The sequence below is a fragment of the Azospirillum sp. B510 genome (assembly GCF_000010725.1).
Classification (GTDB): Bacteria; Pseudomonadota; Alphaproteobacteria; order Azospirillales; family Azospirillaceae; genus Azospirillum; species Azospirillum lipoferum_B.
Genome location: NC_013856.1, coordinates 402,165 through 459,835, shown reverse-complemented (window position 1 = coordinate 459,835; position 57,671 = coordinate 402,165). Strand labels below are relative to the sequence as shown.

Here is a 57,671-nt window from a genome sequence, read left to right as displayed (position 1 = left end):
GCATAGGTGACCTCATTGTGGGCGATGGCGTCCAGCGTGTTCAGCGACGAGATCGGCGTGCCGGGCAGATGATGGTCGTCGCCGATGCCGATGAAGGCGAGGATCTTCTCGCGGTCGGTGATGGCGACGGCGCCCACCCCGGTCTCCTCATAGATGATCCGGGCGACGGTCATGCTGTTCTCCTGGTTGAAGCCCCGGCGCAGCACGCCGTCGGCCCGCGCCGCGATCGCCAGCGCCTTGGCGGAGAACAGGCTGGACTGCCGCTCGATCACGGCGCGGCGGTCGATCAGGATGCCCATGAACAGCGCCGCCCCCAGTGAATTGGCGATCAGTTCCGGCACCGCGATCAGCCGCACGATCTCCAGCGTCTGGTCGAAGGGCTTCGCGACCGCAAGGTCGATCAGCAGCTCGATCAGCACCCCGACGAAGGTGAGGGCGCCGGCCTTGACCGGGTCGTACAGGGCGCGGGCCTTGCCCTTGCGGATCAGGTGGCGGTGCATCAGCCCGCCCAGCATCCCCTGCACGACGATGTCGAGGCCGGCGGCGAGCGCGAAGGCCCCGCCCAGCGAATAGCGGTGCAGCCCGCCGGTGACGCCGACCGCCAGCCCGACCAGCGGACCGCCGAGCAGACCGCCGAGCACGGCGCCGATCGCCGGCGTGTTGGCGATGGCGTGGACCACCGGCATGCCGAGGATGGTCCCCATGATGCAGAACAGCGAGAAGATGACGTAGCAGGCCAGCTTGTGCGGCCGCCGGATCGTCGCATGCATCAGCGGGATGAAGATCTTCGTCCGGCTCAGCAGATAGGCGACCACCAGATAGACGCACATCTGCTGAAGCAGGAACAGCGAAAGGCCCGCGGAATCAATCTGCATCGGTAAGGCTCCCCGCCCCTGGCCCGGTGCCCGCGCGGCCGGTCCGGGCAGGCTTGCGGCGCATGGTGTGGCCCATCCGCACGGCAAAGGCCAGGGGGATGCGGCGGCGCGGTTGTCGCGGACCCGCCGGCCGCCCCCCTCTCCGCCCAATCTCCGCCCCTGCCCCCGGCTCCGCTCATTTGCCCATTCCACCGCTCATTTCGCTATTCCACCGCTCCTGAGTTGGGCCGGGAATTGCCGCCGGGCTGTTGATAGGCTTCCTTCAGATCAACAGAGCGCAGCCTTACCGCGATGGCCAAGAAATCCACGGTGGAAGGCATGCTGGAGGCATGAAATGGTCAGCATCTCAACGGAATCCACGAGACTCGGCAATCCTCCACTGCCGTGGACCAAGCACGATACCATGTGGATGCTTGGGCTGTTCGGAACAGCCATTGGCGCCGGGACGCTTTTTCTTCCCATCAATGCCGGTCTCGGCGGCTTCTGGCCGCTGCTGGTCATGGCGGTCATCGCCTTTCCGATGACCTATCTGGCCCATCGCGGGTTGTGCCGCTTCATCCTGTCCTCCGCCAAGCCGGGCAGCGACATCACCGAGGTGGTGGCCGAGCATTTCGGCAGCACCGCCGGCAAGCTCATCACGCTGCTGTATTTCTTCACCATCCTGCCGATCCTGCTGATCTACGGCGTCGGCCTGACCAACACGGTCCAGAGCTTCATGGTGCATCAGCTGGGCATGGTCCCGCCGCCGCGCATCCTGCTGTCGCTCGGCCTGATCCTGGGGCTGATGGCGGTCATCAAGCTGGGCGAGCAGATGGTCGTCAAGGTCATGGGCTGGCTCGTCTATCCCTTCGTCGTCGTCCTGATGGGCATCGGCCTCTATCTGGCCCCCGACTGGAACGGCGCGGTGCTTGAGCAGGCCCCGACCGCCGGACAGTTCAGCCTGACCCTGTGGCTCAGCATCCCGGCCCTCGTCTTCTCCTTCAACCACTCCCCGGCGATCTCCCGCTTCGTCGTCGCCCAGCAGAACCATTATGGCGACGAGGCCGAGGCCCAGACCACCCGCATCGAGAAATACGCGGTCGTCATGATGGTCCTGGTCGTCATGTTCTTCGTCTTCAGCTGCGTCTTCAGCCTGAGCCCGCAGGAGCTGGCCGACGCCAAGTCCCAGAACATCTCGATCCTGTCCTATCTCGGCAACAAGTTCGACAACCCGCTGATGGCCTTCCTGACCCCGGCCGTCGCCTTCGTCGCCATCACCAAATCCTTCTTCGGCCACTATCTCGGCGCCCGCGAAGGTCTGAACGGTCTGATCTCCCAGCATCTGCGCGGCCAGGGCAAGGCCGTCGACCTCAAGGCCATCAACCGCTTCAGCGCCCTGTTCATGGTCGCCGCCGTCTGGATCGCCGCCACGCTGAACCCCAGCATCCTCGGCATGATCGAATCGCTCTGCGGCCCCATCATCGCCTCGCTCCTCTTCATCATGCCGATGTACGCGATCCGCAAGGTGCCGGCGATGCGCAAATATGCCGGCCAGCCGGGCAACGTGGTGGTGATGTTCATCGGCAGCGTCGCGATCTCCGCCATCCTCTACTCCCTGCTCAGCCTCTGACCCCCAACCGCCTTCCCGCCCCAGGCGGCGCCCCGTCCGGACCGTGACGGGACGCCGCCCGAAGCGGCGGAGGAAAGACCGTCCCCCCAAAGCCTGTCCAGAGCCGTCCACGGGAAGGAAGCAAGCCATGATCAGCATGTTCGACCTCTACAAGGTCGGTATCGGCCCCTCCAGTTCGCACACGGTGGGACCGATGAGGGCAGCCAAGCAGTTCGTGGACGCCCTGCGCTCCTGCGGCGGGTTCGACGCCACCACCCGCGTCGCGGTCGACATCTATGGCTCGCTGGCGCTGACCGGCAAGGGCCACCAGACCGACGTCGCCCTGATGCTCGGCCTCGCCGGCAACCTGCCGGACAGCGTCGCCATCGACGCCATTCCCGCCTTCCTCCAGCAGGTGCGCAACTCCCGGCGCCTGCCGCTGGGGCAGGAGGGCCGGCCGATCGACTTCCCGCCGACCGCCATCACCTTCCACCGCTCCAACCTGCCGCGGCACGAGAACGGGATGACGATCCAGGCCTTCGACGGCGACCGTCCGCTGCTGGGCAAGACCTATTATTCCATCGGCGGCGGCTTCGTCGTCGAGGACGAGAATTTCGGCAAGCCGGCCGGCGAGGAGATGGAGCTTCCCTATCCCTACGCCTCGGCCGCCGAACTGCTGGAGCATTGCCGCGGGACCGGGCTGTCCTTCTCCGGACTGGTCCTGCAAAACGAGCTCACCCTGCACAGCCAGCAGGAGATCCACAATTATTTCACCAACATCTGGCAGACGATGCGCGCCTGCATGGAGCGCGGCATGACCACGGAGGGCGTGCTGCCGGGACCGATGCGGGTTCCCCGCCGCGCCGCCCTGCTGCGCCGCCAGCTCGCCTCGTCGGAGGCGCTGTCGCGCGACCCGATGAACGTCGTCGACTGGGTCAACATGTTCGCCTTCGCCGTGAACGAGGAGAATGCGGCGGGCGGGCGCGTCGTCACCGCGCCGACCAACGGCGCCTGCGGCATCGTCCCGGCGGTGCTCGCCTACTACCACAACTTCATCAAGCCGGTGGACGAGGACGCCTGCGTCCGCTTCTTCCTGGCCTCGGCCGCCATCGGCGCGCTCTACAAGACGAACGCCTCGATCTCGGGCGCCGAGGTCGGCTGCCAGGGCGAGGTCGGCGTCGCCTGCTCGATGGCCGCCGGCGGTCTCGCCGACCTGATGGGCGGCAGCCCCGAACAGGTGTGCGTCGCCGCCGAGATCGCCATGGAGCATAATCTCGGCCTGACCTGCGACCCGGTCGGCGGGCAGGTGCAGATCCCCTGCATCGAACGCAACGCCATGGGGGCGATGAAGGCGATCAACGCCACCCGCATGGCCCTGCACCGCACCAGCGAGGCGCTGGTCTCGCTCGACAAGGTGATCGAGACGATGTTCGAGACCGGCAAGGACATGGATCCGAAATACCGTGAGACCTCCTGCGGCGGCCTCGCGGTCAAGGTGGTGGCGCAGGCGTCGCGCTCGGCCCCGGACGCCGACAGCACCAACTGGGCGGCCTGAAGCCAGGCGCGTCTTCCCGCGAATCGCCCTTTCGCAAATCGCCCTTTCGCAGATCGGAGGTATCGCGTGATGCACTCAAGCGAAACGGAAAGCATCGTCCACGGTCGGGCCATCGCCGACGGCGTCGCCCTCGGCAGGCTGGGCATCGGCGAGACGGCCAGCATGTGCAGCCGCTTCACCGCGATGGAGGCCGAACTGTGCGGCGTCCTGGCCGGCGATCTCGTCCATTCCGGCGGCGAAACCCGCTCCGCCGATCCGGTGCCGGTCTCCGACCTGTGGCTGCACGGGCTGGTGTCCCGCGTGCTGGAGACCAGCCTGCCCGGCGCGGGCGGGTTGCACCGGACCCAGCATCTCGACGTCGCGCGGCCGGTCGAGGCGGAGGAGGTCGTCACGGCGACCGTCACCATCGTCGCGAAACGCTCCGCTCCGCCGGTCATCATCCTGGCCTGCGACTGCGTCGGCGCTGACGGCGGCCTCGTCGCCAGCGGCAGCGTCGAAATCCCGATCCCCAGCGGGAGGCCCGCCGCGCCGGCGGAACCGGCGCACCACGCGACGGGCCGCCACGGCTACCGGGATCTGCTCGCCGGATGCGCCGGCCTGCCGCCGCTGCGCGTCGCCGTCGTCGAGCCGTGCGACGCCGCCACCCTCACCACCGCCGTGACGGCGGCCGAGGCCGGCTTGATCGAGCCGGTCCTGATCGGTCCGGCCGCCCGCATCTGCGCGGTGGCGGCGCTCTGCCACCTTGACATCCGGCCCTATCACCTGATCGGCGCCGATCACGCCGCCACGGCCGAGGTCGCCGCCACCCTGGCCCGGATCGGCAAGGTCGGGGCGATCATGCTGGGAAGCGCCGATGACGAGGAGATGACGAGCGCGCTGGTCGAAACGCTGCCGCGCTCGCCCGACAGCCTGCGGCTCCTCGGGCTGAAGGCCAGCATCGTGCAGGGTGCGGCGGTGCCGGTCCTCTTCGCCGGCAAGGCGGACGATCTGGACGCCCGTCTCGCCTCTTGCGCGATCATCTCGCGGCTGGCCGCCTCGCGCGGCGGCCGGCCCCTGGCCGCCTGACCGGAACGGCCCCCTTGTGTATTGCGGCAGGCCCATATTGAAGCCCGGACGGCTCGTTGGCCTCGAGCCGTCCGGGTTGGCCGACCCTGTTGCCCCCGAGGCGTAAGACGCCTTTAGTGAGCGTGAGGGCGGCCAGCCTTCCTTGAAGTCCGCACGGTTGCTCGGGCGTTGAGCCCGCACCACAAGGAAGGAATACGAGGATGTCACAAGCGGCTGTTCATGTCGGCATCGATTGCGGGAAATCCCGGCTGGATGCAGCCCTTTTCCCTGCTGTGGCCCACCAACAGGTTGCCAACACGCCCGAGGGGCATCAGGAGTTGGCGATCTGGATCAAGGAGCAGGGCGCTGTGCGGGTTGGGCTTGAGGCCAGCGGCGGCTACGAGCGTCCGGTGCGCGACGCCCTGGTCGCGGTGGGTCTGGAGGTTCATGTCCTCGACCCTGCACGTGTGCGTTACTTTGCCAAGGCCAAGGGGCAGTGGGCGAAGACCGACCCGATCGATGCGCGGGTCATTGCCGAATTCACCGCATGCATGGCTGGTGGCCCGTCGGTGGTCCCGGATCGGGCGCGCGAGGAACTTGCGGGATTGGTTTGCACACGACGCGCCCTGGTCGACAAGCGCGCCGACCTGCGAAAGGTAGCGACGGCAGCGCCCGAGGCGGCTCGCGAGGCGGTCGACGCCGCCATCGAGGCTTTGAGCCGGAGCATCGCCAAGTTGGACGACACGCTCACCCGCCAAGTTCACTCCTCGCCCATCATCAAGCAGACGGTCGAGCGCTTGGTGACCGCTCCAGGCATTGGCCCAGTGGTGGCCGTCAGCCTTGCCGCTCTGGCCCCGGAACTGGGTCGGCTGACCGGTGGGCAAATGGCGGCCTTGGCTGGGGTGGCGCCGCACACCAAAGGCATTGTGGCCGCCTTCTATCAACGGCTGGTCAAGGCGGGAAAGCCGCCCAAACTCGCCATCACCGCTTGCATGCGCAAGCTGCTGACCCGATTGAACGCCATGCTCGCCCACGCTCAGACCTGGAACGAACAAGCAGGCCTGAAAGCCTGAGATGCCGACGGTCGGCGCACCGCGCCGACCGCATGCCAAAGCCTAACGAACCGAGTGCGCGGACCCGTCAAGGCCAAAGCCGCCCGAAGGGCGGGCGCGCGCCAGCGCGAGCCTTGACGGGGAGCACGAACGGTTCAGCTCTCGCTACCCAAAAAATACGGTTGCTCTCACACCGTCACTGCGACTCGCTCTTCAGATAGGCGATCAGGTCGGCGCGCTTGGCGTCGTCCTTGACGCCGGCGAAGGCCATATTGTTGCCGGGCAGGGCCGCCTTCGGGTCCTTCAGATAGGTGTCGAGCTTCTGCTCGTCCCAGACATAGCCGGCATCCTTCATCGCCGGGGAATAGCTGAAGCCGGCGGCGCTGCCGGCGGGCCGACCGACGATGCCGTGCAGGTTCGGGCCGACGCGGTTGGGGCCGCCGGCCTCGATGGTGTGGCAGGCCTTGCAGGTGTTGAACACCGCCTTGCCCGCCGCCGCGTCGCCGTCGGCGGCCTGGGCGGTGCCCTGGACGATGAGGATGCCGCCGGACATCAGAAGGGCGGATGCGAACAGAACGCTGCGCTTGGCGGACAAGGCGGAACTCCCCTTTGCAATCGCCTCCCCGAATGTCCGGGGACGGCGGCCGGCTTCCCTCCGGCGGTTCACGCGGAGGCTAACGGCGGCCTGGATGGCCAGAAAGCGAATTTACCCGATGGCTAACCGCCTTTATTCACCAGGGTGGCGAGCGGTCTGGTCGCCGCGTTGAGATGATCAACGTTGGGCTGTATGGGCGCGCGTCGTCGGCCGCCGCGCTGACGGCGGCGTGACGGTGTCGGAGTTGGTGGTGGAGGGGATTGGGTGACGGCTGGGGCACGCTGCCCCGGTGCTCAGCAGATGAGCCGGGGCATGCGGCCGAGGGCGAGGTGGATGATCGCCTGATCAGGCGCGCTGGTCGGCAGGTGCACCTTGATCTGCGTCTTCATCTCCACGATACGCGCGGCGGTCTTCACCAAGCGCAGCCGCAAGGTGTCGAATTGCACCGTGCGCCAGCGGGAGCGTTTCGGCATCAGCGAGCGCAGGCTCCACAGCAGCCAGTACGCCCCGGCGTGCAGGAACAGGCGGAACTGGTTGGCCGTCGCCTTGGTGCAGGAGGTCCGGTCTGCGGCAAGGTGGGATTTCCAGGCTTTTATATGATTTTCCGCCTGTCCCCTCGCGCAATACAGGCCGGCATACAGCCAGCGACCCGTGCCGTGGCGTAGGTTGGTGACGATGAAGCGGCTGTCGGTGCCCTGGTCTCCTGCCTCGACGCGCGCGACGATGCGGCGGACCCGGCTCCAGGTGCTGGCCCCGTCATAGAATTCCTTGAAGCGGCGCACCTTGTCGGCTCCGGGCATGGCCTGGAAGCGCGCCGCGGTGCTGGCCTCCAGCGTGGTGACGTGACGGCGCAGTGTGCTGCTGGTCGGCAGACCGAGCACGTAGTCGAGCCCCTCCGCCTCGCACCAGTCCAGCACCTCCGGGCAGGCGTAATGGCCGTCGGCGCGCAGCAGGATCTCGGTCTTGGGCCAGTTTGCCCGAATGGCGCGGAGCAGGCGACGCAGGAAGGTCCGGATCTCCGTCCCCTTGGGCCGCTTGGCTGGGCGCAGCACAGCGGTGACAAAGCGGCCGTTGCCGTCGAAGACAACGATGGGCTGGAAGCCGTACTCGTCATAATGGGCGTTGAACAGGCGCAACTGCTGACCGCCATGCACCGTGTCGAAGGTGTCGTCTACATCCAGCACGATGCGCTTGGGCACCTGGCGAAAGGACGCGCAGTAGAGATCGACCATGGCTCGGCCCATGCGCAGCAGTGCGCGGGTATCCGGCAGGTTCTCCAGGCGCGAGATGGTGGCTTGCGAGCAAAGGTCACGCTCGGACGGCAGGCGTTCCAGGGCCATCTTGAACAGCGGGTCGGAGCGTAGGCTGCCGGCGTCGTTGCCGTCCTCGTAGCCCGCCGCGATGGCCAGCAGGCGAAAGCCGATGATGTCGGCCAGCGAATGCACGGTGCGCGTTGGATCGCGCGGGTCCTCAATACAGGCGGCCAGCCGATCGGCAATCCGCAGCCGCTTCGCCACCTCCCGCAGCACCAGCAGCCCGCCATCGGAGGACAGGCGGCCGCCATCAAAGCGCCCGATCACCGGCTTTCCAGCAACGGGTGACAGGCCGGGCAGCGGCAGGGTATGATCAACCATGGCGGGTGGGCGCTCCGGAAACGGCAGGAGTTGGCGTCAGCACCCAAATCCTACGGCCGCTCAACGGATGCCGCTACACCCGCCAACCCTCATGAATTTTCCCGGCTAACATCGGCTTTCCCGATATCATTCACCGCATTAAGGGAATCGCGGGCAGCAACCACATCCGAAGGGTGCGGCGAATCGTCTCATGCCGCCGGATCGCGTTCCTGCCACGGATGGCTTAGAGTCTTCTCTGATTGGGTTTGTGGGGTCAAGGCGGGATGTGCCTTTTCTGCTCCCTACTGATTTCGGCGGGTATGGGGGTGCTTATCCCTTTGTTCGACTGATCCAGACCATCCCTCCGTCCCGACCTGGGATCGTCAGAGCGCCGCGCGCCGGGACGGTCAAGGATGGCCGCAGGTCACCGCGTCAGCGGCGCGGGTACCGCGTCCTTGACGGTCCCGAGCACGGTGCTGAACTGGCCGGCGGTCGGGCTGGACGAATGACCGTTCCCCTGGGTCACGCGCTTCTCTTCGCGGTCGGCGCGGAGGCCGCCGCATCATGGGGTCCGGAAGGCGAGGCGTCTCAATCTGTCTGGCGACCTGCCGGAGTTGCCCCCGGCGGTTCCGGACTCTCAACGAGATCGCCTCGCCCATCGTCCCCACGGGAACGATCCGGTTCGTCGCTGCCGACGAATTCGGTTGGTGGGCTTCTACATCGTCATGCGGCGACGGGCTCCTTACCCCAGCGGAACTCGCTGCCGTCCTGCCACATCCGATGCAGGATGACCGCGAGCTTGCGGGCGACGGCAACGCGTGCCCGGGCCATGCCGCGAGCCTTCGCGACCTTCATGCCCCAGGCCCGCAGGCTCGACCATTTCCGCGAGCGGACGAGCAGCGCGTGGGCCGCCTCATACAGGGCGGTTCGCGCCAGCTCGTCGCCACATCGGCTGATCCTTCCCTGGATATCGGTTTCCCCTGACTGGTAGCGCCGCGGCGTCAAGCCGAGATGGGCGCCGACATCGCGCGAGTGGCGGAAGCGCTCGGGCCGGTCCACCGTGGCGCGGAAGGCCAAGGCAGTCAGCGGGCCGACGCCGGGCACCGTCATCAGGCGGCGGCAGACCGTTTCGCCGCGTACGATCGTCAGAACCTGCCGGGTCAGGCGTGCCAGTTCGCCCAGCATGGTTTCGATGATCGTCAGCAGCGGTTCGGCCAAGGCCGCCAAGACGGCGTCGGAAGCCGCCAATTCGCGAACCCGGGCGGCGAATTGCTTGCGTCCGGGTGTTCCGAGCTTGATCCCGACCTCGCGCAGCAGCGCCCGCACACCGTTTTCGATGTCGCGCAACTTGTTCAGCACCAGGCGCCGGGCACTCAGCAACGCCCGCCAGGACCGGCATTGCGCGCTCTTGACGTGCACCGGTCGAAACCAGCCGGTCCGCACGATCTGCGCCAGCCCGCGGGCATCGTTGCGATCCGTCTTGATCGGCATCGCCCCCATCGCCGCCTTGGCTTGGCGCGTTTCCATGCAGACGACGGGCAGACCCGCCGCCGCCATCCGATCGTGAAGCCAAGCCGTCAGCGAACACGCTTCCAGACCGATCCGACCCATCGACAGGCCGACCCCCTCAAAGAAGCCGATCAACGCTTTCGGCTCGCTGGCAACCTTGGCCTCCTTCACCACCGCACCCTGCGCATCGATGATGCACACCGCAGTCTCTTCCAGCGAAACGTCCAGGCCGGCATAATACTCCATGGCGGCTCCTCCGTGATGCTTGTGGCCGTTGCACACGGACCACGTTCCCTCATCTCGTCTGGAGCAGCCACCTTCTCGGCGTGACCCCAATCACCCCATCTGTCCTGAAAGATTATTTCCTGGGGATGCGCCGGAGCATCAGCCGGATCATTGCGATGCGGATGAAGGCGACGGAGGTTCGGAGATAGAGTTCGTAATGGCGTACGAGGCGGCGGCAGCGTGTGAGCCATGACAGCGTTCGCTCGACCAGCCACCGCTTCGGGAGCACGACAAAGCCCTTGGCCTGATCGGAGCGTTTGACGATCTCCAGCCGTCAGTCGCCGGTCTCCTTCACCTTGCTGGCTGCGACTGAACCGCACCGGGTTTTCTGGAGGCCCCGTTTCTTGAGAGACTGGGTTCAACATGACGAAGCAAGCATCACCCAAATACGCGCCTGAAGTGCGCGAACGCGCGGTTCGCATGGTGTTTGACCACGAAGGCGAACACGCGTCGCAGTGGGCTGCGATCGGCTCGATCGCTGCGAAGATCGGCTGCACGGCGGAGACGTTGCGGGGCTGGGTCCGGCAGGCCGAACGTGACCAGGGCAAGCGGCCCGGTCCGACGACGGACGAGCAGGAGCGGATCAAGGCGCTGGAGCGTGAGAATCGCGAACTGCGCCAAGCGAACGAGATTCTGCGCAAGGCGTCGGCGTATTTTGCTCAGGCGGAGCTCGACCGCCCGTTCAAGAAATGATCGCCTTCATCGACGAGCATCGCGCCGTCCACGGGGTCGAGCCGACCTGCAAAGTGCTGCCGATCGCCCCGTCGAACCTACCGCGCCCATGCCGCCCGGCGGGCCGATCCGGCCAAGGCGCCGGCCCGCTCGCGAAGCGACGCGGAGCTGAGTTTGGCTATCCGACGGGTCTGGAATGAAAACTTCCAGGTCTACGGGGTGAGGAAAGTGTGGCGGCAGTTGCGGCGGGAGGGCTTCGACGTGGCGCGCTGCACGGTGGCTCGCCTGATGCGGTCCATGGGCTTGAAGGGGGCGATGCGCGGCAAGGCGGTGCGCACCACGATCAGCGACAAGGCGGCATCTTGCCCGCTCGACCGGGTGAACCGCCAGTTCCAGGCTTCTCGTCCGAATGCCTTGTGGGTGGCCGATTTCACCTACGTTGCCACATGGCAGGGCTTCGTCTACGTCGCCTTCGTCATCGACACCTTCGCCCGCCGCATCGTGGGCTGGCGGGTGTCGCGCACCGCCCACGCCGACTTCGTCCTGGATGCTTTGGAGCAGGCTCTGCATGACCGCCGGCCGACCAAGGGCAGCGGCCTCGTCCATCATTCCGATCGTGGATCGCAATATCTCGCCATTCGCTACACCGAACGCCTCACCGAAGCCGGCGTCGAGCCCTCCGTCGGCAGCATCGGCGATTCCTATGACAACGCTTTGGCCGAGACCATCAACGGCCTTTACAAGACCGAGGTGATCCGCCGCCGCGGGCCGTGGCGCACCCTGGAGGCTGTCGAGTTCGCTACCCTGGAATGGGTGGACTGGTTCAACCACCGACGCCTCCTCGAACCCATCGGCAACATTCCTCCCGCCGAGGCCGAAGCACGCTATTATGCCCAAACCGAGGACGTCCCTATGGCGGCGTGACTCAACCAAACCGGCCTCCGGGAAAACCGGCGCGGTTCAATTCGCCGCTGCCATAGCACATCGGAAAATGCGCCAAAATCCGCAACTGTAGTACTAGTGTTCTGACCGAAACAGACGATTCCCCTTTGTCGCGCGCTGTGCGAGTGTTGAGTCATGAGAACGGGGATTTTGTTCCAGCTCTCGCCTGAGGATCGGGCTCGGTTGGACAGGCTTGTGGCAGACCGGAACACCCGTCAAAAGCACGTTCGCCGTGCGCAGATCGTGCTGCTGACGGCTGAGGGTGTCGGGACGATGGAAATCATGGAGCGAACCGGGCAGTCGAAACCGACGGTCTGGCGCTGGCAGGCGCGGTTTGCCGAAGCGGGTGTGGACGGACTGCTGCGCGACAAGACGCGGCCACCGGGCAAAAAGCCGCTTTCGGAAGCAACGGTGCGTCAAGTGGTGACCAAGACGACCACGGAACGGCCTCCCGATGCGACGCATTGGAGTGCCCGGGCCATGGCCCGGGCCGTTGGGATCGCGGTCAGCAGCGTCCAGAAAATCTGGCAGGCCCATGGGCTGAAACCGCATCAGGTCCGGACCTTCAAACTATCCAACGATCCCGATTTCGAAGCCAAACTGGTCGATGTCGTCGGTCTCTACCTTAATCCGCCGGATCGGGCACTGGTGCTGTCGGTGGACGAGAAGAGCCAAATCCAGGCGCTGGACCGCACCCAGCCGGGATTGCCGTTGACGAAAGGGCGGGCAGGCACCCTGACCCATGACTACAAGCGCCATGGCACTACGACCCTGTTCGCCGCTCTGAACCTGCTGGACGGTCGGGTGATCGGGCGCTGCATGGACAAGCACCGGCATCAGGAGTTCATCAGATTCCTCGACACCATCGACGCCGACACGCCAGCCGACATCGACCTTCACCTGATCGTGGACAACTACGGCACCCACAAGCACGCCGAAGTCGCCGCCTGGCTTGAACGCCATCCCCGGTTCCACCTCCATTTCACGCCGACCGCGTCGTCCTGGCTGAACATGGTCGAGTGGTTCTTCGCCGAAATCACCCGCAAGCGCATTCGCCGTGGCGTCTTCAGGAGCGTCACCGATCTGGAGGTCGCGATTTACCGGTATCTTGCCGAACACAACGAGCATCCAAAGCCGTTCGTTTGGACGGCGACCACCAAGGAAATACTCGCCAAGGTCGAAAAAGCCAAAACCGCATTACGCCAAACCATCGGAACCAAACGTTAGAGTCGGAACACTAGAGCACGCTCAAGGCCGATGCTAAAGCACCCACTATTTTGCAGCCTACCCAACCATATCGCGGATGCGCCCGAATATTTCCAAAGTAATAAAAACAATCCTCACAATCAAATAGAACTTCGCCATGGCGTGTATCCTGTGAAAACAACCAATCCATGATGGATTGGTATTGAACACACGCTAGATGTCGAAAAATTTGCCTGTAAAGAAGATATTGCAGAAGCTCTCCATCCCAGCAGAGTACGACCATGGCGTAACCAGATTCAAAGCTCTTTCCCGCTGCACTGGCTTAGCGCATCGGTTTTGTGCCATGTAACCACACCGCTTAACTTGATTCTCGCATCATGGAGGCTGGCCAATCTCACAGGACATTAGGCTCAATCTCTCCAAGCCAGCCGCCAAAACCCGCTCAAGTCCGGCGTTCAAATACCCTCTTTCTTGCCAACTCCAATCACTATGTGGACATGTCAGCAGAACTGGAAACGCCGCAATTCTGCCGTTTCAGTTTAAGCCCCTACAGGTATATGGAAAATGAAATCCGTCTTCGACGGCATCCCCGCGAAATGACCGTTTCGGAGCCCGGGTATTTTAGGCAGGATCGCGTCATCGCGTTATCGCGTCTGGCGGAAGTTCTTGGCCAGGTCGCCGCTTGAAGGAATGTAGCCTGTCATGACAGAACCAATGGGCATTCTTGAAAGACGCCGCATCGAAGCGGAAATCCTGAAGCCGGTCTATGAGGAGATGGCCGCCCGTCTGGGCGAAGCCGCGGCGCAGGAGATTCTGGGGGCGGCGATCACCAAGGCGGCGCTGGCGGCCGCGCGGTCCTTCGCCGCCACCGAGCCGGAGGGGACCAGCCTCGGGAGCTTCGTCGATCTGCAAGCGCTGTGGACCAAGGACGACGCCTTGCGCCTGGAGGTCACGCGGCAGGACGACACGCATTTCGACTACAACGTCACGCGTTGCCGTTATGCCGAGATGTACAAGGAGATGGGGTTGGGGGCCATCGGACATCTGCTGTCCTGCAACCGCGACGCCGCCTTCTGCACCGGCTACGACCCGCGCATCACGATGGAGCGCACGCAGACCATCATGCAGGGAGCCGGGCATTGCGATTTCCGCTATCGCTTCAAGGCCGAGGATGAATGATCCGCCGCCCATTCCAGTCTTGACCGCCGTCCCGCAGCTTCCTAATATGATGCATCATACAGCGAATGATGGATCAGGAAAGCCGATGAGCGGGTTTGATCTCACCCTTCTCGACCATGACAATCTCGGCGGCACGATCTATCAGAAGCTGTGCGAGGCGCTGATGAAGGGGGCGTTCAAGCCGAACGACCGTCTCAAGATCCGCGATCTGGCGGAAAGGCTGGGGACCAGCGTCACACCGGTGCGCGATGCCATCCTGCGTCTGGTGCAGGATCAGGCTCTGGTGCTGCGCTCGCCGCGCGACATCCGCGTTCCGATGCTGTCGCGGGCGACCTATCTGGAGATCCGCGACATCCGCGTCCAACTGGAGGGGATGGCCGCCGCCCAGGCGGCCTTGAAGATCACGCCGGCCCGGATCGGTCAGTTGGAGGCCCTGCTGATACGCAACGAGGAGGCGATGGCTGCCGGGGACACCGCGCTTGCCACCGAACTCAACCAGATCTTCCATTTCAAACTGTCCGAGGCCGCCGCCATGCCGGTGCTCGGCGACATTCTGCGGCGGTTGTGGCTCCAGATGGGACCACTGATCGCCGACGTCTATGGTGGTGCCGGACGCATCATGATCGACCATCACTACCCATTGATGGACGCCATCCGCCGTCACGACGGCCCGGCCGCCGCCATCGCCATCCAGGCCGACATTCTGCTGGCCAGCGGCCCGATCCTCGAGCGGATCGACGCCATGACCCGGCCCCCGACACGGCAGGCGCTGGCATCATGATCGTCGTCCGCTTTGCCGTTTCCTAGGACCGGGTCATCCGTCATGATGATGCATCAAACAGCAAGACTTCGAGCAGCGAGGAGACACCGGCCATGACTGGGGCCCAGACAGCAGGCGATGTTCTGACCACCGTCGCGCCACCGATCCCGGTGAACGAGGCCGGCGTCATGATGCGGCGGCATTTCGGAGTGACCGGCACCGTCCGCGAGCTGAGCAGCGAGCGCGACCGCAACTTCCACGTCACCGCCGCCGGCGGGCAGGGCTCCGGTGGACAAGGCTTTGTTGGACAGAGCTTTGTGCTGAAATTCACCAATCCGGCCGAACCGCCGCTGGTCACCAGCTTCCAGACCGAGGCGATGCGGCATGTGGCGGTGCGTGACGCCACCCTGCCCGTCCCCCGCGTCGTGCCCACCCTGGACGGCGAGACCCAGGCGACGGTGGTGGTCGATGGCCACCCGATGATCCTGCGGCTGCTGACCTATCTGGACGGCACGCCGCTTCACGCCGCACCGGCGTCGCCGGGACAGATGCGGGCGCTGGGAACCACGCTGGCCCGGCTGGATCTGGCGCTGTCCGACTATCACCATCCGGGCTCGGAGCGCGATCTGCTGTGGGATATCACCCGCACCGTCAGCGTCGCCGACAAGCTGCGCTATCTGGCGGACGGCCCGCGCCGCCGGATGGTCGAGCGCTTCATCGCCCGCTTCGCCGATCAGGTCGATCCCCGCCTGCCCGCCCTGCGGCATCAGGTGATCCACAACGACCTCAATCCCCACAATGCGGTGGTCGATCCGGTCGGCTACGAAACGGTCACCGGCATCATCGATTTCGGCGACGCGCTGAAAGCCCCGCTGGTCAACGATCTGGCGACGGCGCTGGCCTATCACGTCACCAGCGGCGAGACGCCCTTCGGCTCGATGGTCGAGATGACCCGCGCCTATACCTCCGTGCTGCCGCTGGCGGCGGAGGAGGTGGAATTGCTGCCCGATCTGGTGGCGGCCCGTCTCGCCCTCGCCATCTCCATCACCAGTTGGCGCGCCGCCGAATATCCGGCGAATGCCGATTATATCCAGCGGAATTCCGAACGCGCCTTCGCCGGCCTGGAAAGGCTGACCGGCGACGAGGCCGCCACCGCGCACCGTCTGCTCCACCTCGCCTGCCAGGAAGTGTGACCCGCCATGACCATGATCAACGCCTACGCGCCCGACGCCGCCGCTCCCCTGCCCGACCGCGAGCGTGCCCTGATCGCCCGCCGTGAGAAGCTGCTCGGCCCGGCCTACCGGCTGTTCTACGCCGATCCGGTCCATGTCGTGCGCGGAGAGGGCGCCTCCCTCTATGACGCCGACGGCAACCGCTATCTCGACGCCTACAACAACGTCGCCTCGGTCGGCCATTGCCGGCCGGAGGTGGTGGAGGCGATGGCCAGACAGGCGGCGGTGCTGAACACCCACACCCGCTATCTGACCGACGGCATCCTCGACTTCGCCGAAGCCCTCCTGGCGGAGTTCCCGGCCGGGCTGTCGCATCTGATGATGACCTGCACCGGCAGCGAGGCCAATGATCTGGCGCTGCGCGTCGCCCGCGTCCACACCGGTGGGACCGGCGTGGTCATCGCGCACAACGCCTATCACGGCGTCACCTCGGCCCTGGCGGAGATGTCGCCGTCGCTGGGCGCCGCCGTGAAGCTGGGTGACCATGTCCGCGTTGTGCCGTCGCCCGACGGCTACCGCATTGCGGGCTCGGACGTCGGCGCCGCCTTTGCCCGCTCGGTGGAAGCGGCCATCGCCGACCTGCGGGAAAAGGGCATCGCCCCGGCGGCGCTGCTGGTCGACACCATCTTCTCCAGCAGCGGCGTCTACACCGACCCGGCCGGCTTCCTGGCCCCGGCGGTGGAGGTGATGCGCAAGGCCGGCGGCCTCTTCATCGCCGACGAGGTCCAGCCCGGCTTCGGCCGGCTCGGCACCCACATGTGGGGCTTCGCCCGCCATGGGCTTGTGCCCGACATCGTGACGCTGGGCAAGCCGATGGGCAACGGTCATCCGGTGGCGGGGGCCGTTTTCCGGCCCGAGGTGATCGAGGCGTTTGGCAAGAACCAGCGCTATTTCAACACCTTCGGCGGCAATCCGGTGTCTTGCGCCGTGGCGCATGCCGTGCTGCGCGTCATCAAGACGGAGCGGTTGCAGGAGAACGCCCTGGCCGTCGGCACCCGGATGCTTGACGGGCTGCGCGCCCTGGCCGCCAAGCACGACCTGATCGGCGACGTGCGCGGCAGCGGCCTGTTCATCGGCGTCGAGATGGTGCGCGACCGCGCCCTGAAGACCCCGGCGCCGGAGGAGACCGCCCGCGTGGTCAACGACATGCGCCGCCGCCGGGTGCTGATCAGCGCCACCGGGCAGGAGGGGCATATCCTGAAGATCCGTCCGCCGCTGGTCTTCTCGGCGCAGGATGCCGAGCTGTTCCTCGCCACGCTGGACGAGGTGCTGGCGGCGCTGTAACCCCCTGCCCTGCCAAAAAACGGCGCTCATGCCTGGAATTTCGGCGTGAGTGACCGAATCGCAGGCAGTTTCGGCGCGCCGGTCCGCCGGCCGGCGCGCAAATCCGCCGGATGCAAGGCCCCGCTGGTTGGCACGGGCTTTGCGAAGATGTTGGCGGAAAGCCGCTAGGGTTCCGGCCGGTCCGCAAGGTGATGCGGGTCCGGCGACTGGTCCGAGAGCGGCGACCTGTCCGGTGAACAGCGGACGGGCACACGGCGGGACAAAAGCCCGGGAGGTTCCGAACACGGAGGCGTGCAGCCCCGGTGGGACTTCCCCCTACGTCTGCACTCCTCCCTTCACGATGCTCCGGCCGGGACGACCCGGCCCGCGGTCCCGCCGGGATCGCGCCTGGAGCCTTTGCCGGGACGGCCCGGCACGGGAAGGAGGCAAGTCCGTGGACAGGCAGGATGTTCTTTACGAAGACGAGATCCCCGGCGGCAAGCATTGGTCCTTCACGATCCGGCGCGGCACGGTTCTGCGCCTGATCGACCGCGAGGGCGGCGCCAATGTCGGGATGCTGTTCTACAACCCGCAGAACCCGCTGGAGCGCTACAACGCCCCCGACACGCTGAAGTGCCAGCACAGCTTCAAGCTGACCGCCGGCCACTGCCTCTATTCCGACATGGGGCGCATCTTCTGCTCCATCATCGAGGACAGCGCCGGCTGGCACGACACGGTGTGCGGCAACTCCACCAAGGCGCTGGTGACGGAACGCTGGGGCCACAAGGACTACCAGACCCACCGCAACGACTGGACGCTGAACGGCCATGACAGCTTCCTGGTGGAAGCCGCCAAATACGGTTTGGGCCGCCGCGACCTCGCCGCCAACGTCAACTGGTTCAGCAAGGTGCGCACCGAGGAGGACGGCACGCTGGTTTTCGACCCGTCCGCCGCCAAAACCGGTGCCCATGTCGACCTGCGCTTCGAGATGGACACGCTGGTGCTGCTGCACACCTGCCCGCACCCGCTGAATCCCGCCGCCGACTATCCGCGCAAGCCCATCCTCTACCAGTTCCGCAAGGCCGAGCCGGTCGCCGGGGATGATGCCTGCAAAGGATCGCGGCCGGAGAACGGGCGCGGCTTCGCCAACAATCGCCTCTATCACCTGTGCGGCTGAGGGGCGCGACCATGACCAAGGCCAGCATGACGAAAGAAAGCACCCTGCGCCCCGAGGCCGCCGTCTATCGCAAGATTGTTCCGGCTGGCGATTACTGGATGGAGGTGGTCCGCAAGGGCCAGATTTTCCGCATCGTCGATCTGGAGGGCAACCAGGCCGCCGACACCCTGTTCTACAGCGCCGCCGACCCGGCCGAGCGCTACAGCGCCGTCGACACCATCCGCGAACAGCGCAATGTCTACCTCTCGGTGGGGACCAAGCTGATCTCCAGCCAGGGCAACTCGATGCTGGAGATCGTCGCCGACACCGTCGGCCGCCACGACACGCTGGGCGGCGCCTGCGCCAGCGAAAGCAACACGGTGCGCTATGCGCTGGAGAAGAAATGCATGCACGCCTGCCGTGACAGCTGGATGCTGGCGGTGGCGGAGAATGAGCAATTCGGCCTGACCAAGCGCGACATCACCCACAACATCAACTTCTTCATGAATGTGCCGGTCACGCCGGACGGCGGCCTGACCTTCGCCGACGGCGTCAGCGGCCCCGGCAAATATGTGGAGATGCGGGCGGAGATGGATGTGATCGTCCTGATCTCCAACTGCCCGCAGCTCAACAACCCTTGCAACGACTACAACCCGACACCCATCGAGGTGCTGGTTTGGGATCGGGCGTGAGGGGACCGGACATGTTCACCAAGGTCCTGATCGCCAACCGCGGCGAGATCGCCTGTCGCGTCATCCGCACGCTCGACCGCATGGGCATCGCCTCGGTCGCCGTGCATTCCGAGGCCGACGCCCAGTCCCTGCATGTGGCGCTGGCGGGGGAGGCCGTCCGCATCGGCCCCGCCGCGGTGTCGGAGAGCTATCTGAACGCCGAGCGCATCCTGGCGGCGGCGAAGGAGACCGGCGCCCAGGCGATCCATCCCGGCTATGGCTTCCTGTCGGAGAATCCCGGCTTCGCCGAGGCCTGTGCCGCCGCCGGCATCACCTTCATCGGGCCGACGCCGGAGCAGATGCGCGCCTTCGGGCTGAAGCACAGCGCCCGCGCGCTGGCGGAGCGCAGCGGCGTGCCGCTCTCTCCCGGCAGCGGCCTGCTGACCGATGCCGCGCATGCGCGGGCGGAGGCGGCCCGCATCGGCTATCCGGTGATGATCAAGAGCACGGCCGGCGGCGGCGGCATCGGCATGCAGCTGTGCCGGGAACCGGAAACGCTGGAACCGATGTTCGAGGCGGTCAGCCGGCTGTCGCGCAACAACTTCAAGGATGGCGGCGTCTTCCTGGAGAAGTTCATCGAACGCGCCCGTCACATCGAGGTGCAGATCTTCGGCGATGGACAGGGTGGCGTGGTGGCGCTGGGCGAGCGCGACTGCTCCGCCCAGCGGCGCAACCAGAAGGTCATCGAGGAGACGCCGGCCCCCGGCATCGGCGACGACCTGCGCCGCAAACTGTTCGACGCGGCGGAGCGGCTGGGCCGCGCCGTGAATTACCAGTCGGCCGGCACGGTGGAGTTCGTCTATGACGAGGCGGCGGGCGAGGCCTATTTCCTGGAGGTCAACACCCGCCTTCAGGTCGAGCATGGCGTGACCGAGGAGGTCACCGGCATCGACCTCGTCGAATGGATGATCCGGCAGGCGGCCGGCGAGGCGCTGCCGCTGGAGGATCATCGCAACAAGGCGCGGGGCGCCTCGATCCAGGTCCGGGTCTATGCCGAGGATCCCGGCCGCAATTTCCGCCCCTGCTCCGGCCTGTTGACCGAGGTGGTGTTCCCGGAAGGCGCCCGCGTCGAGACCTGGGTGGAACAGGGCAGCGAGGTGACGCCCTTCTACGATCCGCTGGTCGCCAAGATCATCGTGCGCGGCGAGGACCGCGCCGACGCCCTGGCGAAGCTGCGCGACGCGCTGGCCCGCTGCCGCCTGTCGGGGATCGAGACCAACCTCGCCTATCTGCGCCAGCTCGCCGCCGATCCGGTCTTCGCGGCCGGTGGCATCACCACCCGCTATCTGGAAACGGTGGCCTATGCGGCGCGCACGCTGGAGGTCGTCACCCCCGGCACGCTGACCACGGTGCAGGACCATCCCGGCCGCGTCGGCTATTGGGAGGTCGGCGTGCCGCCGTCGGGCCCGATGGATCCGCTGGCCTTCCGGCTCGGCAACCGCGCGCTCGGCAACCCGGACGGGGCGGCGGGGCTGGAGATCACCGTGTCCGGCCCGACGTTGCGCTTCAACGCCGAGGCGGTGGTCTGCCTGACCGGTGCGGCGATGCCGGCCGATCTCGACGGCGCGCCGGTGCCCTTCTGGCAGCCGGTCAGCGTGCCGGCGGGGGCCATGTTGCGTATCGGCACCGTCAGCGATGCCGGTTGCCGCGCCTATCTGCTGGTGCAAGGCGGGCTGGACGTGCCGGACTATCTCGGCAGCAAGTCCACCTTCACGCTCGGCAAATTCGGAGGGCATGGCGGGCGGGCGCTGCTGCCGGGCGACATCCTGCATCTCGGCGACATGCCGGCCGGTGCGGCGGAAGCGGTCTCCATGGAGGAGCGGCCGGCTTACGGACGGTATTGGGAAATCGGCGTCCTCTATGGCCCGCATGGTGCGCCGGATTTCTTCACCGACGACGACATCGCCACCTTCTTCGCCGCCGACTGGGAGGTGCATTACAATTCCAGCCGCACCGGCATCCGGCTGATCGGCCCGAAGCCGGCCTGGGCGCGCAAGGACGGCGGCGAGGCCGGGCTCCACCCGTCCAACATCCACGACAACGCCTATGCCATCGGCGCCATCGACTTCACCGGCGACATGCCGGTGATCCTCGGGCCGGACGGTCCCAGCCTGGGCGGCTTCGTCTGTCCGGCGACCATCGTCCATGCCGAGCTGTGGAAGATCGGCCAGCTGCGGCCGGGCGACACGGTGCGGTTCAAACGGCTGACGGCGGATGAGGCGACGAAGCTGGAGGAGGCAATCTTCCCCTCTCCCGTCCCGGGAGAGGGAGGGGCCCACGCGCAAGCGTGGGAGGGTGAGGGCGCATCCAAGACTCACGCGCCTGTTCCTTGCGCACCCCTCACCCGGCGCTCCGCGCCACCCTCTCCCGGGGCGGGAGAGGGAAAGAGCGACTCCCCCATCCTCCACCGCATCCCGGCGACCGCCAGCCGCCCGGCCGTGGTCTACCGCCGGGCCGGCGACAAGTATCTGCTGATCGAGTACGGCCCGCTGGTGCTGGACCTCGACCTGCGCTTCCGCGTCCATGCGCTCCAAACATGGTTGCGGGCGCAGGCGCTGCCGGGGATCCTCGACCTGACGCCGGGCATCCGCTCGCTCCAGATCCATTACGACAGCCGCCGGCTGCCGCTGGGCCCGCTGCTCGACCGGCTGGTCGGCGCCGAGGACGAGTTGGCGGCCATCGACGATCTGGAGGTGCCGACCCGCATCATCCACCTGCCGCTGTCCTGGGACGACGAGGCCACCCGCCTCGCGATCTCCAAATACATGCAGTCGGTGCGCGCCGACGCCCCCTGGTGCCCGAGCAACATCGAGTTCATCCGCCGCATCAACGGGCTGGACGACGTCGAGGCGGTGAAGCGCATCGTCTTCGACGCCAGCTATCTCGTGCTGGGTCTGGGGGACGTCTATCTCGGGGCGCCGGTGGCGACGCCGGTCGATCCGCGCCATCGCCTCGTCACCACCAAATACAACCCGGCCCGCACCTGGACGCCGGAGAACGCGGTGGGAATCGGCGGCGCCTACATGTGCGTCTATGGCATGGAGGGGCCGGGCGGCTACCAGTTCGTCGGCCGCACCTGCCAGATGTGGAACACCCACCGGACGACCGACGCCTTCGAGCCGGGCAAGCCCTGGCTGCTGCGCCATTTCGACCAGATCCGCTTCCATCCCGTCAGCCATGACGAGCTGATGGCCTTCCGCGCCGACTTCCCGCTCGGCCGGGCCAGTCTGCGCATCGAGGAGGAGAGCTTCCGTCTCGCCGACTATCGCCGCTTCCTGGCGGAGAACCGCGACGGCATCGCCGCCTTCAAGACGCGCCAGCAAACGGCCTTCGAGGCGGAGCGGGCGCGCTGGGAGGCGTCCGGCCAGATCGGCTACGCGGCGGAGCTGCCGGACGGCGCCGGTGCGGAGGCCGAAGCCGACCTGCCCCCCGGCGGCGAGGCGGTGCCGAGCCCGGTGCCGGGCAGCGTCTGGAAGATCGCAGCACGGCCGGGCAGCGCGGTCAAGGCCGGCGACCCGCTGCTGATCGTGGAATCGATGAAAATGGAAATCCCCGTCGCCGCGCCGATGGCCGGCACGGTCGCCGAGATCCGCTGCGCCGAGGGGCAGGCGGTGACGCTGGGCCAGACCCTGGCCGTCCTGCTGCCCGAAACCGCCTGAGGAAGACCATGATGACCAACACTCTGGAAATCGCGGCGCTCTCCGCCGCTTATGCCGACGGCAGCCTGACGCCCGAGGCGGTGCTGGACGAGGTCTATGCCCGCATTGCCGCGCATGGGGAACGCCCGGTGTGGATCCACCTCGTGCCGCGCGAGGATGCCGGCCGGCAACTGGAGGCCGCAGGCGCCCGCAAGGCGGCGGGGGCGCAGCTGCCGCTCTTCGGCATCCCCTTCGCGATCAAGGACAATATCGACGCCGCCGGCCTGCCGACCACCGCCGGCTGTCCCGATTTCGCCTTCGTCCCCGACCGCTCGGCCACCGTGGTGCGGCGGCTGGTCGAGGCCGGCGCCATCCTGATCGGCAAGACCAACCTCGACCAGTTCGCCACCGGGCTGGTCGGCACGCGATCGCCCTATGGCGCCTGCTCGTCGGTGTTCGACGAGCGTTACGTGTCGGGCGGATCGAGCGCCGGGTCGGGCGTCGCCGTCGGGGCGGGGCTGGTCAGCTTCGCGCTCGGCACCGACACGGCGGGATCGGGACGGGTGCCGGCCGCCTTCAACAACATCGTCGGGCTGAAGCCGACCAAGGGGCTGGTCAGCGCCTCGGGCGTGGTCCCCGCCTGCCGCACCCAGGACGTGGTGTCGATTTTCGCCGGCACGGCGGGCGACGCGCTGGCGGTGCTGCGGGTGGCCGGCACCTATGACGAAACCGACGCCTATTCCCGCATGGCCCCGCCCGGCGCGGTGCAACCGGCGGCGTGGCCGGTGGGCTTCCGCTTCGGCGTGCCGGCGGACGGGCTGGAGTTCTTCGGCGACGAGGCGGCGGCCTCCCTGTTCCGCTCCGCCGTCGAGCGGTTGACCGCGCTGGGCGGCACGGCGGTGGAGGTGGACTTCACCCCCTTCCGCGATGCCGCGCAGCTGCTCTATTCCGGCCCCTGGGTGGCGGAGCGGCTGGCCGCCATCCGCGATTTCGCCGAGACGAAGCCCGACTCCATCCATCCCGTGGTGCGCGGCATCGTGCTGGGGGCGGCGAAGATCGGCGCGGCCGACGCCTTCGCCGGCTTCTACCGGCTGGCCGAGCTGACCCGCCGGGCCGAGGCGGAATGGGCGAAAATGGATGTCTTCCTGCTGCCCACCACCGGCACGACCTATACCATCGCGGAACTGCTGGCCGATCCGGTGCGGCTGAACAGCAACCTTGGCCTCTACACGAATTTCGTGAACCTGATGGACCTGTCGGCCATCGCCGTACCGGCCGGTTTCCGCGAAGACGGTCCGAAAAAGGGCCTGCCCTTCGGCGTGACGCTGATCGGCCGGGCTTTCGCCGACGGGGCGCTGGCGGCGCTGGCCGACCGCTTCCACCGCGCCCAGGCGCTGCCGATCGGCGGCACCGGTCAGATTCCGACCGGGCCGGCGCTGAACCTGACGGCGCCGGCCCCCGGCACGGTGCGCCTTGCCGTCGTCGGCGCCCATCTGACCGGCCAGCCGTTGAATCACCAGCTGACCGGCCGGCAGGCCCGTCTGGTCGGCACGACGCGGACGGCCGCCGGCTACCGCCTTTATGCGCTGGCCGGCACCAGTCCGGCCAAACCGGGACTGGTCCGCGATCCGGACGGGGCCGGCGGCATCGAGCTGGAGGTTTGGGAACTGGCCGAGGCCGCCTTCGGCAGCTTCGTCGCCGAAGTGCCGGCGCCGATGACGATCGGCACGGTGACGCTGGAGGACGATACCGCCGTCAAGGGCTTCCTGTGCGAACCCATCGCGCTGACGGGTGCCGAGGATATCACCGCCTACGGCGGCTGGCGCCGCTGGCTGGCACGCTGACCACACGCTGACGACATTCAACGGGAAGGGGAATTTGATGATGCGGACCTTGCTCAAGCGCGTCGTGTTCGGCGTTGCCCTCGCCGCCACTGTTGCGGCCGTCCAGTCGCCGGCCGTGGCGGCGGAGAAGAAGAGTTTCCGCGTGGCGTGGTCGATCTACGCCGGCTGGATGCCGTGGGGCTATGCCGCGGACAGCGGCATCATGAAGAAATGGGCCGACAAATACGGCATCAAGGTCGAGATCGTGCAGATCAACGACTATGTCGAATCGATCAACCAATACACCGCCGGCGCCTTCGACGGCTGCGTCATGACCAACATGGATGCGCTGACCATCCCGGCGGCGGGCGGTGTCGACTCGACCGCCGTGATCACCGGTGACTATTCCAGCGGCAATGACGGCATCGTCCTGAAGAAGGGCAAGACCCTGAAGGACATCAAGGGCCAGAAGGTCAATCTGGTCCAGCTGTCGGTGTCGCATTACCTGCTGGCGCGCGGGCTGGAGTCGGTGGGGTTGCGCGAGAAGGACGTGACGGTGGTCAACACCGCCGACGCCGACATCGTGTCGGCCTTCACCTCATCGCCCGACGTCACCGCCACCGTCACCTGGAACCCGCAGTTGAGCGAGGTCGCCAAGGCCCAGGGCGCCACCATGGTGTTCGACAGCTCCAAGGTGCCGGGCGAGATCATGGACCTGATGGTCGTCAACTCCGCCACCATGAAGGACAACCCGGCCTTCGCCAAGGCGCTGGTCGGCGCCTGGTACGAGATCATGGGGCTGATGACCAGGCCCGACACGGCGGAGGGCAAGGCGGCGCTGGAGGCGATGGCCAAGGCGTCCGGCACCGACCTGGCCGGCTACAAGCAGCAGCTGGTCACGACGAGGATGTTCTACAGCCCGGCCGACGCGGTGGGCTTCGCCACCGGATCCGATCTGGTCAAGACCATGGATCTGGTGCGCAACTTCTCCTTCGACCATGGGTTGCTGGGCGAGGGCGCCCGCAGCCGCGACGCGGTCGGCATCGCCTTTCCCGGCGGCACCGTGTTGGGCGACGCCAAGAACGTGAAGCTGCGCTTCGACGCCGAGGTGATGAAGCAAGCCGCCGCCGGGGCGCTCTGACCGATGCGCCGGATCATCAACCGGCGGCCGGGGCGCGGGGGCATCGTCTTCTGGGGTGCCCTCCCCTTCCTGGGCGCGGCGGCGCTCTATGCCGTCGCCTCCGCCCTGCGGCTGGCCGAGAATCCGAACGACAAGCTGCTGCCGCCGCTGTCGGCGATGGCGGCGGCGGTCGCGCGGATCGCCTTCACCCCCGACGCCCGCACCGGCGACTACCTGATGTGGGCGGACACGCTGGCCAGCCTGCACCGGCTCGGTCTCGGCCTCGGGGTGGCGACGGCGGCGGCGCTGGTGATCGGCATCGCCATGGGGCTGATCCCCTATGTGCGGGTGGGCCTGTCGCCCTTCGTCGCCATCCTGTCGATGGTGCCGCCGATGGCGGTGCTGCCGGTGCTGTTCATCGTCTTCGGCCTGGACGAGCTGTCCAAGGTGGTGCTGATCGTGGTCGGGGTGGCGCCCTTCCTGATCCGCGACCTCGCCATGCGCACCGGCGAGCTGCCGGCCGAGCAGATCATCAAGGCGCAGACGCTGGGCGGCAGCACTTGGCAGATCGTGCTGCGGGTGGTGTTGCCGCAGATGCTGCCGCGGCTGGTCGACGCGGTGCGGCTGTCGCTCGGCCCGGCCTGGCTGTTCCTGATCTCGGCGGAGGCGATCGCCGCGACCGAGGGGCTGGGCTACCGCATCTTCCTGGTGCGGCGTTATCTGGCGATGGACGTCATCCTGCCCTATGTCGCCTGGATCACGCTGCTGGCCTTCGTCTCGGACTATCTGCTGCGCCTGTTCAACGCCCGCTGTTTTCCCTGGCTGAAGGCCGGAAAGGGGGCCGCATGAGCCATGTGTCCGTCCGCGGCCTGTGGAAGGAATATCCGGGTCAGGTGGTGCTGGAGCGCGTCGATCTGGAAATCCCGTCCGGCGAGTTCTGCGCCATGGTCGGCCCGTCCGGCTGCGGCAAGACCACCTTCCTGCGCATGCTGCTGGGCCAGGAAAGGCCGACACGCGGCGGCATCCTCCTCGACGGCCGGCCGCTGGAGGCCGAACCCGGCCCGGATCGCGGGGTGGTGTTCCAGCGCTATTCGGTCTTTCCCCATCTGACGGTGCTGGAGAATGTCATCCTCGGTCGCGAGTTCGAGGCTTCGCGCTTGCTCGGCCGGCTGTTCGGCGCCCGCCGCCGCGCCGCCGTGGAGGAGGCGACGGGGATTCTGGCGGCGGTCGGGCTCGGCGACCATCTGCGCAAATATCCGGCGGAGCTGTCGGGCGGCATGCAGCAGCGCCTCGCCATCGCCCAGGCGCTGATCCTGAAGCCGAAAATCCTGCTGCTGGACGAGCCGTTCGGCGCGCTCGACGCCGGCACCAAGGCGCAGATGTACGAGTTGCTGCTCGGCCTGTGGGCGGACCGCAGAATGACCGTCTTCATGGTCACCCATGACCTGAAGGAGGGTTTCACGCTGGCGACCCGCGTGCTCGCCTTCGACAAGGTGCGGATCGATCCGACCGATCCCGGCGCCTATGGCGCGCGGATCACCTATGATCTGCTGCTGACCGAAAAGGCGGCGGTCCGGGCAAGGCTCGCCGCCGCGGGCGGGCGGGCGCAGGGTTTGGGCGCGCAGGGTTTGGCGGACCGCCGTGACGCGCCTGTTGCGGCGGCTTGAGACCGCCGGGGCGGCGCTGCACGGCCTGTTGCGGGCCCGTGCCACCGCCGCCCATCCCTGGCTGTTCACCGCAGCACCCCGGCCCGGCCGGCGGCATGGCGCGGCCGGCTGAGGCGGCGGCCCGAACGGACCGGCGGGGATCAGCCCCGCCGCAGCTCCAACGCCTTGGCGGCGAGGCAGAGGATCTCGAACAGCATCTGCGCCCCGGCCTGGGCGGTGTTGGTGTTGGCGTCATATTGCGGCGCCACCTCGACCACGTCGCCGCCGATGACGTCGAGCCCGTTCAGGCCGCGCAGGATCTCGATGGCCTCCCGCGTGGTCAGCCCGCCGATCTCCGGCGTGCCGGTGCCGGGGGCGAAGACCGGGTCGAGGCAATCGACGTCGAAGGAGACATAGACCGGCCCGTCGCCGGCCACCTTGCGGGCCTGCTCGATCACCGCGGGAATGCCGAGCTGCGCCACCTCCTCGGCATGGATCACCGTCATTCCGGATTCGTAGGAGAACTCCCACAGATATTCGGAGCTGCCGCGGATGCCGATCTGCACCGTGCGTTCCGGGTCGAGCACACCGTCGAGCACCGCTTGGCGGAAGGGGCCGCCATGGTGGAACTTGGAGCCCTCATAGGGGCCGCTGGTGTCGCAATGGGCGTCGAAATGGATCATGCCGACCGGGCGTTCGCGGCCCAGCGCCTTCAGGATCGACTGGCTGATCGAATGATCGCCGCCGACCGACAGCGGGATCACCCCGGCCTCCCTCACCTTGTCATAGAAGCTCTCGATGTCGTGGTGGCAGGCTTCCAGGTCGAAGCGGCTGGACAGCGGTACGTCGCCGATATCGGCCAGCCGGCAGGCCGCCGACGGCACCATCCGCAGGACATGGTTGTAGGGGCCGATCCGTTCGATCGTCCGCAGCGCCCGCGGGCCGAAGCGGGCGCCCGACCGGTTGGTCACGCCCAGATCCATCGGCACGCCGATCAGCGCCACCTCCAGCCCGCCGAAATCCGGCTGGGCGGCGGCATCCGGGTCGTACGGCGCGTTCAGCAGGGTCGGCACGCCGGAGAAGGGCTGTTTGCGCCGTCCGCCGGAGAATTGCAGGGCGGCGACCTGCTTGAATTCCGGCGAATGGATGTCGGAGCCGCCGCCGCCGCTGTATTTCTCGCGCAGACGGTTGAGCTTGTCCGGATCGATCATTTTGAGGGAACTCTCCTGTTGGAAGGTCGGTCGTGCCGGGCCGGTCAGTCCTGCCGGTTCCAGGCGCCGAGCAGGCGCGGCAGGTCGCCGAACCGGGCGATCAGCCCGAAGACGGCGGCGGTCAGCAGCACGAACAGCACGGTGACGGACGCCATGGTCGGCGTGTAGCCGTAACGCAGGGCGTTGAAGATCTTGATCGGCAGCGTCTCCAGCGTGAAGCCGGCGACCATGTAGGCGACGATGTATTCGTTGAGCGACAGGACGAAGGCGAAGGCGAAGCCGGAGATCATATAGGGCCGCACCAGCGGCATCACCACCGTCCGCAGCACGGTGCGGTCGTCGGCCCCCATGGTGGAGGCGGCCTCGACATAGCTGCGGTCCACCGCGCCGAAGCCGAGCGACAGGGTGACCAGCGGCAGCGTGACGAAGAAGATGGCATGGCTGACCACCACCGTCCACGGCTCGCCATACTGGCCGAAGGTCGCCCAGAAGCTGAGGAAGCCCAGCGCGGTGATCACCGGCGGCAGGATGAAGGGCGTCATCCCCAGCATCTCGAACACCCGCGCCCAGGGTGCGCGCCAGCGCCAGATGAACCAGGCGATCGGAAAGGCGATGGCGACCGCCAGGGCCGCCGAGAGGGCGGCCACCACCAGGCTGGTGATCAGCGCGCCGCGCCAGCCGGGATCGGTGAAGATCTCGGCATACCAAGCCAGGGACAAGCCCTTGGGCGGGAAGTCGAGCGAACGCTTGGCGTTCAGCGACACCCCCGCCACAACCAGGATGGGCGCTGCCAGGACAAGGCCGACCAGCCCGGCCATCAGGCTGTTGAGCCAGCGCGTCATCACGCCTCCTCCTTGCGTCCGGCCAGCAGCGACAGCCCGATCAGCGCCAGACTGACCAGCACCAGGAAGACCGCCATCGCCGCCGCGAACGGCATGTTGGATTGATAGATCGCCTGATCGGTGATCAGCACCGACAGGGTCCAGTGCTGCGGCCGTCCCAGCAGCTGCGGCAGCAGATAGCTGCCGAGCGCGAAGACGAAGGCCATGATCAGGGTCGCCACGATGGTGTTGCGCTGCGACGGCACCACCACCGTGAAGAAGGCCTTCAGCGGCGAGGCGCCCAGCGTCCGCGACGCCTCCACCAGGGCCGGATCCAGCCGGGCGAGCGCCGGATAGAGCACCAGCACGGTGTAGGGGAAGGCCTGATAGACCATGCCGGCGAGCAGCGCGCCGAAGCTGGGCGACAGCGATTGCGGCTCCGCCATCAGCCCGACCGCCACCAGCAGGTTGGTGATGCCGGCGGTGCGCGACAGCAGCGTCGACCAGGCGAAGCCGATGATCACCTCCGACAGCGACAGGATCGACAGCAGGAAGACCAGCCACCGCACCTGTGCCGCCCGCGGCAGCCGCGCCAAGCGGTAGGTGAAGGGAAAGCCGATGCCGACCGCCACCGCCGCCACCAGCGCCGCCAGCTCCAGTGAGAAGGACAGCACCCCGCCGAAAAAGGCGCTGAGGAAGCGCTCGTAGTTGGCGAGGACGAAATCGGGCTCGTAGAAGCCGCCGGGGATGCGACGGGCGACGCTGACCGCGATCATCAGCCCGAAGGGGATGACGAAGAAGACGATCAGCATCAGGGCCGGAAACAGGATCGGCGCATGCTCGCCAAGGCTGCGCGGGGCGCGGCGGATCATGACGGCAGCCCCTCCGCCGCGCCGCCGGCCGGCGGCAGGACGACGCAGGCCTCGGCCGGAATCTCGACGATGACGGCGCTTCCCGGCTCGACCGCCGGGCGGTCCTGCGGACGGGTCAGCGCCACGATCTCCCGCCCGGCCACCTCGACGCGGAATTCGACGCTGGCGCCGAGATCGCGGACGAAGGACAGGGTGCCGGGCAGCCGGTTGGCCCCGGCGGGGACGGACGCCGGATGCAGCAGCACCTCCTCCGGCCGGACCGACAGCAGGGTACGACCCTGCGGCGGCAGGCCGGCGAGAGCCAGCTCGCCGCCGGGAACGGACGCGCGGCCGGGGGCGGTCACCGTTCCCTCCAGCAGGTTGGTCATGCCAATGAAATCGGCGACGAAGGCGTCGGCGGGCCGGCGGTAGACCTCCATCGGCGGAGCGGCCTGACGGATTTGCCCCTCCGACATCACCACCACCAGATCGGCCATCGTCATCGCCTCGCGCTGGTCGTGGGTGACGACGATGGTGGTGATGCCGAGCCGCCGTTGCAGTTGCTTGAGCTCGATCTGCATCGCCTCGCGCAGCTTGGCGTCGAGGGCGGACAGCGGTTCGTCGAGCAGGAACAGCTTCGGCTCCAGCGCCAGGGCGCGGGCGATGGCGACGCGCTGGCGCTGGCCGCCCGACAGGCGCGACACCGGGCGGTCGACCATGCCGGGCAGGCGCACCAGCTCCAGCAGGCTTTCCGCCTTGCGACGGCGCTCGTCGGCGGGAACGCCGCGGATGCGCAGGGGATAGGCGATGTTCTCGCCCGCCGTCAGATGGGGGAACAGGGCCAGCGACTGGAACACCATGCCGAAATCCCGCTTGTGGGCGGGAGCGGTGGTGATGTCGCGGTCGTCGATCAGCAGCCGGCCGCCGGAGGGTTCCTCCAGCCCGGCGATCATCCGCATCAAGGTGGTCTTGCCGCAGCCGGAGGGCCCCAGCAGGCAGACGAACTGCCCGTGCGGAATGCGCAGGCTCGCCCCCCGCACGGCGGTGAAGGTGCCGTAACGCTTGGCGAGTCCGTCGAGAACGAGGGCTGACATCGGTTGGCTTTCGGTCCGTTCGGAGGGGACGGAGCCCTTCCCGCGTGATGGCCGGAAGGCGGCGGGAAGGGCGCTCGCGGGTCAGCCCACGATCATTTCCGTCCATTTCTGGTTCAGCCAGTCGGCCTTGGACAGGTAGAGGTCGTAGCGCGGGATGATCGGGGCGAGATCGGAGGACACCGCCGCGAACTCCTTGTCGGTCAGGTCGGTGGCCGAACGATCGATGGTGGGCGCGGTGCCGACCTTGCGCGACAGCAGCGCCTGGATCTGCGGCTGGCTCATATAGTCGATGAAGACATGGGCCAGATCGCCGGCCTTGGACGCCTTGGACACCGCCCAGCTGCCGGAATCGAGGATGCCGCCCTCCTTGGGGAAGGTGGAGCGCACCGGATGGCCGTCGGCGGCGGCGAGGCCGGTGACGTCATGGTAATACTGCCCCATCGGGATCTCGCCCGACTTCAGCGCCGCCTCAAACTGCGCCTCGTCGCGGTACCACAGCTTCACGTTGCCCTTCATCTCGGTCAGCTTCTTGAAGCAGTCGAGCTGCCCCTGCTCGGTGTCGAGATGCTTGGGCCCGCCGAAGAAGGTGGCGGCGGTCACGTCCAGCAGGAAGGAGTTGGCGACGAGCGCCAACAGGCCCAGCTTGTCCTTGTTGGCAGGATCCCACAGCGCCGCCCAGCTTTCCGGGGCCTGGGGATAGACGTTGGTGTTGGTCACCAGCGTGATGTACCAGGACACCGCACCGATGCCCGACACCCGGCCGTCGGGGTACTTGTTGATCAGCGCCGGCTTGACCTTGGCGGCGTTGGGCATCTTGGCGAGATCGAGCGGCGCCCACAGGTCGGCGGCGGCACCCTTCAGCATCGCCACCTGGGACATCATCGACACGTCGGCCGGGGCCTGTTTGGCGCGGGCCGCCTGTTCAAGCTGGATCAGCCACGCCTCGCCCGTCGGTTCGGCCACCGCTTCCACCGCGATGCCGGTGGCCTTGGTGAAGTCCGGGAAGATGTGCTTGTCGAAGCTGTTCTTGAAATAGCCGCCATAGACGCCGACCTTCAGCGACTTGGACTGGGCGCGCACGATGGAGGGGAACCCGATCGCGGCGGCGGCGGCAAGCCCGCCCGCCCCAGCCAACACCGCCCGTCTGTCCAGTCCTGCGCCGATCTTCATCGCGTGTCTCCGTCTCGTCGTTGGTCTGCCCCGATCGGGGGCGGGCGAAGCAGGCATGTCGTGATATCCCGGCCGGGAAACGACCCGATACCGCTCCACGCCGGCTGGAATTGGATGACGCAATTAGACGGCCAGTTTGTTTCGCCAAAAATCCCGAATCTTTTGTATCTTACTTCGACAGAGGCCGAAGTAAGACCGGTCCTCCCCCCTGGGCAGCCGGAAGGATCGCCGCGAACATGAGCCGGATGAGCATAGAGACCACGGATTTGCGGCTTTTCCGCCTGTTCATGACGGTGGTCGAGGCCGGCGGCTTTACTGCGGCGCAAAGCGAACTGAACCTGTCGCTTTCCACCATCTCCACCCATTTCGCCGAGTTGGAGGGGCGGCTGGGGGTGCGGCTGTGCCGGCGCGGCCGCTCGGGCTTCAAGCTGACGGCGGAGGGACAGGCGGTCTATGACGAGCTGCGGCGGGTGTTCGACACGCTGGACCGCTTCGGCGCCCGGGTGCGCGGGTTGCGCGACCGGCTGACCGGCACGCTCAGCATCGGGCTGGTGGACAACACGCTGACCGACGCCAAATTCCCGCTGGAACGCGTGATCACCCGCTTCGCCGACGCCGCCCCGGAGGTCAATCTCACCATCGTCACCCGGCCGCCCAACGAGCTGCTGCGCGACGTGATCGGCGGCGAGGTCCATCTCGCCATCGCCAGCTTCCCGCGGATCGTGCCGGGCCTCTCCTACATCGACCTCTACACCGAGACCAACCTGTTCTATTGCGGCGCCGGCCATCCGCTGTTCGACCGCCCGGACGACATGGTCGATCTCGACGAGGTGCGCCGGCACCGGCTGGTGGCCCGCAGCTATTGGGGGGCGCGCGACATCAAGATCTTCGCGATCAGCGCGCCGCACGCCACCGTCACCGATATGGAAGGGGCGGCGCGGCTGATCCTGTCGGGCCGCTATGTCGGCTATCTGCCCGACCATTACGCGGCCGCCTTCGTCCAGGCCGGACGGCTGCGCGCCCTGCTGCCGCGGGTGTTGTCCTATCACTCCCCCTTCCAGATCGCGGTGCACAGCGACCGGGCCAGGACGCCGGTGGTCGATCTGTTCAACACGCTGACGCGGGAGGAGATCGCCGGCCGGTAAAGATTAAAGTCTGTCTGATGCTTGGTGAAGCATCAGACAGACTCCGGATCTTTTGAATTCTCGTGCGATCGCTTCAGACGATTCCATCCGAAGCGATCGCGCTCTAAGCCATGCCGGAGGCGCGGCGGAGATCGAGCAGTTCCTGCACCTTCGCCATGTTCTCAAGGCTGTATTGAACATGCAGCCGGGCCGCTTCGGCGGCGGCGACACGGTCGCGGGCGCGGATGGCGTTGGCGATCGCCTGATGTTCCTCCAGGCCGGAATCCTTGAGGTCGATCCAGAGAATCTCAAGCAACAACGCCAGTTGGAGCTGTTCATAGATCTGCTCCGTCACCCGGATCAGCACATCGTTGCGCGTGCTCTCGGCGATCACCCGATGAATGCTCAGCCCGAGTTCGAGCACGCGGGCGGCATCCACGCTGTTGCCGGCGGTCGACAGGTTCAGCGCCTCCATCTCCTCGACGATGGCGCTGATGCGGGCGATATCCTCGTCCGTCGCGACATCGCAGGCCAGTTCGGCGGCGCAGACGTCGAGAGCCTGACGGACGACCAGAAGATTGCGCACGGTCGGCAGATCGACATCCACCACCGAATAGCCGACATTGCGCTGGCCGACGACCAGCCCCTCCTTCTCCAGCTTCATCAGCGCTTCGCGCAACGGCGTGCGGCTGACCCCCAGACGGTCGGCGAGCCGGCTTTCCGACAAACGTTCGGACGGGCGCAGGCGGCCCGACAGGATCATCGACTTCAGCTCTCTGTAGGTCTTCTCCCGAACCGATTCATCCGGTCCGGTCTTGTCCTCGGCCATCGTCGTTCCACCCGTCCTTTTCACGTTCGCGCTCCCTTGATAGGGCCTGCGGGACACCCAGGCAAGCCGGCCGCAAAGACTATTGATCTTGGATTCAAGATTGTATACGATTTTGTATCCATCAAGGGCGCCCGATCGGGAAACCCTTGATCGGCAAAGACTTGAAAGAGCCGGTGGACCGCCGGCCGATTGGAACCAGGGAAGCGGGACCAAACCGCAGGCGTCACGGGCTTTGGCAGGCGGCCACATGGGAATCGGACCCGGCGGCGGCAACGGAGGAGACGTGCGTGTTCGACCACGACAAGCTGGAGCGGTTGCGGGAGCGCTATGCCCATTCCCGCGGGGATGAGACGGCGAATCCCGCATTTGCCAGGGTGGCGTCCCTGGTCTTCAAGGACGGTGACGTCCGGCAGGCCCCCTATGCCGGGATTGCCACGCTGCTGAAGGCGCCCCATCGTCCGGATGCCGCCCCCGATTTCGCGGGCATCGACATGGCGCTGTACGGGATCCCGATGGATCTGGGCGTCACCAACCGGTCCGGTGCGCGCTTCGGTCCGCGGGCGGTGCGCGGCGTCGAGCGGGTCGGCCCCTACGAGCATGTGCTGGGGCTGGTGCCGACCGGCAACCATGTGGTGGTGGATGTCGGCGACGTTCCCTTCCGCAGCCGTTTCGATCTGGCGCAGGCCCATGCCGACATCGAACGCTTCGTCGGCGCGATGGTGGCGGCCGGGACGGTTCCCCTCGGGGTGGGCGGCGACCATTCGGTCACCCTGCCGGTCCTGCGGGCGATCGGCCGCGACCGTCCGGTCGGGCTGATCCACATCGACGCCCATTGCGATACCGGCGGCTCGTTCGAGGGGTGCAAATTCCATCATGGCGGCCCCTTCCGGCAGGCGGTGCTCGACGGCGTGCTCGACCCCGAGCGCACGATCCAGATCGGCATCCGCGGCAATTCGGAATATCTCTGGGACTTCTCCTACGAGTCCGGAATGACGGTGATCCATGCCGAGGAGGTGGAGCTGATGGGGGTGCGTGCCGTGATCGACCGCATGCGGCAGGTCGTCGGCGATGGTCCCACCTATGTCAGCTTCGACGTCGACGGTCTCGATCCCGCCTTCGCCCCCGGCACCGGAACCCCGGAGGTCGGTGGCCTCACCTCCGCCCAGGCGCTCGCCATCCTGCGCGGAGCCGCCGGCGTCGATGTCGTCGGTGGTGACGTGGTGGAGGTGGCGCCGCAATATGACCCGACCAGCAATACCGCCCAGATCGCCGCCCAGGTGCTGTTCGAAATCCTGAGCCTGACCGCCATCGCGCGGGACCGCTCCGGGAGTTGAAAGCGGTTGAAACCAGAAGCGGGACCAAACCCGCATCATCAAAATCAAACCTGAAAACCAGTCCAGTGAACAGGGACAATGACCATGAAGACTCTGATCCTCGCGTCGACGCTTCTGATCGCCGCCGTATCGGCCACCGTCACCGGCGCCGCCGCGCAGACCAAGCCGACGGCCATCACCATCGCCACCGAAGGCGCTTACGAGCCGTGGAACTTCACCACCGCCGGCGGCAAGCTGGACGGGCTGGAGATCGATCTCGCCAATGACCTGTGCGCCCGGATGTCCGTCAAATGCACCATCGTGGCGCAGGACTGGGACGGGCTGATCCCGGCGCTGAACGCCCGCAAGTTCGACGCGATCATGGCGTCGATGATCGTCACCGAGAAGCGTCTGGCGGTCATCGGCTTCAGCGAGCCCTACGCGCCGACCGCCGCCGCCCTGATGGTCGAGAAGACCGGTCCTCTGGCCAAGCTGCCGGGGACCGGCACCACGATCGATCTCGGCGGCGATCCCGCCAAGGTCAGCGCCGAGATCGCTCCCATCGCCGCGCAGTTGAAGGGCAAGGCGATCGGCACCCAGACCGCCACCAGCAACACGGCCTTCCTGGACAAATACCTCAAGGACAGCGTGACGATCCGCGAATACAAGACCACCGAGCAGCATGACCTCGACCTTCAGGCCGGCCGCATCGATGGCGTGATCGCCCAGAAAAGCTCGCTGACCGCCCTGCTGACCAAGCCCGACTACAAGGACTACACGCTGGCCGGCCCGACCTTCGTCGGCGACGTGTTCGGCAAGGGCATCGCCGTCGGCCTGCGCAAGGACGACGCCGTGCTGAAGGAGATGTTCGACAAGGCGATCCAGGCCGCCAAGGCCGACGGCACCATCGAAAAGCTGGCCCAGAAGTGGCTGAAGACCAGCTTGAATTGAGGCTTCCCTCCAGCGCCCGCGGGTAGGCGGGCCGAGGCGGTTCGGCACGGCGGCGACGACAAGAGGCCGCCGTGCCGCCCCTCCGGGGTCGATCCTGGAAGGAGCAACTCTTGATGCGGTTATTCGACCTGTTCCTGGGGCCGAACGGCTGGGGCCTTCCCCTGCTGTGCGCCGCCCTGATGACGGTGGCGCTGTCCGTTTCCGGGCTGGTGGTCGGCGCGGTTCTGGGCGCGCTGCTGGCCTATGCCCGCATCGCCGGCGGCTTCATCGCCCGCACGGCGGCGGACGCCATCACCACCGTGCTGCGCGGGGTTCCCGATCTGCTGGTCATCTATCTGTTCTATTTCGGCGGCAGCCAGATCCTGTCCTGGATCGGCAACGCCGCCGGCTACGGCGGCTTCATCGGGCTGCCGGTGTTCCTGACCGGCGTGCTGGCGCTGGGCGTGGTTTCCGCCGCCTATCAGGCCGAAGTGTTCCGCGGCGCCTTCAACGTCATCCCGCGCGGCCAGATCGAATCCGCCCGCGCCGCCGGGATGGGGCCGCTGCTGATGTTCCGCCGAGTGCTGGCGCCCCAGGTGTTCCGCCACGCCCTGCCGGGGATGGGCAATGTCTGGCAGTTGATCCTCAAGGATTCCGCCCTGATCTCGGTGATCGGGCTGGTCGAACTGCTGCGGGCGGCCCAGGTCGGCGCCGGATCGACGCGGGAGCCCTTCCTGTTCTATTCCGCCGCCCTGCTGCTCTATCTGGCCATCACCTCGTTGTCCGGACAGGCTTTCCGCTGGGCGGAGATCCGGTCCCTGCGCCCGTTCAGGAGGGGATGATGGATCTGTCTTTCATGCAGGCGACCCTGCTGACCCTGCTCGGCGGTCTGCCGCTGACGCTGAACCTCACCGCCTGCTCGATCCTGCTGGGCGGGGCCGGCGCGCTGGTGCTGGCGCTGATGCGGACCTCCGGCGTCGCCCTGCTGTCGGCTCCGGCCCGCGCCTATGTCTTCGTTTTCCGTGGCACGCCCCTGCTGATCCAGCTGTTCATGATCTATTACGGCCTCGGGCAGTTCCGTCCCGCCTTGCAGGAGCTCGGCCTGTGGAGCTTCTTCCGCGACCCCTACTGGTGCGCGGTGCTGGCGATGGCGATGAACACCGCCGCCTATTCCAGCGAGATCATCCGCGGCGGGCTCAACTCGGTTCCCCCCGGCGCGCTGGAGGCGGCGTCGGCCTGCGGCATGCGTCCGCTGATGCGGCTGCGCCGGATCGTGCTGCCGCTGGCGATCCGCCAGGCGCTGCCGGCCTATGGCAACGAGCTGGTGCTGATGGCGAAGGCGACCTCGCTCGCCTCCACCATCACCCTGATGGAGGTGACCGGGCTGGCCGGCAAGATGATCGCCCAGACCTACCGCGCGGTCGAGATCTTCGCCTGCGCCGGCATCATCTATCTCGCCCTGACCTTCATCCTGACCCGCGCGATCCTGGTGCTGGAATGGTGGCTGTCGCCCCGGCGCCGCCATGCCCAGCCCGCGCGGCAAAAAACCTGCATCACCGGAGAACCCGCATGAGCGCGACGCACTCCCCTCCTCAACAATCTTCGGAACTGCGGGACAACACGCCTGTCCGGCCGATCGAGAAGATCGCCGTCATCGATCTGCACAAGAGCTTCGGTTCCGTCGAGGTTCTGAAGGGCATCTCCCTCAAGGCCAACCAGGGCGACGTCATCTCGATCCTCGGCTCGTCGGGATCGGGGAAATCGACCCTGCTGCGCTGCGTGAATTTCCTGGAAACCCCGGATTCCGGCGACATCATCGTCTGCGGCGAGCATGTGCGCATGCGCCGCCGCCGCGACGGCCGGCATGTCCCCGCCGACCAGGCCCAGCTCACGCGGGTGCGCACCCGCGCCTCCATGGTTTTCCAGAGCTTCAACCTCTGGCCCCACATGACCATCCTGCAGAACGTCATCGAAGCGCCGGTGCATGTCCAGGGCCGCCCGCGCAAGGAGTGCATCGAGGAGGCGGAGGCGCTGCTCGACAAGGTCGGGCTGGCGGCCAAGCGTCACGAATATCCGGCGGTGCTGTCGGGCGGGCAACAGCAGCGCGCCGCCATCGCCCGCGCGCTGGCCAGCCATCCGGAGGTGCTGCTGTTCGACGAGCCGACCTCCGCCCTCGACCCCGAACTGGTGGGCGAGGTGTTGAAGGTGATGCGCGGACTGGCCGAGGAAGGCCGGACCATGCTGGTGGTCACCCATGAGATGGGCTTCGCCCGCCATGTCTCGACCCGCAGCATGTTCCTGCACCAGGGCCGGGTCGAGGAGGAGGGGCCGTCGGAGGAGATGTTCGCCCACCCCAGCACCGACCGCTTCCGCCAGTTCATCAAGCGGACGCAGTCCTGATGACCCAAGGCTGAGTGCGTGAGGGCGGGGAGGGATCGTGGCGCCCGTCGAGATTGCGCCCCGGCCGCCCCCAAATCGTATACAATACTGGATACCAACCGAACCACTGGCCGGCGCCGACCGGCGGGAGAGACCGAGATGACGACGATGCATGGTGAGGCCCGGCGGCCGAATTCGCTGGAAGCGCGGGATGTCGCCTCCATCCTGCACCCCTACACCAACCCGGTGGTGCATGAGGCGGACGGCCCGCTGGTGCTGGCGGGCGGCGACGGCATCCATGTGATCGACAGCGACGGCAACCGCTATGTCGAGGCGCTGGCCGGCCTGTTCTGCGCCTCGCTCGGCTTCAGCGAAAGCCGGCTGGTCGAGGCGGCGCACCGGCAGATGCAGGCCCTGCCCTTCTATCACAGCTTCGGCGGCCGTTCCCACCAGACGGCGATCGAGCTGTCGGAGCGGCTGCTCGCCATGGCCCCGGTGCCGATGTCCAAGGTGTTCTTCGCCAACTCCGGTTCCGAGGCCAACGACACCGCGATCAAGCTGGTCTGGTACTATCACAACGCCATCGGCAAGCCGCGGAAGAAGAAGATCATCTCCCGCCTGCGCGCCTATCACGGGGTCACGGTGGCCTCGGCCAGCCTGACCGGCCTGCCCTACACCCACAAGGCGTTCGACCTGCCGCTGCCCGGCATCCTGCACACCGACTGCCCGAGCCTCTACCATCACGGCCTGCCCGGCGAGACCGAGGAGGAGTTCGCGACCCGCTGCGCCGACTCGCTGGAGGCGCTGATCCTGCGCGAGGGGCCGGACACCATCGGCGCCTTCTTCGCCGAGCCGCTGATGGCGTCCGGCGGCTGCATCGTGCCGCCGGCGACCTATTACGAGAAGATCCAGGCGGTTCTGCGCAAGTACGACATCCTGCTGATCGCCGACGAGGTGATCTGTGGCTTCGGCCGTCTCGGCACCATGTTCGGCAGTGAGGCCTTCGGCCTGAAGCCCGACATGATCTCGATGGCCAAGCAGCTGTCGGCCGGCTATCAACCGATCTCCGCCCTGATGGTGAACGAGACGATCTACAGCGCGGTCCGCGAGCAGGGCGGCGCCATCGGCACCTTCGGCCATGGCTTCACCTACAGCGGTCATCCGGTCGCCACCGCCGTCGCGTTGGAGACCCTGAAGATCTACGAGGAACGCGACATCCTCGGCCATGTGCGGGAAGTCGCCCCGGTTCTGCAGGCCGCCCTGGACGGGTTGGCCGACCATCCCCTGGTCGGCGACAAGCGCGGCATGGGGCTGATCGGCGCGCTGGAGATCACCAGCGACAAGGCGACGAAGACGCCGTTCGACCCGGCGCTCGGCGTGGCGAACCGGGTCGGGAAATATGCCCAGGCGCGCGGCGTCATCACCCGGGCGCTGGGCGACATGATCCATCTCTGCCCGCCGCTGATCATCACCGCCGACGAGGTCCGCCACGTGGTTGCGCAGATCGGCGGCGCGTTGGACGATACGCTGGCCTGGCTGGAACGCGGTCGGACCGACCTGTGAGCGCGGTCCAGCCTGTCCACTGTAAGACCGACATCGGGGAGCATCACTGAGACCATGCGCAATTTCGAAGAACCTGGCCGCTCGCTCGCCATGGGCCGCAACGGAATGGCGGCCACCTCCCACCCGGCCGCCACCCTGACGGCGGTCGAGATTCTCAAGGCCGGCGGCACCGCGATGGATGCCGCCGTGGCGGCCTGCGCGGTCCAGAGCGTGGTCGAGGCGGGCTCCACCGGTATCGGCGGCGATTGTTTCGCCCTGGTCGCCCCGCAGGGCGGGACCGACATCCGCGCCTACAACGGGTCGGGCCGCACGCCGGCGGCGCTGACGCTCGACGCCCTGCGCGCGGCGGGTGTCACTGAGATCGGGCGCCAGTCGCCCCATGCGGTCACGGTGCCGGGCGCGGTGGAGGCCTGGACCCGGCTGGTCGCCGACCATGGCCGCATGCCGCTGAGCGAGGTGTTCGCCCCGGCCATCGCCCTGGCGCGCGACGGCTATGCCCTCACCCCGCGGGTGTCGCACGACCTCGCCCAGCAGACCGAGCTGCTGCGCGGCGACCCGACCTCCGCCGCGACCTTCCTGGTGGACGGGCGGGCCCCCGCCGCCGGCACGGTCCAGACCCAGCCGTTGCTGGCCGACACGCTGGAGGCCATCGGGCGCGAGGGGCCGGACGCCTTCTATCGCGGCGCCATCGCCGAGGATATGGTGGCGTTCCTGCGCGGCGTCGGCGGCTTCCACAGCCTGGAGGATTTCGCCGCCGCCAAGGGCGAGTATGTGACACCGATCCAGACCGAGTATCGCGGCCGGACCGTCCATGAATGCCCGCCGAACGGCCAGGGCATCATCGCCCTGATGATCCTGAACATCCTGAAGCGCTTCTCGCCGTCCGGCGATCCGCTCGGCGTCGACAATCTGCATGTCGAGATCGAGGCGACGCGGCTCGCCTATGCCGCCCGCGACGCCTTCCTGGCCGATCCGGCCCATGCCAAGACCTCGATGGCGGAGCATCTGCTGTCCGATGCGCTGGCCGACGAACTTGCCGCCCGCATCGACCTCGGCCGCGCGCTGGACACCAAGGGTGTGTTCGACGGCGTCGAGCACAAGGACACCGTCTATATCGCCGTGGTCGACAAGGACCGCACCGCCGTCAGCTTCATCAGCTCGATCTTCCATCCCTATGGCAGCGGGCTGATGGCGCCGCGTTCCGGCGTGCTGTTCCACAACCGGGGCCAGAGCTTCTCGCTGGTCGACGGGCATCCCAACATGGTGGCGCCGCGCAAGCGGCCGATGCACACCATTATTCCCGGCATGGTCACCGAGAAGGGCCGGGTCAGCCTGACCTTCGGCGTGATGGGCGGGCATTACCAGGCGATGGGCCATGCCCATTTCCTGTCGAAGCTGTTCGACCACGGCCTGGATCTCCAGAGCGCCATGGATCTGCCGCGCCTGTTCCCCCTGCCCGGCACCCGCAGCGTCGAGGCCGAGACGGCGGTCCGCGACAAGGTCGGGGCCGAGCTGACCCGCCGCGGCTTCACCGTGAAGGCGCCGAACTGGGCGATCGGCGGCGCCCAGGCCATCGGCATCGACTGGGAGAACGGCACCCTGGTCGGCGGGTCCGATCATCGCAAGGACGGCTGCGCGCTCGGCTATTGAGCGGGCAGCCACAGGTCCCGGAGGTTGGGGCGCTTCACGAGGCGGGCGGCGAGGCCCGCCGGCGCAGCGCCTCGACCGCCGTTCCGGGTGTGGTCAGGACCGGAACGTCCAGCAGCGGCTGAAGCGTCACCTCGGCGCGGGCCAGCGAGAACTGGCCGAGAATGACCACGTCGCAGTCCCGCAGACGGTCTGCGGTGCGTGCCACCCGCTCGTCATGACCGGCGCCGTCGCCGCTCTTGAGTGCCGGCAATGCGCCGTCGGCGACGGCAACCGTGACCTCGATCCGACGGCCGACGGCTTTCGCCATTTCCAGCAGTTCGGTGCGCAGCGAGGCGGCGGACGGGCCGAAGCTGACGACGATGCCGATGCGGTCGCCGATCGCCAGGGCCGCCTCGAACGCCGCTTCGTTCGGGCGCAGCACCGGGATCGGCAGACGCGTCTTGACCGCGTCGATCGCCGGGGCGAAGGCGGAACAGGTGAACAGGATCCCCGCCGTCCGCCCACCCACCCCCGCCGTGCCGGCGGCATAGCCGGCCAGTGTCCCGAACCGCCGCATCATCGCCCGGTCGAGCCGTCCGGCCTCGGCCAGATCGGCCGACAGCGACGTGTCGAGCAGATCGAAAATCCGCGCCTCGGGCCAATGCGCCCGGAAGGCGGCCCGCGCCGGGGCGACCGATTCCTCCAGCGCATGGATGAGGGCGATGCGCGGTCCCGTCATCGGTTCGGCGGTCATCAAGGCTTTCCCTTCGTTCGACCCAGCTCCAAGCCGCGCATTCTTGACCGAAGCGATCACCGGCGGCAACGCCGCGCGGCGGGCGCAGGGGCATCCTGCTTCCCCCCAGGAGGGAAGAGTGTTCGGCACCCCCGCAATTCGCGTTGACCCGCCTATAATTGTTATGATAAATAACAATTGACTTCAGGGTTCATAAGCTGCCGAAGGCGGCGGGGTGGAGTGGAGACTTCGATGGAACATGTGTCTGTTGCCGCGTCGACCGACCTGCTGATCGGCGGACGCACGGTTGCCGCCAGCGGCGGACGGCGGTTCGAACGCCGCAACCCGATCACCGGCGACGTGGCGACCTCCGCCGCCGCCGGCCTGGCGGTCGATGCCGCCGCCGCCGCCGAAGCGGCCGAGGCCGCCTTCGCCGGCTGGTCTGAGACCGGCCCCAACACCCGCCGCGCCCTGCTGCTGAAGGCCGCCGACGCGCTGGCCGCCCGTGCCGACGATTTCGTCGCGGCGATGGCGGCGGAGACCGGGGCGACGGAGGGCTGGGCCCGCTTCAACGTGATGCTGGCCTCCTCGATGATCCGGGAGGCGGCGTCGCTCACCACCCAGATCGCCGGCGAGGTGATCCCGTCCGACAAGCCCGGTTGCCTCGCCATGGCGGTGCGCCAGCCGGTCGGCGTCGTGCTCGGCATCGCGCCGTGGAACGCCCCGGTCATCCTTGGCGTGCGCGCCATCGCCACCGCCATCGCCTGCGGCAATTCCGTGGTGCTGAAGGCGTCGGAGCTCTGCCCGCGCACCCATGCGCTGATCGGCCAGTCCTTCCAGGAGGCGGGCCTGCCCGACGGGGTGGTCAATGTCGTCACCAACGCGCCGGAGGACGCGGCGGAGGTGGTCAACGCCCTGATCGACCATCCGGCGGTTGCCCGCATCAACTTCACCGGATCGACCCGTGTCGGCCGGCTGATCGCCCAGCGCGCGGCGGCGCAACTGAAGCCGGTGCTGCTGGAGCTGGGCGGCAAGGCGCCCTTCCTGGTGCTGGACGATGCCGACCTGGACGAGGCGGTGAAGGCCGCCGCCTTCGGCGCCTTCTTCAACCAGGGCCAGATCTGCATGTCGACCGAGCGCATCGTGCTCGATGCCAAGGTCGCCGACGCCTTCCTGGAGAAGTTCGTCGCCAAGGCCGCCACGCTGGTGGCCGGCGACCCGCGCGAGGGGCGGACGCCGCTCGGCTCGGTGGTGGATCGCGGTGCCGCCCGGCATGTGCAGGCGCTGATCGACGACGCCGTCGCCAAGGGCGCGGTGCTCCACCGCAACGGCGCGCCCGACGGCACGCTGCTGCCCGCCGCCATCCTCGACCGCGTCACGCCCGACATGCGGATCTATGCCGAGGAATCCTTCGGCCCGGTGGTCACCATCGTCCGTGTCGAGGGCGAGGAGCAGGCGGTGGCCATCGCCAACGACACCGAATATGGCCTGTCGGCCGCCGTCTTCACCCGCGATACGGCGCGGGGCCTGCGTGTCGCCCGCCGTATCCGCTCCGGCATCTGCCATGTCAACGGCCCGACCGTGCATGACGAGGCGCAGATGCCCTTCGGCGGCGTCAAGGCCAGCGGCTATGGCCGCTTTGGCGGCAAGGCCGGCATCGACGCCTTCACCGAACTGCGCTGGATCACGGTCGAGACCCTGCCCGGCCATTTCCCGATCTGACATCCCCCTTTGGCGCCGCCCTCCGGCGTCCCCATCAAAAATACCGACTTCGATCAAAAGGATAGAGTCCATGACGCAGCAGCAAGCCGCCGCCCGGACGGGCACCGCCGAGGATGTGGTCACCGTCGAACTCGACAATGGCGTCGCCTGGGTCACGCTGAACCGGCCGGACAAGCGCAACGCGATGAACCCGGCGCTGAACGCCCGCATGCACGGCGTGCTCGACGATCTGGAGGTCGATGACCGCTGCCAGGTGCTGGTGCTGACCGGCGCCGGCGAGTCCTTCTCGGCTGGCATGGACCTGAAGGAGTATTTCCGCGAGACCGAGGCCAAGGGCCACATGGCGACCCGCCGCGCCCAGCGCGACTCCTATGGCTGGTGGCGCCGCCTGCGCTGGTTCGAGAAGCCGTCGATCGCCATGGTCAACGGCTGGTGCTTCGGCGGCGCCTTCTCGCCGCTGTTCGCCTGCGATCTGGCGGTCGCCGCCGACGAGGCGCAGTTCGGCCTGTCGGAGATCAACTGGGGCATCATCCCCGGCGGCAACGTCACCAAGGTGGTCGCCGACCTGATGAGCCAGCGCGAGGCGATGTATTACATCCTGACCGGCGAGACCTTCGACGGCCGCAAGGCGGCGGAGATGAAGCTGGTCAATTTCTCGGTTCCGCACGCCGAACTGCGGGCCAAGGTCCGTGCCATCGCCGACAATCTGCTGGAGAAGAACCCGCAGACCCTGAAGGCGGCCAAGGACGCCTTCAAGCGCGTGGTCGAGATGCCGTTCGACGCCGCCGAGGATTATCTGGTGGTCCGCCAGGAATCGCTGAACTATCTCGACAAGTCGGAAGGCCGCAAGCAGGGCATCAAGCAGTTCATCGACGACAAGACCTACCGTCCGGGGCTCGGCGCCTACAAGCGCTGAGGACCGGCAGCCCGGCCACAGCGTCGGTTGGAGCAAGGGCCGCGCCGGTGATCCATGCCAAAAGACAAAAGGCGGGACCGGCGCGGCCGCAAATGGGAGGGTGGGAATGACTGTGACCGACTCCGGGATTCCCGGAGGCGACGGGAGCGGTGCTGGCCTGCGATGGGAAGCACCCGACCCCGTGGCCTATCAGGCCGCGGTGCAGCCGGACGCCATGGCCTGCATCGATCTCGCCACCGGCGAGCGTTTGACCTATCAGGCGCTGCACCAGCGGATCGACCGCTGCGCCTCCTGGCTGATCCGGCGGCTGGACTTGCGGACGCGGCAGGGTGCCGGCGGGCGGCGCGTCGCCTGGCTCGGCCGCAACGGCATCGACCAGATGATCGCCGCCTTCGCCTGCGTGCGGGCCGGCGCGGTGTTCGTGCCGCTGAACTGGCGGCTGACCGCGCCGGAACTGGCGGGGCTGGTGGCCGACTCCACCCCGTCGCTGCTGGTCCATGACGACGAGTTCGCCAGGACGGCGGAAAGCGTCGGCCAGACTCTGCGCGATACTCTGCCGGACCTGCCGCTGGCCGCCACTGCCGAGGTCCGCCGCGGCCGGGAGGAGACGGAGCCGGTTACCGGCCTGCCGCCGCGCGACGCCGGAACGCCGTCGATCATCATCTACACCTCCGGCACCTCGGGTCAGCCGAAGGGCGCCATCCACACCGAACAGACCGCCTTCTTCACCGCGACCAACTTCGCCCTGCTGAACCGGGTGGACCGCCGCAGCGTCTTCCTGTGCGACATGCCGCTGTTCCATGTGATCGGCATCGTCACAATCACCCGCACCACCCTGTTGCAGGGCGGCACGCTGCTGATGTCCCCCGGCTTCGATCCGGTGCGGACGCTGGAGCGGCTGTCCGACCCGGCGCTGGGGGTGACGCATTACATGTGCGTGCCGCAGATGGCGCAGACCCTGCGCCAGCAGCCGGGCTATGATCCGGCGAAGCTGGCGCGGATGGTCTTCTTCGGCACCGGCGGCGCGCCCAACCCGCCGGCCATGGTCCGCCGTTTCGTCGATGACGGCGTGCCGATGGCCGACGGCTATGGCAGCAGCGAGGGCGGGACCGTCCTCGGCATGCCGCCGGACGACCTGCCGCGCATCGCGGCCAAGGCCGGATCGGCCGGACTGCCGCCGGCCTCGGTGCGGCTGCGGCTGGTCGACGATGCCGGCGACGAGGTCGGCGAGGGCGAGGTCGGCGAGATCCTGGTGCGCGGCCCGAACCTCTCGCCCGGCTACTGGAACCGTCCGGCTTCCACCGATGCCGAGGGCTGGTTCCATACCGGCGACACGGCGCGCCGCGACGCCGATGGCTTCTATTACATCGTCGACCGCAAGAAGGACATGTTCATCTCCGGCGGCGAGAACGTCTATCCGGCGGAAATCGAGGCGGTCCTGCTGGAGCTGGACACGGTGGCCGAGGCCTGCGTGATCGGGATCGCCGACCTTCAATGGGGCGAGGTCGGCTGCGCCTTCGTCGTGCCGCGCGCCGGCTGCACGGTGACGGAGCAGGACATCGTCGATCATTGCCGCAGCCGTCTGGCCCGTTTCAAGACGCCCAAGCGTATCGTCATCGCCGACGAACTGCCGCGCACCGCGTCGGGCAAGCTGCGCAAGAACCTGCTGCGCGACCAGTACCGGAGCGAACCGGCCGCCTGACGGCCGGTATCGTCCACGTCATGTCCGAAAGCGATGATCGCGATGGAAGGGAGAGGACAGCCATGCCCCCGGAACGCAGCATCGACGTCCAAGGCTTTTTGAACGCCCATCCGTTTTCCCGCCGCCAGATCGGCATCGTCGTGCTGTGCCTGCTGATCGTCCTGCTCGACGGTTACGACACGGCGGCCATCGCCTATATCGCCCCGTCGCTGCTGACCGAATGGGGATTGCAGCGTCCCGATCTCGCCCCGGTGCTGAGCGCCGCCCTCTTCGGGCTGGTGTTCGGATCGCTCAGCGCCGGCCCCTTGAGCGACCGTATCGGCCGGCGGCCGGTGCTGATCGCGGCCGTCCTGGTGATGGGCGCGGCCTGTCTGGCCTCCGCCTTCGCCGGCGATCTGAGCACGCTGGTCGTCTGGCGCTTCGTCACCGGCATCGCGCTGGGGGCGGCGATGCCGACCGCCCTGACTCTGGTCAGCGAATATTGCCCGGCGCGCTGCCGGTCGCTGACCACCAATCTGGTCTTTTGCGGCTTCCCGGTCGGGGCGGCGCTCGGCGGTTTCCTGGCCGCCTGGATCATCCCGGCCCATGGCTGGCGCAGCGTCCTGATGGTCGGGGGCGCCGCTCCTCTGCTGCTGGCGCTGGCTTTGGTGCTGTGGCTTCCGGAATCGGTGAGATTCGCGGTGGCGAAGGCCCGGCCGGTGGAACGGATCCGGCGGCTTCTGCTGCCGATCGGCGCCGAGGCGGCCGGCGCCACCCGTTTCCTGGTGGCGGAAACGGTGGTGGGCGACAGCCGGGGCGCTATCCGGCTGATGCTGTCGCGTGGCTTCATCGTCGGCACGCTGATGCTGTGGATCGCCTATTTCATGGGGCTGACGATCTTCTACGCCATGGTCAATTGGATGCCGGTGCTGTTCCGCGACGCCGGGCTGGCCCCGGCGACGGCGGCCCTGGTCGCCGCCCTGTTCCCCCTGGGCGGCATCGGCTCGCTGTTCTCCGGCGCGCTGATGGACCGTTTCGACGGCAACCGCATCGTCGCCGTCTTCTATGGGCTGACCGGGCTGGCCTTCATCGTGATCGGCCAGATCGCCGGGCAGGTCGGGCTTCTGACCGTCGCCGTGCTGGTGACCGGCGTGCTGATGAACACCGCGCAATCCTCGCTGGGGGCGCTGGCCGCCGCCTATTATCCGACCCAGGCGCGCGGCACCGGTATGGCCTGGATGATGGGGCTGGGGCGCTTCGGCGGCATCGCCGGCTCCTTCCTGGTCGCCGAGCTGTCCGGCTGGCAATTGGGCTTCGCCGGCATCCTCACGGCGCTGGCGGTGCCGGGTTTCCTGGCGGCGGTGGCGCTGTGGCTGAAGCGGGCGGCCGGCATGCCGCAGCCTTCCCCCGCCCTGAAACCCGCCCTGAAACCCACTGCGGCGCCGGGCCGCGGCTGACCCCTTCCCGCCTCACTCGCTCTTCCGTCTTCCCCGTTTCCTGGCGGGAGCGGCCTCGGCCTCGTCCGCATCGTCGGGCGGGGCCGAACCGTTTCCGGCGGTGATCACGCCGCCGAGCAGGCGCAGCAGCTGGTCACGCCCGTCCGCCCCGATCTGCTCGCAGATGCGGCGTTCATGGTCGGCCCACAGCCGGTGCAGCTCCGCCAGCAGCGCCGAGCCCTTGGCGGTCAGATGCAGGGCGTGGGAGCGGCGGTCGCCGATCGCCAGCTTGCGGGCCACCAACCCGCGCTCCTCCAGCGAATCGAGCAGCGGGACGAAGTTGGTGCGCTTGATGTTCAGCGCGGCGCTGACCTGCGACTGTTTCAGGCCGGGATTGCGGCCGATGATCACCAGAACCGAGAATTGCGCCGGCCGCAGATCGAGCGGGGCGAAGGTCTCGATGAAGTCGGCGAACACCGCCATCTGTGCCCGCTTCAGCAGAAACCCCACCGACTCGCCGAGAATTCCGAGATCGACCGCCCCCGCATCCTCCTCGGCAGTGGCTTTGGCAGGGAGCTTGTCCTCGCCCTGCTTGCGGGGGGATTTGCGGACGGCGTCGGCCATGGGATGAGCACTCGTCTGGTCACTGGAAATGGCAGGCGCGTCGCCGGACGCGCGCGGGCGGAGAGTAGCAGGCGGAGCCGCCCGACAGAAACGCGATCCTCCAAAAAATCGTCACAGAGTCACTCCGCCACCCCGTCTGGCCAGTGGCGGGGCGCCGGGATGTATACAACGGCGGCGCGGAATGAGGCGGTCGGCCAGCCGCTCCGGCTAGGAATCCGTTCTGGAGCCCCAAGCGGAAGCGGGCTTTGAAAGCCCCCTGATGACGCTCGGCGACACAATAGTAATAAATCATTACAATCTCTCTTGCGTGCAGTTTCGGGAGAATGTATACAGAAACCCATGGCCTCCGAAGGGTGGCCGCCTGACCCCAAGCAAAATTCCAGTTCACGACCGCCAGCCCCAAGGGAGGGAGCGTTGAGTGACACCGCCAGGGACAAGACCCCGACATTTCCAATGAATGCGTGGTACGCCGCGGCCTATGACGTGGAGCTGCGGCGGGAACTGCTGCCGCGCACCATCTGCGGCAAGAAGCTGGTGCTTTACCGCCGGTCCGACGATAGCGTCACGGCGCTGGAGGATGCCTGCTGGCATCGGCTGCTGCCGCTGTCCAAGGGACGCCTGGAGGGCGACAATCTCGTCTGCGGCTATCACGGCCTGGTCTTCAATCCGGAGGGCCGCTGTGTCGGCATGCCGTCGCAGGAGACGATCAACCCGTCGGCCTGCGTCCGGCGCTATCCGGTGGTGGAACGCCACCGCTTCGCCTGGGTGTGGATGGGTGATCCGGCGCTCGCCGATCCGGCCAAGATCCCGGACATGCATTGGAACCATGATCCGGCCTGGGCCGGCGACGGCCGGCTGATCCGGGTGAAGTGCGACTACCGTCTGGTTCTCGACAATCTCATGGACCTGACGCACGAGACCTTCGTGCATTCCTCCAGCATCGGCAACCGCGCGGTGGCCGAGGCGCCGTTCGAGACGACGCACAACGACCGCTTCGTCACGGTGACGCGCTGGATGCGCGACATCGAGGCGCCGCCCTTCTGGGCCAAGCAGCTTGGCAAGCCCGGCAATGTCGACCGCTGGCAAATCATCCGCTTCGAGGCGCCCTGCACCATCACCATCGATGTCGGCGTCGCCCCCACCGGAACCGGCGCGCCGGAAGGCGACCGTTCGCAGGGGGTGAACGGCTTCGTGCTGAACACCATCACCCCGGAGACCGAGAAGACCTGCCATTATTTCTGGGCCTTCTGCCGCAACTACAAGCTGGGGGAACAGCGGCTGACGGCGGAACTGCGCGACGGCGTGACCCGCATTTTCGGCGAGGACGAGATCATCCTGGAGGCGCAGCAGCAGGCGATCGACGACAATCCCGACCGCGCCTTCTACAATCTGAACATCGATGCCGGCGCCATGTGGTCGCGGCGCCTGATCGACCGCATGGTCCAGATGGAGCGCGGCGGCGCCCCGTCGGCGCTCCGTTCGGCGGCGGAATAGGGAGGCGGGGCATGGAGGAGCAGCCCCGCAACTCGCAGACCGTCCGTACGCTGCTGCAACTCCGCGAGCTGATCCTGAACGGCGAGCTCAGTCCGGGGGAACGGGTGTCGGAGCTGGGCATCGTCGACCGGCTGGGGGTGTCGCGCACCCCGGTCCGGGTGGCGCTGGTCCGGCTGGAGGAGGAGGGACTGGTCGATTGCCTGCCGACCGGCGGCTTCGTCGTCCGCGCCTTCAGCGAGGCCGACATCGCCGACGCCATCCAGCTGCGCGGCGTGCTGGAGGGCATGGCGGCGCAGCGGGCGGCCGAACGCCGGCTGGACCGCGGGGCCCTGGCCGGACTGCGCGGCATCGTCGCCGAGCTGGACGGGTTGGTCCGGCAACCGGCGCTGAGCATCGCCGACTTCTCCGACTATGTCCGTCTCAACGACCGCTTCCATGGCGAGCTTCTGTCCTTGGCCGACAGCCCGGTGCTGCGGCGGTCGCTGGAGCGGGTGCTGTCGCTGCCCTTCGCCTCGCCGGGCGCCTTCGTCCGGGTCCAGGCGGAGCTGCCGGAGTCCCGCGAGATCCTGGTGATCGCGCAGGAGCATCACCGCGCCATCCTCGACGCCATCGAGAATGGCGAGGCGGCCCGCGCCGACCATCTGGCGCGCGAGCATTCCCGTCTGGCCCGCCGCAACCTTGAAAACGCCGTGAAGAACCAGCGCCAGCTCGACCGGGTTCCGGGGGCCTCCCTGATCCGGCTGCGCGGCGCCTGACCCCACCCTTCCCCTTGCTTTGCGAGATTTCCCCATGCGCTTCGCCATCGATTGGCAGGATGCCCGGCTGCGCGCGGTGCGCGATCTGGCGCCCGACATCCGCCTGTTTGAAATCGAACCCGCCATCTCGGCCAGGACGGCCGCCCCAGGCAGCCACATCAGCGTGACCGTCGCCATCGACGGGCGGACCGACACCCGCTGCTATTCGCTGATCGGCGACGCCGCCGACGGGCTGTACCGGATCGCCGTCAAGCGGCTGCCGGAAAGCCGCGGCGGCTCGGCCTACATGTGGACGCTGGAGCCGGGGGCGCGGCTGCGAATCTCCGCCCCGCAGAACCTGTTCGAGCTGGCGCTGGACCGCCCCGACTATCTGCTGATCGCCGGCGGCATCGGCATCACGCCGATCCACGGCATGGCGCTGGCCCTGGCCGCGCGCGGCGCGCGTCTGCGCCTGCTCTACGCCTGCCGCAAACGGGCGGAGCTGGCCTTCGCCGACGAGCTGGGCGACCGGCTGGGCGACCGGCTGGAGACCTTCGTCGACGAGGAGGGGCAGCGCATGGATCTGGCCGCCGCCATCGCCGGGCTGGCGCCGGATGGCGAGCTTTATCTTTGCGGCCCGATCGGCCTGATGGAGGCGGTGCGCCGCCAGTGGCGCGAAGCCGGGCGGCCGATGGAGCGGCTGCGCTTCGAATCCTTCGGCAACAGCGGGCGCTACGCGCCGGAGTCCTTCACCGTCCACATCCCGCGCCTGGGCAAGAGCGTGACGGTGCCGGAGAACCGCTCGATGCTCGACGCGCTGGAGGCGGCGGGGGTGGAGCTGCTGTCCGACTGCCGGCGCGGCGAATGCGGCCTGTGCGCGGTGGACATCCTCGGCGTCGAGGGCGAGGTCGATCATCGCGACGTGTTCTTCAGCGAGCAGCAGCAGGCGGAAAATCACCGGCTATGCGCCTGCGTCTCCCGGGTGGCCAGCGTTGGCGGCGGCGTTGGCAGGGGCGGCGCCATCACCATCGACACCGCCCGCCGCGACTGACGGTCCGGTTGCCGCAGCGAAGGAAAAGGGGGCGCCATGACGGCACCCCCTTTTTTCGTCCGTGCCGGATCAATAGGTGAAGATCGCCGCCACTTCGAAGACGGTGCTGTCCTTGCGGCCGCGCAGCAGCTGCTTGCCGCCGTCCCCGGCGAAGAACTGGCCGACCGCCGCCGAGACCAGCAGGTTGGGCGTCGCCGCCCAATCGGCCGCGAGGTTGATCTCGTTGCCGACATGGCTGCTGGTGACGCCGGCCGGCTTGCGGTCGAAGCGGAAATCATACAGCAGCGCGGTCAGCGTCAGCGTCTCGGTCGGCTGGACGGCGAACTGGACATTGTGGACCTTCACATTGCTGTTGGAGGTTGGGAAATACTGGCCGTTGATCTCGCCCTGCAACCAGCTGCCCCAGCGCGGGGCGCCGAGATGCAGCGGGTCGAACGCCTCGCTCTTGGCCGTTCCCGGATTGTCGCCGCTGAACTGGCTGTAGCGGTAGCTGGCGCGCGGCGTCCAGGTCACATCGGCGAAGGTGTAGGCGGCCTCGCCGTACCAGGCCGACGCGTCCAGCTGGGCGCCGGCGCGGTTGTTGTGCTCCTTCACATATTCAGCCGACAGGGTCAGGCCCGGAACCGACGGGATGGTGACGCCGAGCGCGCGGAGATTGTAGATGTCCATGCCCTTGCGGGTCGCCAGCTTCGACTCGTCGATGCGCATGTAGGAGGCGCCGAGCGAGCTTTTGCCCTCCGCGCCGAAGCGCCATTCCAGATTGCCGCCATAGATGACGTCGGTGTTGCTGTTCTTGTCGCTCTTCAGGCGGAACAGGTCGGCATGGACCGGCGCGATGTCGAACTTGGCGACGGCTGTGCCGGTGTTCCAGCCGCGGCGCGGCCCGAGCCAATAGCTGCCCTGCCGCTGCGAATCCAGCGTGCCGTCGCCGATGATGAAGCTGTCGCCGATGGCGAAATTCTGGCGGCCATAGGCCAGATCGATGGCGTCCTTGCCCAGGCTGGACAGCAGATCGCCGCTCTTCCAGCCGACATAGAGGTTGTCGAGGTCGGTGCGCCCCTGGCGGCCCTGGGTGAAGCCGCCGGCATCGCCGTCGCCGCCCGTCCCGCTCGACACCGCGCGCACGCCGCTGTAGAGGGTGCCGACGCTTTCGGTGGCATAGGTCAGCTTCAGGCTGGGAGCGACATAGCCTTCGACCCAGTTGCGGTCCTTCTGGTTCTTACCGCTGGGCGTGGTCACGCCGGCGCCGAGATTGGCGTTCTTGACGCTGATGGCGCCGAGACCGGCGGTCAGGCCGCCTTCGAGCGTGACGCCGTTCTGCTCATGGAGCGTCACGTCGGCATGCGCGGCGGCGGTCAGCGCCAGAAGGGCGGTGCCGGCGAGGCAGGCGGGCTTGAAAACGCGCGCACCGATCCGTGGCGCGACGCGCAGGGCGTTGCACATGAAGCACTCTCCGTTCGTGATGTCTTGATTCATTCGCGCCGGTTCGGGCGGAGCGGGCCGGAAAATCCCGACCGCTCCGCCCCCCGGACTTTGATGCGGACGGTTCAGGCGCCTAGGCTTGAACCGTCACCCGCGAGGGACCTCGAACTCGAACAACACAAGCTCAGGCACCCAAACTCAGGCGCCGACCACGCCCTTGATCTCGACGAACTCGGCCAGCCCGAACTCGGCATATTCGCGGCCATTGCCCGACTGGCCGTAACCGCCGAAGGGAACGGCGGCCGACCAGGCCGGATCGTTGACATAGATGGTGCCGGCGCGCAGCCGCCGCGCCACCGCCGCGCCATGGGCCGGGTCGCCGGACTGCACATAGCCGGCCAGACCATAGACGGTGTCGTTGGCGATGCGGATCGCCTCCTCCTCGTCCTTGTAGGTGATGATCGACAGCACCGGCCCGAAGATCTCCTCGCGCGCGATGGTCATGTCGGGCGTGACGCGGCCGAAGATGGTCGGGCGGACGAAATAACCGCGTTCCAGCCCCTCCGGCCGGCCGGGGCCGCCGACCAGCAGTTCGGCCCCCTCGGCGATGCCGGTTTCGATCAGGCTCTGGATCTTGCGGAACTGGTTGCCGTTCGACACCGGGCCATGGGTGGTCGCCGGGTCGAGCGGATCGCCGACCACCGCCTTCGCCGCCGCCTGCTTCGCCAGTTCGGCGACCTGCTCATAGAGCGCTTCCGGCACCAGCATGCGGGTGGGCGCGTTGCAGGACTGGCCGCTGTTGCCGAAGCAGCGCTCGACACCGCGGGTCACCGCCTTGGCCAGATCGGCGTCGGCCAGGATGATGTTGGGCGACTTGCCGCCCAGCTCCTGGGTGACGCGCTTGACGGTGTCGGCCGCCATCTTCGCCACCGCGATGCCGGCGCGGGTCGAACCGGTGAAGGACACCATGTCGATGTCCGGATGGGCGGAGATCGCCTGCCCGACCTCCGGCCCGTCGCCATGGACCAGATTGAACACGCCGGCCGGCACGCCGGCCTCGTGGATCACTTCGGCGAACAGGGCGGCGCTGAGCGGCGCCAGCTCGCTGGGCTTCAGCACCATGGTGCAGCCGGCGGCGATCGCCGGCCCCACCTTGCAGGTGATCTGGTTGATCGGCCAGTTCCACGGGGTGATCAGGCCGACGACGCCGACCGGCTCGCGCAGGATGCGCTGGAAACCGCGATCCTCCTCGAAGGGGAAGCTGCGGGCGGTTTCGATCGTCTGGGCCAGATGGGCGACGCCGATGCCGGCCTGGACCTGGCAGGCGAAGCCCTGCGGCGCCCCCATCTCCTGCCGGATGGCGTCGCCGAATTCCTCGATGCGGCGCTGGTAGACGGCGAGGATGGCGGAGAGCAGGTCGATGCGCTCGGCGGGCGTGGTCCGGGAGAAGCTCTCGAAGGCCTTGCGGGCCGCGGCGACCGCGAGATCGACATCGGTCGAGGTGCCGAGCGCCACCTGGGTGACGGCCTCTTCCGTCGCCGGATTGATCACATCGATCAGACGGGAGCCTCGCGGCTGCACCCACTTGCCGTCGATGTAGAACCGGGTGGTATCAACCATGATCGTCATCCATGAGAAAGGGAACTGGAGGGAGCCTGGAGCGCGGCGCCTTTCACCAGCGCCCGGGACCGGGAACGGGCGAAGGCGGCGGCGGACAGCAGCAGGATGATCCCGCCCTCGGTCGCGACGGCCCCGTAACCGCCGAGGAAGTCGATGGTGTAGCCGGCCAGCATGGGACCGAGCGCCGCGCCGCCGCCGATGATCATATTCGACAGGATCACCATGTTGCCATCGTCATCGCTTTCGGCGAGCGACGCCAGCAGCAGCGGCAGCAGGAAGGACCACAGGACCTGGAGGAGGACGATCACCCCGGCGAACACCATATGGTCGGCGACGAACTCGATCACGCCCAGGCACAGCACCAGCAGCAGGTAGCTGGCGATGACGAAGCGGTTGTGATGGGCCTTGCCGCCGACATGGGAGGCGAGCACCGATCCGAGGATGCCGGCGGTCATCGCCAGCGATGACAGCATGCCGATCCCGGCATCGGTGAAGCCCAGCTCGGCCCCCGGGATGCCGACGAAGGCCCAGGCGCCGCCGACCGCGACGTAGAAGCCGAAGATCGCCACCAGCGTCCAGCGCGCCGCCTTCAGATTATGCCGCTCGCCGCCGTCGTTGAGCGAGGACAGCAGGTCCTTGCCGAAGCCGCCGATCACCACCAGCGACAGCAGCGCCGCCACCGCGAGACAGCCGTAGATGCCGCCGAGGCCGGTGCGGACGAACAGATCGGGCAGATACAGCAGGCCGACCGCCGCCGCCACCGTCTGGCCGCCGCTCCAATAGGCGAAGGCCTTCGGCGGATTCGCCGCGCGGGCGGCGGACACCAGCGCCACCACCGACAGCACGCCGCCGGCCGCACCGGCGACGATGCGCGCCGGCAGGAAGACATCCACCGAGGTGACCAGGGCGGACACGCCGTTGGCGGCGATGAAGAGGATGGCCGCCAGCAGGGCAACGGTGCGCGGCGACAGGACGCGCAGCAGGCGCATGGCCGGGAAGGAGACCAGCGATGCGCCGGCCAGTTCGCATCCCATGATCAGGCCGATGGTTCCAGCCGACCAGTCGAGCTGGCTGGCCATCTGGCCGGTGACCACCGGCGAGACGAGGAAGCTCAAGGGGCCGACGATGCCGAACAGTGTGATCGCGGCGATCGACAGGGCGCTGTCGGTGGATTGGGCGCCGTCCTGCGGCGCCCCGGACTCGATGGAATTGGACATGGGGGGCGGCACTCTCTCGATGGGGGGAGTCGGGTGCACCGGGACTTCGGCCACGGCCGGTCGGCCCGGATGCTGCGAGGCGGCGGGAAAGAAGCCGATGAGAGCGGTCCGGCGGCCAAGGGGCCGCGATGGATCACGCCGTCAGCGGATCGCCAGAACGCAGTCCGGGAAGGCGGCATGCCGGTCCGGTCCGAAGTTTCCGCGCAATCGGGAGAAGAGTGATGGCCGCGAAAGACTGACGGGTCGAAGACCTCATGATGTGTCTCCCAGAAGCTGCCTGTTCAGTGGCATTCGCTGTCGCCACGGACGCTCGCGAGGGCGGCCGGGCCGGAATGTCCTTGCTGTGGTTCGTCCACCGGATCGTTGTCCGTGGACGGGGACTCCCTGCCCCCTGGGGCAGGATAGACCCGGACGCGAAGCGGTGCGACCGCTCCTTGAACTGTCTTCGCAAAAGAGCCCGGAGAGCCGTCGAACCGGGGTCTCCGTAAAAATCTGGTCGTTTGACCAAATCGTTTGACCAACATGCAGATGGGGTGCTATCGGTGTCAAGAGAAACATGAACAAAAAATGGCGCCGCCCGATAATTGGGCATGGCGCCGGGCCCCGGCGGATCAAGGGGCCGG

Annotated in this window: 47 protein-coding genes, 2 pseudogenes, 1 riboswitch and 1 other annotated feature (1 of these 51 only partly in view); of the genes and pseudogenes, 33 read left to right on the top strand and 16 right to left on the bottom strand. The window is 67.6% G+C overall.

From position 1 onward, the window contains the following. Positions 1-875, bottom strand: partial view of a sensor histidine kinase gene (locus AZL_RS23400; RefSeq protein ID WP_012976917.1) — the 5' portion only. The gene continues 820 nt to the left of window position 1, outside the view; the window shows 875 of its 1,695 coding nt (coding positions 1-875); it begins with the start codon at positions 873-875; the stop codon falls past the left edge of the window. Between the two features lie 334 nt (positions 876-1,209). Between AZL_RS23400 and AZL_RS23395 the strand changes: the two genes are divergently transcribed. From AZL_RS23395 to AZL_RS23380, 4 genes are all read left to right on the top strand, one after another. Then, entirely contained in the window at positions 1,210-2,484 is a 1,275-nt protein-coding gene (locus tag AZL_RS23395) for a serine/threonine transporter (protein ID WP_012976916.1), read from the top strand. A 127-nt stretch (positions 2,485-2,611) separates the two neighbouring features. Further along, positions 2,612-4,018: an L-serine ammonia-lyase gene (locus AZL_RS23390; RefSeq protein ID WP_042445135.1), complete on the top strand. Its 1,407-nt coding sequence runs from the start codon at positions 2,612-2,614 to the stop codon at positions 4,016-4,018. Positions 4,019-4,087: 69 nt separating this feature from the next. Next, positions 4,088-5,083 carry a hypothetical protein gene (locus tag AZL_RS23385; RefSeq protein ID WP_052293757.1) on the top strand — a complete coding sequence of 332 codons (996 nt, stop codon included), beginning with the start codon at positions 4,088-4,090 and terminating at the stop codon, positions 5,081-5,083. Positions 5,084-5,283: 200 nt separating this feature from the next. Beyond that, on the top strand, positions 5,284-6,135 hold the full coding sequence (locus AZL_RS23380; RefSeq protein ID WP_012976913.1) for an IS110 family transposase: 852 nt from the start codon (positions 5,284-5,286) through the stop codon (positions 6,133-6,135). Positions 6,136-6,310: 175 nt separating this feature from the next. Here the strand turns inward: AZL_RS23380 and AZL_RS23375 are convergent, their stop codons facing one another. The 4 genes and pseudogenes from AZL_RS23375 to AZL_RS34700 form a co-directional block, all read right to left on the bottom strand. Beyond that, a complete protein-coding gene (locus AZL_RS23375; protein ID WP_371304242.1) occupies positions 6,311-6,709 on the bottom strand; it encodes a c-type cytochrome in 399 nt (132 codons plus the stop codon). Between the two features lie 293 nt (positions 6,710-7,002). Next, positions 7,003-8,343, bottom strand: a complete 1,341-nt coding sequence (locus AZL_RS23370) for an IS1380-like element ISAzs3 family transposase (RefSeq protein WP_012973088.1) — start codon at positions 8,341-8,343, stop codon at positions 7,003-7,005. A gap of 702 nt (positions 8,344-9,045) precedes the next feature. After that, positions 9,046-10,077, bottom strand: a complete 1,032-nt coding sequence (locus AZL_RS23365; protein WP_012976683.1) for an IS110-like element ISAzs32 family transposase — start codon at positions 10,075-10,077, stop codon at positions 9,046-9,048. Positions 10,078-10,189: 112 nt separating this feature from the next. Next, positions 10,190-10,387 (bottom strand): annotated as a pseudogene (locus tag AZL_RS34700) (transposase); the annotation flags it as partial. A 92-nt stretch (positions 10,388-10,479) separates the two neighbouring features. On the opposite strand from AZL_RS34700, the pseudogene AZL_RS23355 reads away from it, so the two are divergent. The 14 genes and pseudogenes from AZL_RS23355 to AZL_RS36410 all read left to right on the top strand — a co-directional run bounded on the left by AZL_RS23355 (position 10,480) and on the right by AZL_RS36410 (position 27,617). Further along, positions 10,480-11,712, top strand: a pseudogene (locus AZL_RS23355) (IS3 family transposase). After that, positions 10,764-10,880 (top strand) — a sequence feature (AL1L pseudoknot). Its footprint overlaps the pseudogene before it by 117 nt. Positions 11,713-11,865: 153 nt before the next feature. After that, positions 11,866-12,957 (top strand): IS630-like element ISAzs31 family transposase, encoded by a 1,092-nt coding sequence (locus AZL_RS23350; RefSeq protein WP_012976907.1) that lies wholly within the window; start codon positions 11,866-11,868, stop codon positions 12,955-12,957. Positions 12,958-13,638: 681 nt separating this feature from the next. Further along, positions 13,639-14,115 (top strand): L-2-amino-thiazoline-4-carboxylic acid hydrolase, encoded by a 477-nt coding sequence (locus tag AZL_RS23345; protein WP_012976906.1) that lies wholly within the window; start codon positions 13,639-13,641, stop codon positions 14,113-14,115. 85 nt (positions 14,116-14,200) lie between these two features. Next, positions 14,201-14,896, top strand: coding sequence for a GntR family transcriptional regulator (locus AZL_RS23340; RefSeq protein ID WP_042445133.1), 696 nt, complete (start codon positions 14,201-14,203; stop codon positions 14,894-14,896). A 92-nt stretch (positions 14,897-14,988) separates the two neighbouring features. Further along, positions 14,989-16,068 carry a phosphotransferase gene (locus AZL_RS23335; RefSeq protein WP_012976904.1) on the top strand — a complete coding sequence of 360 codons (1,080 nt, stop codon included), beginning with the start codon at positions 14,989-14,991 and terminating at the stop codon, positions 16,066-16,068. Positions 16,069-16,074: 6 nt separating this feature from the next. Further along, positions 16,075-17,391 (top strand): aspartate aminotransferase family protein, encoded by a 1,317-nt coding sequence (locus tag AZL_RS23330; protein WP_012976903.1) that lies wholly within the window; start codon positions 16,075-16,077, stop codon positions 17,389-17,391. Between the two features lie 153 nt (positions 17,392-17,544). Next, a riboswitch (guanidine-I (ykkC/yxkD leader) is annotated at positions 17,545-17,667 on the top strand. Between the two features lie 157 nt (positions 17,668-17,824). After that, the gene (locus AZL_RS23325) at positions 17,825-18,547 is read left to right on the top strand and encodes an urea amidolyase associated protein UAAP1 (RefSeq protein WP_012976902.1); all 723 of its coding nucleotides are present in this window, start codon (positions 17,825-17,827) and stop codon (positions 18,545-18,547) included. A gap of 26 nt (positions 18,548-18,573) precedes the next feature. Further along, entirely contained in the window at positions 18,574-19,218 is a 645-nt protein-coding gene (locus AZL_RS23320; RefSeq protein ID WP_012976901.1) for an urea amidolyase associated protein UAAP2, read from the top strand. Between the two features lie 11 nt (positions 19,219-19,229). Continuing rightward, complete coding sequence (gene uca, locus AZL_RS23315) at positions 19,230-22,916, top strand: urea carboxylase (RefSeq protein WP_012976900.1); 3,687 nt, start codon at positions 19,230-19,232, stop codon at positions 22,914-22,916. Between the two features lie 8 nt (positions 22,917-22,924). Continuing rightward, on the top strand, positions 22,925-24,739 hold the full coding sequence (gene atzF, locus AZL_RS23310) for an allophanate hydrolase (RefSeq protein ID WP_012976899.1): 1,815 nt from the start codon (positions 22,925-22,927) through the stop codon (positions 24,737-24,739). Positions 24,740-24,779: 40 nt separating this feature from the next. Next, on the top strand, positions 24,780-25,859 hold the full coding sequence (locus tag AZL_RS23305; RefSeq protein ID WP_012976898.1) for a putative urea ABC transporter substrate-binding protein: 1,080 nt from the start codon (positions 24,780-24,782) through the stop codon (positions 25,857-25,859). Positions 25,860-25,862: 3 nt separating this feature from the next. Then, positions 25,863-26,687 carry an ABC transporter permease gene (locus tag AZL_RS23300; RefSeq protein WP_012976897.1) on the top strand — a complete coding sequence of 275 codons (825 nt, stop codon included), beginning with the start codon at positions 25,863-25,865 and terminating at the stop codon, positions 26,685-26,687. Continuing rightward, complete coding sequence (locus tag AZL_RS23295) at positions 26,684-27,505, top strand: ATP-binding cassette domain-containing protein (protein WP_012976896.1); 822 nt, start codon at positions 26,684-26,686, stop codon at positions 27,503-27,505. The genes AZL_RS23300 and AZL_RS23295 overlap by 4 nt, the downstream gene beginning before the upstream one ends. Further along, a complete protein-coding gene (locus AZL_RS36410) occupies positions 27,480-27,617 on the top strand; it encodes a hypothetical protein (protein ID WP_158306010.1) in 138 nt (45 codons plus the stop codon). The genes AZL_RS23295 and AZL_RS36410 overlap by 26 nt, the downstream gene beginning before the upstream one ends. Before the next feature lie 28 nt (positions 27,618-27,645). Here the strand turns inward: AZL_RS36410 and speB (AZL_RS23290) are convergent, their stop codons facing one another. From speB (AZL_RS23290) to AZL_RS23270, 5 genes are all read right to left on the bottom strand, one after another. Beyond that, positions 27,646-28,695: an agmatinase gene (gene speB / locus AZL_RS23290; RefSeq protein WP_012976895.1), complete on the bottom strand. Its 1,050-nt coding sequence runs from the start codon at positions 28,693-28,695 to the stop codon at positions 27,646-27,648. A gap of 44 nt (positions 28,696-28,739) precedes the next feature. Next, positions 28,740-29,537 carry an ABC transporter permease gene (locus AZL_RS23285; RefSeq protein ID WP_012976894.1) on the bottom strand — a complete coding sequence of 266 codons (798 nt, stop codon included), beginning with the start codon at positions 29,535-29,537 and terminating at the stop codon, positions 28,740-28,742. Next, positions 29,537-30,388, bottom strand: coding sequence for an ABC transporter permease (locus AZL_RS23280; RefSeq protein WP_012976893.1), 852 nt, complete (start codon positions 30,386-30,388; stop codon positions 29,537-29,539). Before AZL_RS23280 ends, AZL_RS23285 begins: the two co-directional genes overlap by 1 nt. Continuing rightward, positions 30,385-31,461 carry an ABC transporter ATP-binding protein gene (locus tag AZL_RS23275; protein WP_012976892.1) on the bottom strand — a complete coding sequence of 359 codons (1,077 nt, stop codon included), beginning with the start codon at positions 31,459-31,461 and terminating at the stop codon, positions 30,385-30,387. Before AZL_RS23275 ends, AZL_RS23280 begins: the two co-directional genes overlap by 4 nt. Positions 31,462-31,542: 81 nt before the next feature. Then, positions 31,543-32,631, bottom strand: coding sequence for an ABC transporter substrate-binding protein (locus AZL_RS23270; protein ID WP_012976891.1), 1,089 nt, complete (start codon positions 32,629-32,631; stop codon positions 31,543-31,545). Positions 32,632-32,867: 236 nt separating this feature from the next. Here AZL_RS23270 and AZL_RS23265 point away from each other — a divergent pair, with 236 nt between their 5' ends. Next, positions 32,868-33,776, top strand: coding sequence for a LysR family transcriptional regulator (locus tag AZL_RS23265; RefSeq protein ID WP_012976890.1), 909 nt, complete (start codon positions 32,868-32,870; stop codon positions 33,774-33,776). A gap of 103 nt (positions 33,777-33,879) precedes the next feature. Here AZL_RS23265 and AZL_RS23260 read toward each other — a convergent pair whose 3' ends face one another. Beyond that, complete coding sequence (locus AZL_RS23260; RefSeq protein WP_042445126.1) at positions 33,880-34,584, bottom strand: GntR family transcriptional regulator; 705 nt, start codon at positions 34,582-34,584, stop codon at positions 33,880-33,882. A gap of 287 nt (positions 34,585-34,871) precedes the next feature. Between AZL_RS23260 and speB (AZL_RS23255) the strand changes: the two genes are divergently transcribed. The 7 genes from speB (AZL_RS23255) (at position 34,872) to AZL_RS23225 (ending at position 42,419) form a co-directional block, all read left to right on the top strand. Further along, on the top strand, positions 34,872-35,918 hold the full coding sequence (gene speB / locus AZL_RS23255) for an agmatinase (protein WP_012976888.1): 1,047 nt from the start codon (positions 34,872-34,874) through the stop codon (positions 35,916-35,918). A gap of 78 nt (positions 35,919-35,996) precedes the next feature. Further along, entirely contained in the window at positions 35,997-36,848 is an 852-nt protein-coding gene (locus tag AZL_RS23250; protein ID WP_012976887.1) for a transporter substrate-binding domain-containing protein, read from the top strand. A gap of 113 nt (positions 36,849-36,961) precedes the next feature. After that, positions 36,962-37,669 (top strand): ABC transporter permease, encoded by a 708-nt coding sequence (locus tag AZL_RS23245; protein ID WP_042445124.1) that lies wholly within the window; start codon positions 36,962-36,964, stop codon positions 37,667-37,669. Continuing rightward, complete coding sequence (locus AZL_RS23240) at positions 37,669-38,400, top strand: ABC transporter permease (protein ID WP_012976885.1); 732 nt, start codon at positions 37,669-37,671, stop codon at positions 38,398-38,400. Before AZL_RS23245 ends, AZL_RS23240 begins: the two co-directional genes overlap by 1 nt. Next, positions 38,397-39,227 (top strand): ABC transporter ATP-binding protein, encoded by an 831-nt coding sequence (locus AZL_RS23235; protein ID WP_012976884.1) that lies wholly within the window; start codon positions 38,397-38,399, stop codon positions 39,225-39,227. The genes AZL_RS23240 and AZL_RS23235 overlap by 4 nt, the downstream gene beginning before the upstream one ends. A gap of 147 nt (positions 39,228-39,374) precedes the next feature. After that, positions 39,375-40,769, top strand: a complete 1,395-nt coding sequence (locus AZL_RS23230; protein ID WP_012976883.1) for an aspartate aminotransferase family protein — start codon at positions 39,375-39,377, stop codon at positions 40,767-40,769. Between the two features lie 54 nt (positions 40,770-40,823). Beyond that, positions 40,824-42,419, top strand: a complete 1,596-nt coding sequence (locus AZL_RS23225) for a gamma-glutamyltransferase family protein (RefSeq protein WP_012976882.1) — start codon at positions 40,824-40,826, stop codon at positions 42,417-42,419. Between the two features lie 34 nt (positions 42,420-42,453). Here the strand turns inward: AZL_RS23225 and AZL_RS23220 are convergent, their stop codons facing one another. Then, positions 42,454-43,152 (bottom strand): aspartate/glutamate racemase family protein, encoded by a 699-nt coding sequence (locus tag AZL_RS23220; protein ID WP_247894435.1) that lies wholly within the window; start codon positions 43,150-43,152, stop codon positions 42,454-42,456. Between the two features lie 231 nt (positions 43,153-43,383). Between AZL_RS23220 and AZL_RS23215 the strand changes: the two genes are divergently transcribed. The 4 genes from AZL_RS23215 to AZL_RS23200 all read left to right on the top strand — a co-directional run bounded on the left by AZL_RS23215 (position 43,384) and on the right by AZL_RS23200 (position 48,907). Then, the gene (locus AZL_RS23215; protein WP_012976880.1) at positions 43,384-44,853 is read left to right on the top strand and encodes an aldehyde dehydrogenase; all 1,470 of its coding nucleotides are present in this window, start codon (positions 43,384-43,386) and stop codon (positions 44,851-44,853) included. Between the two features lie 70 nt (positions 44,854-44,923). Further along, a complete protein-coding gene (locus AZL_RS23210) occupies positions 44,924-45,769 on the top strand; it encodes a p-hydroxycinnamoyl CoA hydratase/lyase (protein WP_012976879.1) in 846 nt (281 codons plus the stop codon). Positions 45,770-45,875: 106 nt separating this feature from the next. Next, positions 45,876-47,471: an AMP-binding protein gene (locus tag AZL_RS23205; RefSeq protein WP_148219596.1), complete on the top strand. Its 1,596-nt coding sequence runs from the start codon at positions 45,876-45,878 to the stop codon at positions 47,469-47,471. 62 nt (positions 47,472-47,533) lie between these two features. Further along, entirely contained in the window at positions 47,534-48,907 is a 1,374-nt protein-coding gene (locus AZL_RS23200; RefSeq protein ID WP_012976877.1) for an MFS transporter, read from the top strand. A 12-nt stretch (positions 48,908-48,919) separates the two neighbouring features. On the opposite strand, the gene AZL_RS23195 is transcribed toward AZL_RS23200, so the two are convergent. Further along, positions 48,920-49,510 (bottom strand): MarR family winged helix-turn-helix transcriptional regulator, encoded by a 591-nt coding sequence (locus tag AZL_RS23195; protein ID WP_012976876.1) that lies wholly within the window; start codon positions 49,508-49,510, stop codon positions 48,920-48,922. A gap of 453 nt (positions 49,511-49,963) precedes the next feature. Between AZL_RS23195 and AZL_RS23190 the strand changes: the two genes are divergently transcribed. Genes AZL_RS23190 through AZL_RS23180 form a run of 3 tightly spaced genes read left to right on the top strand, consistent with a single transcriptional unit; the run spans position 49,964 to position 52,789 of the window. Further along, positions 49,964-51,004, top strand: a complete 1,041-nt coding sequence (locus AZL_RS23190; RefSeq protein ID WP_042445119.1) for an aromatic ring-hydroxylating dioxygenase subunit alpha — start codon at positions 49,964-49,966, stop codon at positions 51,002-51,004. A gap of 11 nt (positions 51,005-51,015) precedes the next feature. After that, positions 51,016-51,759, top strand: a complete 744-nt coding sequence (locus AZL_RS23185) for a GntR family transcriptional regulator (RefSeq protein WP_012976874.1) — start codon at positions 51,016-51,018, stop codon at positions 51,757-51,759. Positions 51,760-51,793: 34 nt separating this feature from the next. Beyond that, positions 51,794-52,789 (top strand): PDR/VanB family oxidoreductase, encoded by a 996-nt coding sequence (locus AZL_RS23180; protein WP_012976873.1) that lies wholly within the window; start codon positions 51,794-51,796, stop codon positions 52,787-52,789. Between the two features lie 69 nt (positions 52,790-52,858). On the opposite strand, the gene AZL_RS23175 is transcribed toward AZL_RS23180, so the two are convergent. From AZL_RS23175 to AZL_RS23165, 3 genes are all read right to left on the bottom strand, one after another. Further along, positions 52,859-54,232: an alginate export family protein gene (locus tag AZL_RS23175; protein WP_042445116.1), complete on the bottom strand. Its 1,374-nt coding sequence runs from the start codon at positions 54,230-54,232 to the stop codon at positions 52,859-52,861. Positions 54,233-54,409: 177 nt separating this feature from the next. Continuing rightward, the gene (locus AZL_RS23170) at positions 54,410-55,831 is read right to left on the bottom strand and encodes an aldehyde dehydrogenase family protein (RefSeq protein ID WP_042445114.1); all 1,422 of its coding nucleotides are present in this window, start codon (positions 55,829-55,831) and stop codon (positions 54,410-54,412) included. Positions 55,832-55,836: 5 nt separating this feature from the next. Beyond that, positions 55,837-57,048, bottom strand: coding sequence for an MFS transporter (locus AZL_RS23165; protein WP_042445111.1), 1,212 nt, complete (start codon positions 57,046-57,048; stop codon positions 55,837-55,839). Positions 57,049-57,671 lie beyond the last annotated feature (623 nt).

Excerpts from the sequence above, each read along its gene's own strand:
- AZL_RS23270 (WP_012976891.1), bottom strand. The coding sequence starts at position 32,631 with ATGAAGATCGGCGCAGGACTGGACAGACGGGCGGTGTTGGCTGGGGCG.
- AZL_RS23190 (WP_042445119.1), top strand. The coding sequence starts at position 49,964 with ATGAATGCGTGGTACGCCGCGGCCTATGACGTGGAGCTGCGGCGGGAA.
- AZL_RS23165 (WP_042445111.1), bottom strand. The coding sequence starts at position 57,048 with ATGTCCAATTCCATCGAGTCCGGGGCGCCGCAGGACGGCGCCCAATCC.
- AZL_RS23395 (WP_012976916.1), top strand. The coding sequence starts at position 1,210 with ATGGTCAGCATCTCAACGGAATCCACGAGACTCGGCAATCCTCCACTG.
- AZL_RS23285 (WP_012976894.1), bottom strand. The coding sequence starts at position 29,537 with ATGACGCGCTGGCTCAACAGCCTGATGGCCGGGCTGGTCGGCCTTGTC.
- AZL_RS23205 (WP_148219596.1), top strand. The coding sequence starts at position 45,876 with ATGACTGTGACCGACTCCGGGATTCCCGGAGGCGACGGGAGCGGTGCT.
- AZL_RS23305 (WP_012976898.1), top strand. The coding sequence starts at position 24,780 with ATGCGGACCTTGCTCAAGCGCGTCGTGTTCGGCGTTGCCCTCGCCGCC.
- AZL_RS23345 (WP_012976906.1), top strand. The coding sequence starts at position 13,639 with ATGACAGAACCAATGGGCATTCTTGAAAGACGCCGCATCGAAGCGGAA.
- AZL_RS23170 (WP_042445114.1), bottom strand. The coding sequence starts at position 55,831 with ATGGTTGATACCACCCGGTTCTACATCGACGGCAAGTGGGTGCAGCCG.
- AZL_RS23340 (WP_042445133.1), top strand. The coding sequence starts at position 14,201 with ATGAGCGGGTTTGATCTCACCCTTCTCGACCATGACAATCTCGGCGGC.
- AZL_RS23265 (WP_012976890.1), top strand. The coding sequence starts at position 32,868 with ATGAGCCGGATGAGCATAGAGACCACGGATTTGCGGCTTTTCCGCCTG.
- AZL_RS23295 (WP_012976896.1), top strand. The coding sequence starts at position 26,684 with ATGAGCCATGTGTCCGTCCGCGGCCTGTGGAAGGAATATCCGGGTCAG.
- AZL_RS23390 (WP_042445135.1), top strand. The coding sequence starts at position 2,612 with ATGATCAGCATGTTCGACCTCTACAAGGTCGGTATCGGCCCCTCCAGT.
- uca (WP_012976900.1), top strand. The coding sequence starts at position 19,230 with ATGTTCACCAAGGTCCTGATCGCCAACCGCGGCGAGATCGCCTGTCGC.
- AZL_RS23175 (WP_042445116.1), bottom strand. The coding sequence starts at position 54,232 with ATGTGCAACGCCCTGCGCGTCGCGCCACGGATCGGTGCGCGCGTTTTC.
- AZL_RS23380 (WP_012976913.1), top strand. The coding sequence starts at position 5,284 with ATGTCACAAGCGGCTGTTCATGTCGGCATCGATTGCGGGAAATCCCGG.
- AZL_RS23330 (WP_012976903.1), top strand. The coding sequence starts at position 16,075 with ATGACCATGATCAACGCCTACGCGCCCGACGCCGCCGCTCCCCTGCCC.
- AZL_RS23185 (WP_012976874.1), top strand. The coding sequence starts at position 51,016 with ATGGAGGAGCAGCCCCGCAACTCGCAGACCGTCCGTACGCTGCTGCAA.
- AZL_RS23250 (WP_012976887.1), top strand. The coding sequence starts at position 35,997 with ATGACCATGAAGACTCTGATCCTCGCGTCGACGCTTCTGATCGCCGCC.
- atzF (WP_012976899.1), top strand. The coding sequence starts at position 22,925 with ATGATGACCAACACTCTGGAAATCGCGGCGCTCTCCGCCGCTTATGCC.
- AZL_RS23200 (WP_012976877.1), top strand. The coding sequence starts at position 47,534 with ATGCCCCCGGAACGCAGCATCGACGTCCAAGGCTTTTTGAACGCCCAT.
- AZL_RS23215 (WP_012976880.1), top strand. The coding sequence starts at position 43,384 with ATGGAACATGTGTCTGTTGCCGCGTCGACCGACCTGCTGATCGGCGGA.
- AZL_RS23240 (WP_012976885.1), top strand. The coding sequence starts at position 37,669 with ATGGATCTGTCTTTCATGCAGGCGACCCTGCTGACCCTGCTCGGCGGT.
- AZL_RS23260 (WP_042445126.1), bottom strand. The coding sequence starts at position 34,584 with ATGGCCGAGGACAAGACCGGACCGGATGAATCGGTTCGGGAGAAGACC.
- AZL_RS23220 (WP_247894435.1), bottom strand. The coding sequence starts at position 43,152 with ATGACCGCCGAACCGATGACGGGACCGCGCATCGCCCTCATCCATGCG.
- AZL_RS23245 (WP_042445124.1), top strand. The coding sequence starts at position 36,962 with ATGCGGTTATTCGACCTGTTCCTGGGGCCGAACGGCTGGGGCCTTCCC.
- AZL_RS23385 (WP_052293757.1), top strand. The coding sequence starts at position 4,088 with ATGCACTCAAGCGAAACGGAAAGCATCGTCCACGGTCGGGCCATCGCC.
- AZL_RS23320 (WP_012976901.1), top strand. The coding sequence starts at position 18,574 with ATGACGAAAGAAAGCACCCTGCGCCCCGAGGCCGCCGTCTATCGCAAG.
- AZL_RS23225 (WP_012976882.1), top strand. The coding sequence starts at position 40,824 with ATGCGCAATTTCGAAGAACCTGGCCGCTCGCTCGCCATGGGCCGCAAC.
- AZL_RS23300 (WP_012976897.1), top strand. The coding sequence starts at position 25,863 with ATGCGCCGGATCATCAACCGGCGGCCGGGGCGCGGGGGCATCGTCTTC.
- AZL_RS23235 (WP_012976884.1), top strand. The coding sequence starts at position 38,397 with ATGAGCGCGACGCACTCCCCTCCTCAACAATCTTCGGAACTGCGGGAC.
- speB (WP_012976895.1), bottom strand. The coding sequence starts at position 28,695 with ATGATCGATCCGGACAAGCTCAACCGTCTGCGCGAGAAATACAGCGGC.
- AZL_RS23335 (WP_012976904.1), top strand. The coding sequence starts at position 14,989 with ATGACTGGGGCCCAGACAGCAGGCGATGTTCTGACCACCGTCGCGCCA.
- AZL_RS23280 (WP_012976893.1), bottom strand. The coding sequence starts at position 30,388 with ATGATCCGCCGCGCCCCGCGCAGCCTTGGCGAGCATGCGCCGATCCTG.
- AZL_RS23230 (WP_012976883.1), top strand. The coding sequence starts at position 39,375 with ATGCATGGTGAGGCCCGGCGGCCGAATTCGCTGGAAGCGCGGGATGTC.
- AZL_RS23195 (WP_012976876.1), bottom strand. The coding sequence starts at position 49,510 with ATGGCCGACGCCGTCCGCAAATCCCCCCGCAAGCAGGGCGAGGACAAG.
- AZL_RS23350 (WP_012976907.1), top strand. The coding sequence starts at position 11,866 with ATGAGAACGGGGATTTTGTTCCAGCTCTCGCCTGAGGATCGGGCTCGG.
- AZL_RS23180 (WP_012976873.1), top strand. The coding sequence starts at position 51,794 with ATGCGCTTCGCCATCGATTGGCAGGATGCCCGGCTGCGCGCGGTGCGC.
- AZL_RS23275 (WP_012976892.1), bottom strand. The coding sequence starts at position 31,461 with ATGTCAGCCCTCGTTCTCGACGGACTCGCCAAGCGTTACGGCACCTTC.
- AZL_RS23370 (WP_012973088.1), bottom strand. The coding sequence starts at position 8,343 with ATGGTTGATCATACCCTGCCGCTGCCCGGCCTGTCACCCGTTGCTGGA.
- AZL_RS23210 (WP_012976879.1), top strand. The coding sequence starts at position 44,924 with ATGACGCAGCAGCAAGCCGCCGCCCGGACGGGCACCGCCGAGGATGTG.
- AZL_RS23365 (WP_012976683.1), bottom strand. The coding sequence starts at position 10,077 with ATGGAGTATTATGCCGGCCTGGACGTTTCGCTGGAAGAGACTGCGGTG.